The sequence below is a fragment of the Nocardia sp. JCM 34519.1 genome (genome assembly GCF_020361265.1).
Lineage (GTDB): Bacteria > Actinomycetota > Actinomycetes > Mycobacteriales > Mycobacteriaceae > Nocardia > Nocardia arthritidis_A.
Genome location: NZ_JAIRBR010000005.1, coordinates 228458 through 286128, shown reverse-complemented (window position 1 = coordinate 286128; position 57671 = coordinate 228458). Strand labels below are relative to the sequence as shown.

At 67.1% G+C, this 57671-nt stretch carries 51 protein-coding genes and 1 pseudogene (2 of these 52 running past the window's edge); 10 read left to right on the top strand and 42 right to left on the bottom strand.

The genetic code is table 11. From position 1 onward, the window contains the following. From LGY53_RS15930 to LGY53_RS15920, 4 genes are all read right to left on the bottom strand, one after another. Positions 1-462, bottom strand: the 5' portion of a protein-coding gene (locus LGY53_RS15930; protein ID WP_225727449.1) for a DUF3558 domain-containing protein. The gene continues 117 nt to the left of window position 1, outside the view; only the first 462 of its 579 coding nucleotides appear in the window; it begins with the start codon at positions 460-462; the stop codon falls past the left edge of the window. 686 nt (positions 463-1148) lie between these two features. Next, a complete protein-coding gene (locus LGY53_RS43620; protein WP_255663407.1) occupies positions 1149-1277 on the bottom strand; it encodes a hypothetical protein in 129 nt (42 codons plus the stop codon). A 118-nt stretch (positions 1278-1395) separates the two neighbouring features. Continuing rightward, complete coding sequence (locus LGY53_RS15925) at positions 1396-2511, bottom strand: hypothetical protein (protein WP_225727448.1); 1116 nt, start codon at positions 2509-2511, stop codon at positions 1396-1398. Positions 2512-2561: 50 nt separating this feature from the next. Further along, positions 2562-3593: a DMT family transporter gene (locus LGY53_RS15920; RefSeq protein ID WP_225727447.1), complete on the bottom strand. Its 1032-nt coding sequence runs from the start codon at positions 3591-3593 to the stop codon at positions 2562-2564. Between the two features lie 402 nt (positions 3594-3995). On the opposite strand from LGY53_RS15920, the gene LGY53_RS15915 reads away from it, so the two are divergent. Beyond that, positions 3996-4808, top strand: a complete 813-nt coding sequence (locus LGY53_RS15915) for an amidohydrolase family protein (protein WP_225727446.1) — start codon at positions 3996-3998, stop codon at positions 4806-4808. Between the two features lie 5 nt (positions 4809-4813). Here LGY53_RS15915 and LGY53_RS15910 read toward each other — a convergent pair whose 3' ends face one another. Further along, positions 4814-5446, bottom strand: a complete 633-nt coding sequence (locus tag LGY53_RS15910) for a TetR/AcrR family transcriptional regulator (RefSeq protein WP_225727445.1) — start codon at positions 5444-5446, stop codon at positions 4814-4816. Between the two features lie 143 nt (positions 5447-5589). Between LGY53_RS15910 and LGY53_RS15905 the strand changes: the two genes are divergently transcribed. Continuing rightward, positions 5590-7005 (top strand): lipase family protein, encoded by a 1416-nt coding sequence (locus LGY53_RS15905; protein ID WP_225727444.1) that lies wholly within the window; start codon positions 5590-5592, stop codon positions 7003-7005. Between the two features lie 47 nt (positions 7006-7052). Continuing rightward, positions 7053-7838, top strand: a complete 786-nt coding sequence (locus LGY53_RS15900) for an META domain-containing protein (RefSeq protein ID WP_225727443.1) — start codon at positions 7053-7055, stop codon at positions 7836-7838. A 54-nt stretch (positions 7839-7892) separates the two neighbouring features. Here LGY53_RS15900 and tpiA read toward each other — a convergent pair whose 3' ends face one another. The 10 genes from tpiA to LGY53_RS15850 all read right to left on the bottom strand — a co-directional run bounded on the left by tpiA (position 7893) and on the right by LGY53_RS15850 (position 20438). Continuing rightward, positions 7893-8678: a triose-phosphate isomerase gene (tpiA, locus tag LGY53_RS15895; protein WP_225727442.1), complete on the bottom strand. Its 786-nt coding sequence runs from the start codon at positions 8676-8678 to the stop codon at positions 7893-7895. Between the two features lie 3 nt (positions 8679-8681). Beyond that, entirely contained in the window at positions 8682-9893 is a 1212-nt protein-coding gene (gene pgk / locus LGY53_RS15890) for a phosphoglycerate kinase (RefSeq protein ID WP_167475943.1), read from the bottom strand. A gap of 2 nt (positions 9894-9895) precedes the next feature. Beyond that, the gene (gap, locus tag LGY53_RS15885; protein ID WP_167475944.1) at positions 9896-10915 is read right to left on the bottom strand and encodes a type I glyceraldehyde-3-phosphate dehydrogenase; all 1020 of its coding nucleotides are present in this window, start codon (positions 10913-10915) and stop codon (positions 9896-9898) included. A gap of 321 nt (positions 10916-11236) precedes the next feature. After that, on the bottom strand, positions 11237-12868 hold the full coding sequence (locus LGY53_RS15880; protein WP_225727441.1) for a GMC oxidoreductase: 1632 nt from the start codon (positions 12866-12868) through the stop codon (positions 11237-11239). A gap of 572 nt (positions 12869-13440) precedes the next feature. Beyond that, complete coding sequence (gene whiA / locus LGY53_RS15875; RefSeq protein WP_174867631.1) at positions 13441-14418, bottom strand: DNA-binding protein WhiA; 978 nt, start codon at positions 14416-14418, stop codon at positions 13441-13443. Continuing rightward, positions 14415-15461 carry a uridine diphosphate-N-acetylglucosamine-binding protein YvcK gene (gene yvcK / locus LGY53_RS15870; protein ID WP_225727440.1) on the bottom strand — a complete coding sequence of 349 codons (1047 nt, stop codon included), beginning with the start codon at positions 15459-15461 and terminating at the stop codon, positions 14415-14417. Before yvcK ends, whiA begins: the two co-directional genes overlap by 4 nt. Next, positions 15458-16411, bottom strand: a complete 954-nt coding sequence (gene rapZ, locus LGY53_RS15865; protein ID WP_225727439.1) for an RNase adapter RapZ — start codon at positions 16409-16411, stop codon at positions 15458-15460. Before rapZ ends, yvcK begins: the two co-directional genes overlap by 4 nt. A gap of 136 nt (positions 16412-16547) precedes the next feature. Beyond that, positions 16548-18572: an excinuclease ABC subunit UvrC gene (uvrC, locus tag LGY53_RS15860; RefSeq protein WP_225727438.1), complete on the bottom strand. Its 2025-nt coding sequence runs from the start codon at positions 18570-18572 to the stop codon at positions 16548-16550. Between the two features lie 39 nt (positions 18573-18611). Continuing rightward, positions 18612-19310 (bottom strand): HAD family hydrolase, encoded by a 699-nt coding sequence (locus LGY53_RS15855; RefSeq protein ID WP_225727437.1) that lies wholly within the window; start codon positions 19308-19310, stop codon positions 18612-18614. Between the two features lie 27 nt (positions 19311-19337). Then, positions 19338-20438, bottom strand: coding sequence for a hypothetical protein (locus LGY53_RS15850; RefSeq protein WP_225727436.1), 1101 nt, complete (start codon positions 20436-20438; stop codon positions 19338-19340). Positions 20439-20696: 258 nt separating this feature from the next. Here LGY53_RS15850 and ggt point away from each other — a divergent pair, with 258 nt between their 5' ends. After that, entirely contained in the window at positions 20697-22637 is a 1941-nt protein-coding gene (ggt, locus tag LGY53_RS15845; protein WP_225727435.1) for a gamma-glutamyltransferase, read from the top strand. Positions 22638-22656: 19 nt separating this feature from the next. Here ggt and LGY53_RS15840 read toward each other — a convergent pair whose 3' ends face one another. From LGY53_RS15840 to LGY53_RS15825, 4 genes are all read right to left on the bottom strand, one after another. Further along, positions 22657-23163: a PH domain-containing protein gene (locus LGY53_RS15840; RefSeq protein WP_225727434.1), complete on the bottom strand. Its 507-nt coding sequence runs from the start codon at positions 23161-23163 to the stop codon at positions 22657-22659. 15 nt (positions 23164-23178) lie between these two features. Then, the gene (gene ribH, locus LGY53_RS15835) at positions 23179-23658 is read right to left on the bottom strand and encodes a 6,7-dimethyl-8-ribityllumazine synthase (RefSeq protein ID WP_167475954.1); all 480 of its coding nucleotides are present in this window, start codon (positions 23656-23658) and stop codon (positions 23179-23181) included. 25 nt (positions 23659-23683) lie between these two features. After that, complete coding sequence (locus LGY53_RS15830) at positions 23684-24928, bottom strand: bifunctional 3,4-dihydroxy-2-butanone-4-phosphate synthase/GTP cyclohydrolase II (RefSeq protein WP_225727433.1); 1245 nt, start codon at positions 24926-24928, stop codon at positions 23684-23686. Positions 24929-25019: 91 nt separating this feature from the next. After that, on the bottom strand, positions 25020-25643 hold the full coding sequence (locus LGY53_RS15825; protein WP_225727432.1) for a riboflavin synthase: 624 nt from the start codon (positions 25641-25643) through the stop codon (positions 25020-25022). Between the two features lie 556 nt (positions 25644-26199). Between LGY53_RS15825 and LGY53_RS15820 the strand changes: the two genes are divergently transcribed. Next, positions 26200-26670 carry a hypothetical protein gene (locus tag LGY53_RS15820; RefSeq protein ID WP_167475957.1) on the top strand — a complete coding sequence of 157 codons (471 nt, stop codon included), beginning with the start codon at positions 26200-26202 and terminating at the stop codon, positions 26668-26670. Positions 26671-26782: 112 nt separating this feature from the next. Here LGY53_RS15820 and rpe read toward each other — a convergent pair whose 3' ends face one another. Next, complete coding sequence (rpe, locus tag LGY53_RS15815) at positions 26783-27439, bottom strand: ribulose-phosphate 3-epimerase (protein WP_225727631.1); 657 nt, start codon at positions 27437-27439, stop codon at positions 26783-26785. 96 nt (positions 27440-27535) lie between these two features. Between rpe and LGY53_RS15810 the strand changes: the two genes are divergently transcribed. Then, positions 27536-27958 carry an ATP-binding protein gene (locus LGY53_RS15810; RefSeq protein WP_167475958.1) on the top strand — a complete coding sequence of 141 codons (423 nt, stop codon included), beginning with the start codon at positions 27536-27538 and terminating at the stop codon, positions 27956-27958. Further along, positions 27958-28827 (top strand): RNA polymerase sigma factor SigF, encoded by an 870-nt coding sequence (locus LGY53_RS15805; RefSeq protein ID WP_374111187.1) that lies wholly within the window; start codon positions 27958-27960, stop codon positions 28825-28827. The genes LGY53_RS15810 and LGY53_RS15805 overlap by 1 nt, the downstream gene beginning before the upstream one ends. A gap of 6 nt (positions 28828-28833) precedes the next feature. Here the strand turns inward: LGY53_RS15805 and LGY53_RS15800 are convergent, their stop codons facing one another. The 6 genes from LGY53_RS15800 to LGY53_RS15775 form a co-directional block, all read right to left on the bottom strand. After that, positions 28834-30171 carry an RsmB/NOP family class I SAM-dependent RNA methyltransferase gene (locus LGY53_RS15800; RefSeq protein WP_225727431.1) on the bottom strand — a complete coding sequence of 446 codons (1338 nt, stop codon included), beginning with the start codon at positions 30169-30171 and terminating at the stop codon, positions 28834-28836. Positions 30172-31399: 1228 nt separating this feature from the next. After that, positions 31400-32323 (bottom strand): methionyl-tRNA formyltransferase, encoded by a 924-nt coding sequence (gene fmt, locus LGY53_RS15795; protein ID WP_225727430.1) that lies wholly within the window; start codon positions 32321-32323, stop codon positions 31400-31402. After that, positions 32323-32883, bottom strand: a complete 561-nt coding sequence (gene def / locus LGY53_RS15790; protein ID WP_225727429.1) for a peptide deformylase — start codon at positions 32881-32883, stop codon at positions 32323-32325. The genes fmt and def overlap by 1 nt, the downstream gene beginning before the upstream one ends. Positions 32884-33039: 156 nt before the next feature. Beyond that, positions 33040-34056: an alpha/beta fold hydrolase gene (locus LGY53_RS15785; RefSeq protein WP_308102895.1), complete on the bottom strand. Its 1017-nt coding sequence runs from the start codon at positions 34054-34056 to the stop codon at positions 33040-33042. 62 nt (positions 34057-34118) lie between these two features. After that, positions 34119-34769: a PadR family transcriptional regulator gene (locus LGY53_RS15780; protein WP_225727428.1), complete on the bottom strand. Its 651-nt coding sequence runs from the start codon at positions 34767-34769 to the stop codon at positions 34119-34121. Positions 34770-34870: 101 nt separating this feature from the next. Then, a complete protein-coding gene (locus tag LGY53_RS15775) occupies positions 34871-36310 on the bottom strand; it encodes a carotenoid oxygenase family protein (RefSeq protein WP_225727628.1) in 1440 nt (479 codons plus the stop codon). A gap of 64 nt (positions 36311-36374) precedes the next feature. Here LGY53_RS15775 and LGY53_RS15770 point away from each other — a divergent pair, with 64 nt between their 5' ends. Then, positions 36375-37034 (top strand): TetR-like C-terminal domain-containing protein, encoded by a 660-nt coding sequence (locus LGY53_RS15770; RefSeq protein ID WP_225727427.1) that lies wholly within the window; start codon positions 36375-36377, stop codon positions 37032-37034. Between the two features lie 9 nt (positions 37035-37043). Here LGY53_RS15770 and LGY53_RS15765 read toward each other — a convergent pair whose 3' ends face one another. After that, a complete protein-coding gene (locus tag LGY53_RS15765; RefSeq protein ID WP_225727426.1) occupies positions 37044-37619 on the bottom strand; it encodes a TetR/AcrR family transcriptional regulator in 576 nt (191 codons plus the stop codon). A 76-nt stretch (positions 37620-37695) separates the two neighbouring features. On the opposite strand from LGY53_RS15765, the gene LGY53_RS15760 reads away from it, so the two are divergent. Then, positions 37696-38541: an SDR family oxidoreductase gene (locus LGY53_RS15760; RefSeq protein ID WP_255663405.1), complete on the top strand. Its 846-nt coding sequence runs from the start codon at positions 37696-37698 to the stop codon at positions 38539-38541. Between the two features lie 339 nt (positions 38542-38880). Here the strand turns inward: LGY53_RS15760 and LGY53_RS15755 are convergent, their stop codons facing one another. Together LGY53_RS15755 and LGY53_RS15750 are read right to left on the bottom strand one after the other, a co-directional pair. Next, on the bottom strand, positions 38881-39576 hold the full coding sequence (locus LGY53_RS15755; protein ID WP_225727424.1) for a hypothetical protein: 696 nt from the start codon (positions 39574-39576) through the stop codon (positions 38881-38883). Continuing rightward, entirely contained in the window at positions 39573-40151 is a 579-nt protein-coding gene (locus LGY53_RS15750) for a TetR/AcrR family transcriptional regulator (RefSeq protein ID WP_225727423.1), read from the bottom strand. Before LGY53_RS15750 ends, LGY53_RS15755 begins: the two co-directional genes overlap by 4 nt. 377 nt (positions 40152-40528) lie before the next feature. Between LGY53_RS15750 and LGY53_RS15745 the strand changes: the two genes are divergently transcribed. Then, on the top strand, positions 40529-40930 hold the full coding sequence (locus LGY53_RS15745) for an SgcJ/EcaC family oxidoreductase (protein WP_225727422.1): 402 nt from the start codon (positions 40529-40531) through the stop codon (positions 40928-40930). A gap of 491 nt (positions 40931-41421) precedes the next feature. Here LGY53_RS15745 and LGY53_RS15740 read toward each other — a convergent pair whose 3' ends face one another. The 13 genes and pseudogenes from LGY53_RS15740 to LGY53_RS15680 all read right to left on the bottom strand — a co-directional run. Next, complete coding sequence (locus tag LGY53_RS15740) at positions 41422-43062, bottom strand: primosomal protein N' (RefSeq protein WP_374111190.1); 1641 nt, start codon at positions 43060-43062, stop codon at positions 41422-41424. Positions 43063-44583: 1521 nt separating this feature from the next. Next, a pseudogene (locus LGY53_RS15735) lies at positions 44584-44940 on the bottom strand (primosome assembly protein PriA); the annotation flags it as partial. Positions 44941-45132: 192 nt separating this feature from the next. Next, positions 45133-46344, bottom strand: coding sequence for a methionine adenosyltransferase (gene metK / locus LGY53_RS15730; RefSeq protein WP_167475970.1), 1212 nt, complete (start codon positions 46342-46344; stop codon positions 45133-45135). A gap of 290 nt (positions 46345-46634) precedes the next feature. Then, the gene (gene coaBC / locus LGY53_RS15725; protein WP_167475971.1) at positions 46635-47882 is read right to left on the bottom strand and encodes a bifunctional phosphopantothenoylcysteine decarboxylase/phosphopantothenate--cysteine ligase CoaBC; all 1248 of its coding nucleotides are present in this window, start codon (positions 47880-47882) and stop codon (positions 46635-46637) included. A gap of 39 nt (positions 47883-47921) precedes the next feature. After that, positions 47922-48203, bottom strand: coding sequence for a DNA-directed RNA polymerase subunit omega (rpoZ, locus tag LGY53_RS15720; RefSeq protein WP_167475972.1), 282 nt, complete (start codon positions 48201-48203; stop codon positions 47922-47924). A gap of 27 nt (positions 48204-48230) precedes the next feature. Further along, positions 48231-48815: a guanylate kinase gene (gmk, locus tag LGY53_RS15715; RefSeq protein ID WP_225727421.1), complete on the bottom strand. Its 585-nt coding sequence runs from the start codon at positions 48813-48815 to the stop codon at positions 48231-48233. Between the two features lie 5 nt (positions 48816-48820). Next, positions 48821-49144, bottom strand: coding sequence for an integration host factor, actinobacterial type (gene mihF, locus LGY53_RS15710; protein ID WP_120045143.1), 324 nt, complete (start codon positions 49142-49144; stop codon positions 48821-48823). 755 nt (positions 49145-49899) lie between these two features. Then, positions 49900-50724 carry an orotidine-5'-phosphate decarboxylase gene (gene pyrF / locus LGY53_RS15705; protein WP_225727626.1) on the bottom strand — a complete coding sequence of 275 codons (825 nt, stop codon included), beginning with the start codon at positions 50722-50724 and terminating at the stop codon, positions 49900-49902. Positions 50725-50734: 10 nt separating this feature from the next. Further along, complete coding sequence (carB, locus tag LGY53_RS15700; protein ID WP_225727420.1) at positions 50735-54079, bottom strand: carbamoyl-phosphate synthase large subunit; 3345 nt, start codon at positions 54077-54079, stop codon at positions 50735-50737. Then, positions 54079-55191 (bottom strand): glutamine-hydrolyzing carbamoyl-phosphate synthase small subunit, encoded by a 1113-nt coding sequence (gene carA / locus LGY53_RS15695; RefSeq protein WP_225727419.1) that lies wholly within the window; start codon positions 55189-55191, stop codon positions 54079-54081. The genes carB and carA overlap by 1 nt, the downstream gene beginning before the upstream one ends. Continuing rightward, entirely contained in the window at positions 55188-55706 is a 519-nt protein-coding gene (locus tag LGY53_RS15690; RefSeq protein ID WP_225727418.1) for a transporter, read from the bottom strand. The genes carA and LGY53_RS15690 overlap by 4 nt, the downstream gene beginning before the upstream one ends. Then, positions 55707-57023 (bottom strand): dihydroorotase, encoded by a 1317-nt coding sequence (locus tag LGY53_RS15685; protein WP_225727417.1) that lies wholly within the window; start codon positions 57021-57023, stop codon positions 55707-55709. 36 nt (positions 57024-57059) lie between these two features. Then, positions 57060-57671 carry the 3' portion of an aspartate carbamoyltransferase catalytic subunit gene (locus LGY53_RS15680; RefSeq protein ID WP_225727416.1) on the bottom strand. 348 nt of this gene lie beyond the right edge of the window, so only the last 612 of its 960 coding nucleotides appear in the window; its start codon lies beyond the right edge, outside the window; the stop codon is at positions 57060-57062.

Genomic DNA, 57671 nt, shown 5'->3' with positions numbered 1-57671 from the left:
GCTACCGCCCTTCATCTCCACATCCACTGTGCACGAATCTTTGATATTGGGGCCTAGAAACTGACGGGAAGAGATCGCTCGTCGCCCATCGACCGTCAACTCTTTGGTTTCTGGGAACTGTTTAGCCCGCACCATATCCACCGTGAGATTGGTCGTCCTGATATATCCGCCGTAGCCATCATCGGTCCGCAGATACCGACAGCCGCGTAATTTGAGTCCGCCGCCGAGGTCCGACTCATCTGGGCCGCGATTCTCGAGCTTCTCGGAATCCAGGAAACTCTGTGGGAGATTACAACCATCGAAGCCGGTCGGCACGTCCGTAGCAGGACCTGTCGATGAGGGCGTTTTGGTGCTACTCGACGGCTCGGCGGTACCGCCCGTAGACGACCCGCATCCCGCGAGGACGCAGACAACTCCTACGGCGAAGACGGTCAAACACAACGACTTCGGCCTGCTCGTCATCGATTCCCCATAAGCCGGTGCGCACGCTACCCCAGGACCGGACCGGCCTCTCCGCCCCCTGAAGCGTCTGACAGTTCCTGCGACGTTACCGGTGGCTCCATTGGGCTCGCAAGCAGACCTCCACCCCGCCGGACGAGGGCCGATCGGGACCAACGCCACCGTCCACCCTCAGAGGCGTAGCCGACCCAAGGGAGCCGTCCCGCAGCAGCCCGACATATATGTCGTCGTCCAACTCTGAGCGACAAATCCCGAGTGGACCGACATTGTCGCTCAAAGTTAGACGACAACTACCCATCCGGTCAGACCGCCACTACCGCAATCACCGATCCGAGGGACAACGCGAGAGCGATCCACTGTCAGCAGTCAGCCGGAATGGGCTCTGGCGCAGTTTCAGTGACGGATGTGCTGGTCGGACAACAGGACTCGTCGTCCGAGGAGGTCAAATTCGGCACGCCCGTACATGGTTCTCTTGATCATTTTGATGCTTGCCTTCGACAGCGCCGCTGGACCATTCCAGGGTGAGTCCGTTTCGGACGGCGTCGTAGTCGCTGAGCGGCGAAGCTGGCCAGTTGGCTGATGCCGCTGGATTCGGCGGTGGCGATCCAGAAGTCGAGATGCCTGCCGCCACGCTCACGGGCCATTCCGGCAAAGTCGCCGACGAGCCTGTTGACCTCGCGCAACGTATCTCAGCGGCCGAGAATCTCCTGTAGCCGGGCGGTTTCGTCGTTGGCGAGTTCGGCGGCCGGACGCATCACCCACCCCGTAACGTCGCGAGGCGTGGGTGGTTCCACCTTCACGGCGGTGACCGCAGGCACGGCAAGACGCCAGCTCGTTGTCGTAGACGACTCCGCGGCCGTCGGGGAGGTAGCCGCGCCGGACATAGAGACGTTGCGCAGGCCCGTAGTCGGCAGACAAACCGACCCCAAGCCGTCTTCATTTTCCGCGTGAGTCCGTGGCTTGCGCCGATTGTGAAAGTTGACGGGCAAGCAGCCCCAGCAGGATTGCCACAACCACGCATACGACCACGCGATGCACCAGATCGGCGCCGGTTGGCCTGTCGAACAGGAATAGGTAGATGGAACAGGCCGCCAATGCGCCCGCATAGCAGGCCAGGCGATGCCAATCGTCGAATCCGGGTCGGCTCAGCCATACCCGTATCAGCAGCACACTGCCCGTGAGCAGGAGAAGGTACCAGAGCAACACCCCTGCGGTCGGCAGAGCATCGTCGATGGAGTAGCCGGTACCCATCCATGCCGCGGAACCGGCCAGCGCGACCAGGCCCGCAAACGCCGCGCCCGGCGCAGGCGCAGCGACCGATTCGGCGCGCCCGCGCAGCGCTGTCGTGCTCCACCACCCCGCCGCCAGCAGCGCCGCCGCCACAACTGCCACACCGAGAACGGACACGCGCCGGATGTGCCCGTGGGCATAGTAGCGGTGCGACCAGTCGGCCCACGTGAATCCCCACAACGCAACGGAACCCAGTGCCAGAACAGCCCCCCAGGCCACCATTCCGGTACGCCGCAACCACGGTTGGCTGCGTCGATCACGGAACACCAACTCGGTCAACAGAATTGGCAAAGTGATCGCCCACACCGCAGTGAATACGACCTTCCCGGCCGCGGTGGTCCAGAGAACGCCGAGTGCCGCGTAGCGCAGATCGTAGGGATCGAAGAGACCGTGCTGCAGCCAATCCTGCCCCAGCAAGCCGTACTCGAACGCCCCATAACCGGCCCCGAACAACATCAGGGATGGCCAGCCACCGCCGCGGCGGCGCACGACCTCCCGAATCAGCAGCGGGGCGGAACCGCAGAGAATTAATCCCATGAGCACCTCGGGCAGCGCAGTCCACATCTCCGGGGCGGGACCATACAGAATTAATCCCGTGAGCAGGTCGGACAGCGTGATCCACCGCTGCGACCCCAAGGGCATCATCTCCGAAACAACAGTCGAAACCGCCACCAGAACGACCACCGGCCACCCGCTGGCATTGCGCTGGTTTGTCTGCGGTTGGTCACCGGGCGTGGAATGGGTGAACGGTTGGTCTGTCATCACGGCCTAACGTAGGTGCGCACGGGTTTTCGGTCCGCTCGTACGGACCGCTAGGTCTGATCGAGAGCTGTGCGTGGCCCGTTACCTGCTCGCGTAATTTTTCGATCATTTCGTCGCTCACGATCATGAAACGGCCAATCGGCCTGCGTCGCTTGGGGCTCCAACGGCGTTGGGTTCCGGAGTACTTCGATATCGCTGGACGCACGCGCGGCGAGGAGTAGGGCCGCTACCAGCAGGGCCGCGCCGACCAGTGCGAGGGGGCGCAGGCGGTCGCCGAGGATGACGGCGGCGAGGATGGTGCCGGTGAGCGGTTCCAGCAGGGCCATGGCCGCGGTGGTTCCGGGGCCTGCGGCGGGCAGGCCGTGGAAGTACAGCGAGTAGGCGGCGGCGGTCGGGAAGAGGCCGAGTGCCAGTAGCAGGGCGATGCTGGTCGGTGTAACGACGAAAGTGAGGCCGGTGCTCGCGGCCAAGGGGGCGAGGAGCACCGCGCCGCCGGTGAAACCGAGCGCGGTAGTGGTCATCGGTTCGAGACCGTCGATGGGATTCGCGCTGATCAGCGTCATGGTGGCGAAGCCTGCGGCGGCAGCGGCGGCCAGCGCGGCGCCGAGCAGCAGTCCGGCGGCCGAGCCCGTGGCCGGGCCGCCGACCAGCAGCGTCAGACCGGACAGGGCGAGACCGATCGTGACGACACGGCGGCGGTCCAGTGCCCGCCTGCCGGTGAGCTGTTCCAGTACCGCGACGAATACCGGTGACATTCCGATCGTGATCAGGGTCGCCAGGCTCACCGACGATGCGGCCACCGCGCCGAAGTAGCACATCTGGAACCAGCCCGCGAGTGCGGCGATCGCACCGATTCTGCGCCACGCCAACCGATTTCGAGGCATCGGCCGCCTGGTGACGATCAACATCACGATCAGTAGCAGACCTCCGGCACCGAGTCGGCACGCGGCGACCGCGATCGGGGCGAGGCCGGTGGCCCGGCCGAGCAGCGCACCGAGCAAACCGCCGGTGCCCCAGAGGATTCCGGCCGCGACAAGGGATATGAGCCCGGAACGCCGGGCCGTCGACACAACTGTGGACATGAAAAGTTCGCGCTCCTGCGATGGGACCGCGACGCCGGCGCCGGGCCGGATGGCCGCATCGGGCCATCACGAATCACCCGCGGACGTCGCGGATCGGATCAATGATCGAGATCGCGGAAGCGAGGTGCACCGAAAGTACGCGAAACAGGCACGAACGCCAACACACAGCCAGAGCCGAGGCAGGAAGTACGCCTGAAGAGCACGCTCACCAATCGCGGTGGCGCGCTACCCAATACACCTCGCTCAGGAGGCCGGGGGCGGAGTGATCGGAAAGAGTCGATGCACGGACCCGATACTACTGCCCGCCGCCAATCGCCGCACCGCGGGATGGTCACTCCCTTTATGCTCGAATCCGGATCGGCCGGTACGCACCCGCCGCGTCGCTGAAAGGACTTCTGCCCCATGACCATCGACGTCTGGGCCCAACATCCCACCGCCCACTTCCTGGCGCAGGATATGTTCGCGTCGCTGCGGCGCTGGACCGGCGGTGCGATTCCGGAGGGTGAAATCCCCCTGTCGGTCACCATCGCCGCACTCGACGCGGGCGGTGTCGACAAGGCGTTGATCTCGGCATGGCATGGGCCGCAAGGGGTGCTGATCTCCAACGACGAGGTGGCCGCGTGGGTCGCCGAGGCGCCGGATCGGTTGGCCGGGATCGCATCGGTGGACCTGCGCGATCCGATGGCGGGCATCCGGGAACTGCGCCGCCGCGTGCTGGACGACGGTTTCAAGGGGCTGCGGGTGCTGCCCTGGCTGTGGGAGACGCCGCCGACGGACCGGCGTTTCTATCCGCTGTTCGCGGCCTGCGTCGAATTGGGGGTGCCGTTCTGCACCCAGGTCGGGCACACCGGCCCGCTGCGCCCGTCCGAAACCGGAAGGCCCATCCCGTATATCGATCAGATCGCGATCGATTTCCCGGAGCTGACCATCGTCTGCGGACATGTCGGCTACCCGTGGACCGAGGAGATGATCGCGGTGGCGCGCAAACATCCGAACGTCGTCATCGATACCTCCGCCTACACCACGAAACGCCTTCCGCCGGAACTGATCTCGTATCTGAAATCGGGTAGCGGACGGCACAAGGTGCTGTTCGGCACGAACTTTCCGATGATCGTGCCGCAGCACGCGCTGGCGGGCCTGGACGAACTCGGCTTGGACGACGAGGTGCGCGAACTCTACCTGGACGGCAACGCCCGCCGCGTCTTCAAACTCTAGAAACGTTACCGCTCAATGCCTTTGGCGGCGACATAGGTGCCGAGCAGATCCTCGATCAGCTCCAGCACCGAATCGTCCATCGCCGGATCGGGTATCACGCCGCGCACCACCGCCTGCCCCGAGAACAGGTGCAGCACAAGGAAGAACAGCGGCCGCCGCACCCGTTCGGGGAACCGTTCCAGCACGGCGGTCCGCTCCACCTCCGCGACGATCTCGGCATAGTAACTCTCGATGGATGGCGCGATCCTGGCGCGCAATTCGGCATCCGAGCGCGCCGCCAGATAGATCTCGCGCAGCGCGTGCGTGATGTTGTCGGCCTGCGCCGACCGCAGGAACCGCAGCGCGGCATCGATCGAATTCCCTTGGTCGCCAAGCTGTTCCATCACCATCCGGAATCCGGCGGTCTGCCGGGTCAGCACCTCGCCGACGGTGCGCACGATGAGGTCCAGCCTGCTGTCGAACTGGCGGAACATCGCGCCGACGGAAAGTCCGGCGCGCCCGCAGATCTCCTGCACGGTCGCATGCTGATAGCCGACCTCGCCGATGGCCGCGATGGTGGCGTCGACCAGTTTGGCGACGGTCGCGGCCCGGCGTTCCTGCTGGGTGCGGCGCGGGCGATGGGCGGGTTCGGCGGTCATGGCTGACCATCCTGCCGGGTGGCCGGGCAGGCCGATCGAAGTGGTGGACGTGATCGTTGACACATTGCCGCACAACACCTTACAGTCTGCGACGTCAGTTAGGAAATGTTTGCTCTCTTTTTGGCCCGATGAGGAGCTCCACCATGACCGTGCCGCGTCGGCGTAAACGCACCGGAATCGGCTACACCTGCCTGGCTGTCACCGCGGGACTGACCGTCGCGGTCACCCCGGCCGTCGGCACGGTAGCCGCGGCCGATCCGGTCCCCGTGCAACCGCCACTCCCCTTCCCGCAGCCGCCCGCGCCGCCGTATCTGGATCCCGCGTTCTACCAACCGGATCCGGCCCGGGTCGCCGCGGCGCAACCGGGCGAGATCCTGGCGGCCCGCCAGGTGAATCTGGCCAACCTGTGGCTGATTCCGCTGAACGTCCGCGCCTGGCAGCTCTCCTACCGCAGCACCAACACCCGCGGCGAGGCGATACCGGCGGTCGCCACCCTGATCGTGCCGTACCGGCCGGCGCCGACCGATCAGCGCGCACTGGTCTCCTTCCAGATGGCCGAGGATTCGCTCTCGCAGAACTGCGCACCCTCGTACACACTGCAGATGGGTTCGCTGCCGAATCCGCTGAATCCGGTGATGGAGGCGGAGTTCGTCGAGGTGCAGGCCATGCTGCAGCTCGGGCACGCCGTCGTCATCCCCGATCATCAGGGGCCGAATGCCGCGTACGCCGTCGGCCCGCTCGGCGGCCGGATCACCCTGGACGGCATCCGCGCCGCCGAAAACTTCGAGCCCGCAGGGCTTTCCGGCCCCGCGACCCGGGCGGCCATGTGGGGTTACTCCGGCGGCGCCATACCCACGGCGCACGCTGCTGAGCTACAACCCGAGTACGCGCCGGAGCTGAACCTGGTCGGCTCGGCGACCGGCGGACTGCTCGCCGATATCCGCACCGCCATCGACTACAACAACGGCACCTCCACCTTCGGCGGCGCGGTGCTCGGCGGATTGTTCGGCGTCGCAAGGGAATACCCGCAGGTCGACCAGTTCATCCAGCGGTATATGAATCCGCTCGGCAAGGCCGTCCGGGTGGTGCATGAAGGACAGTGCGTCGCACTGCAATTCGCCGGATTCCCATTCGTCAACATCAAGGGACTCTTCGATTATCCCGGCGATCCGATGCAGGCGCCGGAAATGCAGCCGGTGCTCGACGAATTGACCCTCGGCAACCGCGGCACCCCCACCGCCCCGCTCTACATCTACGAGGCCCCGCTCGACGAAGTGATGCCGATCAACGCCGTCGACAAGACCTACGACACCTACTGCAAGGACCCCAACGCCCGGGTCTTCTACACCCGCGACCTGCTGAGCGAACACGGCAGCGCCGCCTTCACCGGCACCGCATCGGCCGCCATCTGGCTCAATGACCGCCTCAACGGCATACCCGCCCCTGCGGGCTGCCACAATCGCGACGTGCCGACCGAACTGCTCGATCCGGGCGCGCTCGCCGCCTTCGCCAACACCATCGGGCAAACCCTCGCCTCGGCATTCGGCCTGCCGGTCTGAGACGTGTCTACCGGGCCGAAACGCGCGAGGTCAGTACCATTCGCGGCATGTCGGCTAACTTTCTGCGGTTCGGCCCGGTCGTCCTGTTGGCGCTATGCGCGCTCACCGCGTGTTCGCGCGGCGGCTCCGGATCGGCGAATCCCGAGCCGACACCAATGGGCCGCACCTTCGTCTCCACCGGCGTCGACGGCACGCCGATACCGGGCGGCGGCCCGCTCACCGTCACCTTCAAGGACGGGCGGATCTCCGCGAGCGCGGGCTGCAACACCCATTCCGGCGCGGTCGCGCTCGACGATCACAAGGTGCACGTCACCGGTTTGGCCAGCACGCTCATGGCCTGCCCCGGCGACCGCGACGGCGCGGACGAATGGTTGAGCGGACTGCTGAATTCGCACCCGTCCTGGCGGCTCGACAATGCGACGCTGGTGCTGAAGACCGACAATCGCACCATCACCCTGCTGGACAAGAAGGTCGCCGCGCCCGATAAACCGTTACAGGGCACCACCTGGATCGTCACCGCGCTGATCACCCCCGACGCGCTCATCCGCTCCCAGGCCATCGACGAGGTGAAGCCGACACTCACCATCGGACAGGACGGCGCGGTCTCCGGCACCGCGGGCTGCAACCGGCTCATCGGACATGCCGATATCTCCGGCTCCGACATCACATTTCAGGTGGGCACCACCAAGATGATGTGTTCCCCGGAGGTGATGGAGGTCGAGCGGGATGTGCTGAAGGCCTTGGATGGCAAGACATCCGCCACCGTCGACGCGGACGAACTCACCCTCCGCAACACCAACGGCAACGGTCTGACCTTGCAGGCCGAACAGTAAAGCCCGGCAGCATCCCGAAAGGTGCTGCCGGGCTTCGCTTTCGGAGCCCGAGGCTCAGAGCATCGGACCACCGGCGGCGATCGCGGAAAGGGTGGCGAATTCGTCGCCCTTGAGCGATGCCCCGCCGACCAGCGCGCCGTCGATATCGGTCTGCGCGACCAGCTCGCCGACGTTCTTCGCGTTCACCGAGCCGCCGTACAGCACCCGGACGTTCGCGGCGACCTCGGCGGAGGCCAGCTGCGCCAGCTCGGCGCGGATCGCACCGCACACCTCCTGCGCGTCGGCGGGCGTGGCGACCTTGCCGGTGCCGATCGCCCAGACCGGCTCGTAGGCGATGACGACCTTCGAAATCTCTTCCGCCGTCAGGCCTTTGAGCGAACCGCGCAGCTGTTCCAGGTTGTATTCGACGTGGGTCCGCGCCTCGCGGACGTTCAGCCCCTCGCCGATGCAGACGATCGGCGTGATGCCGTATTTCAGCGCCTGCTTGGCCTTGGCCAGCACGGTGGCGTCGTCCTCGTTGTGGTACTGCCGCCGCTCCGAGTGGCCGACAACCACATAGCTGCAACCCAGCTTGGCCAGCATCGAGCCGCTGATCTCGCCGGTGTACGCGCCCTCGTCGTGCGTCGAAACATCCTGCGCGCCATAGGTGATGAGCAGTTTGTCGCCCTCGACCAAGGTCTGCACGCTGCGCAGGTCGGTGAACGGCGGGACGACCGTGACGTCGACCCGGTCGAAATACTTCTCCGGCAATGCGAAGGCGATCTTCTGCACCAGGGCCAGCGCCTCGAGGTGGTTCAGATTCATCTTCCAGTTGCCCGCGATGAGCGGTTTACGTGCCACGGATCAGTCCTCCAACACCGCGATGCCCGGCAGTTCCTTACCCTCGAGGTATTCGAGGGAGGCGCCGCCACCGGTGGAGATGTGGGTGAAACCGTCCTCGGGGAGGCCGAGCGCGCGCACGGCCGCGGCCGAATCGCCGCCGCCGACAACGGTGTACGCGCCCTTGCCGGTCGCCGTCACGATCGCCTCGGCGACCCCGCGGGTGCCCGCGGCGAACTTCTCGAACTCGAATACGCCCATCGGGCCGTTCCAGAAGATGGTCTTCGCCTCGGTGAGCAGCGCCGCGAACCGGTCCACCGATTCGGGACCGACGTCGAGGCCGAGCCAGCCGTCCGGAATCTCGTTGGCGGGCACCACCTTCGACTCGGCGTCGGCGGAGAACTTGTCCGCGACAACGATATCCCTCGGCAGGTGGATCACATCGCCGTAGCGCTCCAGCAGATCCTTGCAGGTGTCGATCATCTCCTGCTGCAGCAGCGAGGAGCCGACCGAAAGGCCCTGTGCCGCAAGGAAGGTGAAGCACATGCCGCCGCCGATCACCAGCGTGTCGACCTTCGGCGCCAGCGATTCGATGACCGCGAGCTTGTCCGAAACCTTCGATCCGCCGAGCACCACCGCGTACGGCCGCTCAGGATCGGTCGTCAGCGTGCGCAGCACCTCCACCTCGGCCGCGACCAGATTGCCCGCGTAGTGCGGCAGCAGCTTGGCCACGTCGTACACCGAGGCCTGCTTGCGGTGCACCACGCCGAAGCCGTCGGAGACGAAAGCGCCGTCCTCGCCGACCAATTCGACGAGCGCACGCGCCAGCTTGCCGCGCTCGGCCTCGTCCTTGCTGGTCTCGCGCGGATCGAAGCGAATGTTCTCCAGCAGCAGCACATCGCCGTCGGTGAGGCCCTCGGAGCGGGCCAGCGCGTCCTGGCCGACCACATCACCGGCGAGCTGGACGTTGCGGCCCAGTTCCTCGGCCAGCCGCGCGGCGACCGGCGCCAGCGAGTACTTCGGGTCCGGCGCGCCGTCGGGGCGGCCGAGATGTGCCGTGACGACCACCTTCGCACCGGCCTCGACCAGCGTCTTGATGGTCGGCACCGAGGCGATGATCCGGCCCGGGTCGGTGATCGTGCCGTTATCGAGGGGGACGTTCAGGTCGGAGCGCACGAGTACGCCCCGACCCTCGACACCCTCGGACAGCAGATCCTGAAGTGTCTTGACCGCCATGCTTACAGCGACTTGCCGACGAGGCCGATGAGGTCGGCGAGGCGGTTCGAGTAGCCCCACTCGTTGTCGTACCAGGAGTACACCTTCACCTGGTCGTCGATGACCTTGGTCAGCGGCGCGTCGAAGATCGAGGAGTGCGGATCGGTGACGATATCGCTGGAGACGATCGGATCCACGTTGTACTTCAGGATGCCCTTCAGCGGACCCTCGGCCGCGGCCTTGAACGCGGCGTTGATCTCCTCGACGGTCGCCTTCTTCGCCAGGTCGGCGGTCAGGTCGGTGATCGAGCCGGTGGGGACCGGCACGCGCAGCGAGTAGCCGTCGAGCTTGCCGTTCAGCTCGGGCAGCACCAGGCCGATGGCCTTGGCCGCACCGGTGCTGGTCGGCACGATGTTCAGCGCGGCGGCGCGGGCGCGGCGCAGATCCTTGTGCGGGCCGTCCTGCAGGTTCTGATCCTGGGTGTAGGCGTGGATCGTGGTCATCAGGCCCTTGACGATGCCGAATTCGTCGTTCAGCACCTTGGCCAGCGGGCCGAGGCAGTTGGTGGTGCAGGAGGCGTTGGAGATGATGTTCTGGCTGCCGTCGTACTTGTCGTCGTTGACGCCCATCACGATGGTGATGTCCTCGCCCTTGGCCGGCGCGGAGATGACGACCTTCTTGGCGCCCGCGGCGATGTGCCCCTTGGCCTTGGTGGCGTCGGTGAAGATACCGGTGGATTCGACGACCACGTCGACGCCGAGGTCGCCCCACGGCAGGGCGGCCGGGCCTTCCTTGATGGCCAGCGCCTTGATCCGCTGCTCGCCGACGACGATGGTGTCGTCGCCGTCCAGCGACACGTCCTGCGGCAGGCGGCCGAGGATCGAGTCGTACTTGAGCAGGGTGGCCAGTGTCGCGTTGTCGGTGAGGTCGTTGACCGCGACGATCTCGATATCGGTGGTGCCGAGCGCCTTCTGCGCCTCCACCGCCCGGAAGAAGTTACGTCCGATACGACCGAAGCCGTTGATGCCTACCCGGACAGTCACGTTATCGCTCCTCAGCTTTCCAGCGGATCATTCCGATGCATCACTCACACTAGTGCCCGGGCGCGACCTCTCCGACACGCACCTCGCCTTAGTGAGGCCTCGATGCCTGGTCAGACGCCCAGTGCCGATGCGGGCCCGCGGCGGCCCACCATGGGGTGATTTGTCCGTTTCTGCCGGAAACCTCAGCACGCCAAGGACTTTCGGATCAATCACCGGATGGCTCCGAAATAGCGAGACCGGTCGGATTCACCGCCGTGACGCGGGAAATGCAATGCCGCACATGGCCGCCCGGAATCGGGCAGTACGGACAATCTGTCGCAATCAGCGCAGGTCCGTTGCGACGATGGTGGCCATATTGCGCTCGGCAAGCGCGGTGATGGTGACGAACGGATTCACCCCGACGCTGCCGGGAACGAGCGAACCGTCGACGACGTAGAGGCCCGGATATCCGTTCAGCCGACCGTAGTCGTCGGTGGCCGCGCCGAGCAGGCATCCGCCGAGCGGGTGGTAGCAGAAGTCGTCGCCCCAGATCTTGTACGGCCCGAACAGATCCGTCCGATAGGTGGTCCAGGCCGCGCTGTTGATCTTGTCGAAAACCCGCTTCGCGGCGTCGATCGACGGCTGGGCCTGCGCCGCCGTCCAATCGAGGCCGACCTTGCCGGTACCGGTATCGAAGGTGAACTTCGCCCGGTTCGGATTCTTGGTGATCGCCAGATACAGGCTGATCCACAGTTCGGTGCCCGCCGGAAACGGCGCGATCTCCGCGAAAACCGGACCCGCCGGATCGTCCCAGTTATCGATGCCCATCGCCGGAATGGCCGACTGGTCGGCACCCGTCAACGCCGAATTCGCCCGCGCGACCATCACATTGCCGTTGTTACCCCATCCGGCGCCGACGGCGTCGCTCAGATTCGGCAATTTGCCCGTCGCCTTCATCGCCACCAACAGTTTGCTGGTGCCGACGCTGCCCGCCGCGAAGAACACCCGGTCGGCGGTCACGGATTTCGTCGCCACCGTCGCACCCGAGGTGTCGATCTGCGTCATCGTGACGGTGTAACCACTCCCCTGCGCCGGAACCACGCCGGTGACGGTGTGCAGCGGGGAAATGGTGAGTTTTCCGGTGCGGGCCGCGTCGGCCAGATAAGTCTTGTCCAGGCTCTTCTTGCCGTAGTTGTTGCCGTAGATCACCTCACTGGCCAACGCCGATTTGGTCGCGGTTCCGGCCGCCTCCCGCTTCATATAGTCGAAGTCGTAGACGTTCGGCACGAATGTGGTCGCGAATCCGGCCACCTCGGCGTCGTCGCGGCCGACCCGCGCGAACTGATACCAGTCGGTGCTCTCGAACCACGCGCTGTCCATGGTGTTCACCCCGAGCGCGGCCGTCGCACGCGGAAAATAGGTGCCGTACATTTCGTCGGAATTCACCGAAGGCAGGATCTGCTCGAAGTACGAACGCTTCGGAATCACGGCCATACCGCCATTGACCAGCGAGCCGCCGCCGACACCGCGCCCCTGATATATCCGCATGGCACCGAAATTCTCCGAATCCAGCACTCCCGCATAGGATTCGATGTCTTTGTTGACATCGCCGCCGAGAAACCAGCCGACGGGTTGGTCGGTGCGGGTGCGGAACCAGAACGACCGACGGTCGGGCTGCAACATGCAGCAGAAAATCTTGCCGTCGGAGCCCGGCGTCGTCCAACTCTGCCCCATCTCGACGATATGGGTGTCGATCCCGGCCTGAGTCAGCCGCAATGCCGCGACCGCACCGCCGTACCCGCTGCCGATGATCAGCGCCGGTACGTGCGCCCCCGGCGGGATATCCGCATGCGCTGCCGCCAGCCGACGAGCCGAGAGTGCTAGCGCCGCTAGGGTGACACCTGTTCCTGCTATGAATCGACGGCGATTGAATGCGGTGTATCCGCTTGTCCTGTGGACGTTTTCGTTATTCATTTGAGGTTCCCACTAACTGCTAATGAGAACCTGTTATACAGGCCGGGGTAGGGGTCTAGGGGTGGGCGTCTGGGTAAATGTCTCCCCAGACGCGGCCACATCGCGCCGCCGAACCGGACGGTTGTCAGGGCTGATCGGACTAATCGGTACGCCGAGCAAATGGTCGCGCCGCTACGACGGCTGAATCGCCCGAGGTGGGTGCGCGGTACGTCGGCGAGCGGCGTTCCGGTTCCCCGCCTCGGATGGCGTTGTTCCCGCGTAGGTTTCAGGTTCTCGCGCAAGCAATAGCTTGTGCGGGGAGCCAATTGCTGCGCGCGAACCCGTTACCTACGTGTTCAAAGGTGAATCCGGGCTGATCTCCGCACTGGCGCTGCGGCATCCGGCCTGAGCGGACAAAACCACGCGATTTCCGCCGGATTTCCGCCTATTCGCGCTGATTTTGTCCGCTCAGGCCGAAATCGCCCCGGCCTTGAACGGAACCGGGGCGCGAACCGGACAACGAATTGCCCAGCCGCGCCCCGGCTTTCACGACATCCCGGCCAACCGATCCCGACCGGACCGCTCGCAAACCCCTACGCCTCGTCCAACAACTCCGCGGTCACCGCCGACTCCGTATCCGGAACCCCCAGTTCCTTCGCGCGCCGGTCGGCCATCGACAGCAGTCGCCGAATCCTTCCCGCCACAGCGTCTTTCGTCATCGGCGGGTCGGCGAGTTGGCCGAGTTCCTCCAGTGACGCCTGCCGGTGTTGGACGCGCAACTTGCCCGCGGCGGCCAAATGGTCCGGCACGTCTTCGCCGAGGATTTCCAGCGCGCGCTCCACCCTGGCGGCCGCGGCGACCGCGGCCCGTGCGGAACGGCGCAGGTTCGCGTCGTCGAAGTTGGCGAGCCGGTTGGCCGTCGCCCGCACCTCGCGGCGCATGCGGCGGTCCTCCCAGGTCAAGCGGGTGCCGTGGGCGCCCATCCTGGTGAGCAGGGCGCCGATGGCCTCGCCGTCGCGCACCACGACGCGGTCGGTGCCACGCACCTCACGCGCCTTGGCGGTGATGCCGAGCCGCCGGGCCGCGCCGACGAGCGCGAGCGCCGCCTCCGGGCCGGGGCAACTCACCTCCAGTGCCGACGAACGTCCGGGTTCGGTGAGCGAACCGTGCGCCAAAAACGCACCGCGCCAAGCGGCTTCGGCGTCGGCGATGCTGCCGCCGACCACCTGGGCGGGCAGCCCGCGCACCGGCCGCCCACGCACGTCCAGCAGACCGGTCTGCCGGGCGAGCGCCTCCCCCTCCTTGGATACACGCACCACGTAGCGGGAGGTCTTGCGCAGACCGCCCGCGCCGAGCACGTGTACATCGGAGCCATAGCCGTATAGCTCGAAGATCTCCCGACGCAGCCGCCGTGCGATGGAACCCATGTCCACCTCGGCCTCGACGATCACTCGGCCGCCGACGATGTGCAGGCCGCCCGCGAACCGCAGCAGCGCGGACAGTTCCGCCTTGCGAGAACTCACCTGCGATACGGTGAGCCTGCTCAGCTCGTCTTTCACATCGGCTGTCATCGCCACGAGACGCGCTCCTTTCCACCCAACCCGGAACGCACATCCTGACCCATGTGCCGTCCCTCGACTCGAAGCCCTGCCATGTGTGGCCGAGGTTGCCGGATCAGTTGATCCAGTGCGGCGGCAAGCTTTCCGGGATGATGCCGGGCCGTACCCGCTTCGGCGACATCGGAGAAGGTTACTCGCGCCCGCAACTGTTCGGCAGCCCTGGCCACATGTTCTCTTTCGCGTCCCTCCGGCACCGACCCGGAATCGACCAGTACGTCGTCGACCGCGAATTCCGGTGCGTGCTGGGACAATACATGCAGGTGTCGTTCGGCGGAGAACCCCGCCGTCTCGCCGGGTTCCGCGGCCAGATTCAGCACGAGCACCTTGCGTGCCCTGGTATACACCAGCGCGTCGCGCAGTTCCGGCACCAGGACGTGCGGGATCACGCTGGTGAACCACGAACCTGGGCCGAGCACGACGACATCCGCGTGCTCGATCGCCGAGGTGGCCTCGGGACTGGCCGGCGGATCGGACGGAATCAGCCGCACACGCCGCACCTTGCCCGGCGTCGTCGCCACCGCAACCTGACCGCGAATGCAGCGGCTCACGCGAGGATCGGCCTCCAGCCCGGACACATCCGCCTCTATATCCAGGGCGATGGGCGACATCGGGAGTACGCGTCCGGTGATCCGCAACATCTTGGCGACCTCGTCGAGCGCGGCGACCGGATCGCCGAGCACCTCGGTGAGCCCGGCCAGAATCAGATTGCCGACCGAATGGCCCGCCAGCGCGCCGGTGCCGCCGAAGCGATGCTGCACCGTCGTCGTCCAGACGCCTTCCGAATCCGCGGCGAGCGCGGCCAGCGCCATCCGTAGATCGCCGGGCGGTAGCACGCCGAGTTCGGCGCGCAATCTGCCGGATGAGCCGCCGTCGTCGGCAACCGTAACCACCGCAACGATTTTCCGCGTCAACCGGCGCACCGCGGTGAGCGTGGCGTACAGCCCGTGCCCACCACCGAGTGCGACGATGGCGGGATTCGCTTCCCAGCCGGTCATTCGCGCCCCAGATCCCGGTGGACCACCCGCACCACATCGACGACGCCCTCGCCGATATCCGCGCCGATCAATTCACCGAGCGCCTCGGCGATCGCCACGCTGCGATGTCTGCCTCCGGTGCAGCCGACTGCCACCGTCATGTATCGCTTCCCCTCTTGGCGGTACCCGCTCGTCGTCAGGTCGACCAGGTGATGCGCGGTACGCAGATAGTCGTCCGCGCCGGTGCGGGACAATACGTACTCGCTGACCACCGACTCCTGACCGGTATGTTCCCGAAGTTCCGGAATCCAATGCGGATTCGGTAGAAAACGCACATCCAACACCATGTCGGCGTCCAAGGGAACTCCGTGTTTGAAACCGAATGATTGGATGGTCAGCTGCAGCGCGGCAGGTGCGCCGCCGCCGTACGCCTCCTCCAATTTCCGGTGCAGCTGATGGATGGACAGTTCGGTGGTATCGATGACCAGATCGGCCGCCTTGCGCACGGCGGACAGGCGCACCCGTTCGGCGGCGATGCCGGCGACCAGCGTGCCGTCGGCGCTCTCGCTCTGCAGCGGATGCCTGCGCCGGGCGAAACCGTAGCGTTTCACCAGTACGTCGTCGGACGCCTCCAGGAACAGGACGCGCGTCGAGACGCCCTGTGCGCGCAACTGTTCGGTGACCACCGAGAAATCACCGGTGAAGAAGCGGCTGCGCACATCCATCACCAGCGCGAGCCGCCGGATCGGCGGTTCGGTGGCGGCGCCGAGTTCGATCAGCCTGCCGATCAGCTCCGGTGGCAGATTGTCGGTGACGTACCAGCCGAGATCCTCCAGCACCCTGGCCGCCGTGCCGCGACCCGCACCGGAGAGCCCGGTCACGATCACCACTTCGACCTGCGAGTTCAGTCCACCTCCCGGGGTGGTCGGGCGCGGACTTCCCGCACTTTTGTTCGATTCGACGCGTGTCATGTCCTACCGGATCCGTGTCTGAGGTGCCTCTCGATCATCCCGCACCGGTTCCGGTATCGGGCGCAGACACACAACGTACGCGAAACCGAAACCTCAGGTGCGCCGATAGGCGAAGCCACTGCCGAATTGCTTCGCCTCATTCACCGTGTAGCGCGGCGAGCACGGCCTTCGCCGTTGCCACGCCGATGCCGGGCACCTCGATGATCTGCTCCACCGTCGCCTCCTTCAGCTTCGCGACCGAACCGAAATGCGTGACGAGCGCGGTCCGGCGGGTCGCGCCGAGGCCGGGCACCGAATCCAGTGCGGACGCGGTCATCCGGCGCGATCGTTTGCTGCGGTGGAAGGTGATGGCGAAACGATGCGCCTCGTCGCGCACCCGCTGCAACAGGAAAAGCGCCTCGCTGTTGCGCGGCATGATCACCGGATCGCTTTCGCCCGGCACCCACACCTCTTCGAGTCGCTTCGCCAGGCCGATCACGGCGACATCGGTGATGCCGAGTTCGTCGAGCACCTCCGCGGCGGCGGCGACCTGCGGGGCGCCGCCGTCCACCACATACAGATTCGGCGGGTAGGCGAATTTACGCGGCCGCCCGGTGCGCGGATCGATACCGGGGCGCGAGGTGAGTTCCGCGGTGTCAGCACCGGATTCGATGGTGTCGCCCGCGGATTCGGCGAGTTCGGCGGCCTCCAGCGCGTCGCGGTCGCGGCGCAGCCGCAGGAATCGGCGGCGGGTCACCTCCGCGATGCTCGCGACATCGTCGGAGCGGCCGTCGCCCGCGGCCTCCTTGATGGCGTAGTGCCGGTATTCGGACTTGCGCGGCAACCCGTCCTCGAACACCACCAGCGAGGCGACCACATCGGTGCCCTGCACGTGGCTGATATCGACGCATTCGATGCGCAGCGGCGCGCTGTCCAGCTCCAGCGCGTCCTGAATGTCTTGCAGCGCGGCCGATCTGGAGGTGAGGTCGCCCGCCCGCTTGAGTTTGTGCTGCGCCAGCGCCTCCAGCGCGTTGCGCTGCACGGTTTCGGCGAGCGCCTTCTTGTCCCCGCGCTGCGGCACCCGCAGCTGCACCGCCGAACCGCGCAACGCCGAAAGCCACTGCTGGACCTGTTCGGCGTCGGCGGGCAGCTCCGGCACCAGCACCTCGCGCGGAACGACGGTCGCGGGCTGCTCATCGGCGCTCTGTACGGCCACCGCGACCTGTTCGCCGTAGAACTGGGTGAGGAACTGTTCGACCAGCGCGGGCAGTTCGCCACCCGCCTCCGGATCGTCGACGGCGTCACCGGATTTGTCCACCACCCAGCCGCGCTGCCCGCGCACCCGGCCGTCGCGGACGTGGAAGATCTGCACCGCCACCTCCAATTCGTCGGTGGCGAAGGCGATTACGTCGGCATCGGTGCCGGTGCCGAGCACGACGGCCTGCTTCTCCAGCGCCCGGCGCAGCGCCTGCACATCGTCGCGCAGCCGGGCCGCGGTCTCGAAATCGAGATCGTCGGCGGCTTCGTGCATGCGCCGCTCCAGCTCACGCACCATGCGATCGGTGCGCCCGGCCAGGAAGTCGCAGAAATCCTCGACGATGCGGCGATGCTCCTCGGCGGACACCCGGCCGATGCACGGCGCCGAACACTTATCGATATAGCCGAGCAGGCACGGCCGCCCGATCTGGCTGTGCCGCTTGAAGACTCCGTTGGAACAGGTGCGCGCCGGGAAGACGCGCAGCAGCAGATCGAGGGTTTCCCTGATCGCCCAGGCATGCGCGTACGGGCCGAAGTATCGCACGCCCTTCTTGCGCGCCCCGCGATAGACGAACAGCCGCGGATACTCCTCGTTCAGGGTGACCGCGAGCACCGGATACGACTTGTCGTCGCGATACCGGACGTTGAACCGGGGATCGAACTCCTTGATCCAGTTGTATTCCAGCTGCAGCGCCTCCACCTCGGTGGAGACGACGGTCCATTCGACGCTGGCCGCGGTGGTCACCATCTGCCTGGTGCGCGGATGCAACCCGGCCACATCGGCGAAATACGAGTTCAGCCTGCTGCGCAGGCTCTTCGCCTTACCGACGTAGATGACCTGCCGATGCGCGTCGCGGAACTTGTACACGCCGGGTTCGACCGGAATCGTGCCCGGCTTGGGCCGGTACGTCGCTGGATCTGCCACCCGTCCAGACTAGTGCGGCGGTCCGACAAGCCTTCCGGCTCAGCCGGTTCGGCCGGTGAGTCCGTGCGCGCGCAGCGCCCGCAGCAGGCCGTCGGGTCGCTCAGCGGTCGGCAGCGGGTCGACGAGCGCGAAGGCGCAGCCGAGCGCGGTCGCGCCGCCGTCGGCCTCGGCGCTGTCGCCGACCATGAGGGCGGCCTCCGGATCGACGGCGAGCTTGTCGAGGGCGGCGCGGAAGATGCGCGGATCCGGTTTCACCGCACCGAGTTCGAACGAGAGCGCGAACATCCGCACCAGCGAATCCCAGCCGCGGGCCGCGAAGGCCGGTCGGATGTCGAATGCGATATTGCTCACGATGCCGACCGGAATGTCCTGCGCCGCAAGCAGTTCCAAGGTCTCGCCGAGATCCGGATACGGCTTCCAGGAATTCGGATCGATGGAGCGCCGATAGAGCCGCTCCGCCTGCTCCAGCGAAGGAACACCGGACTTACGCAACACCTGTATATAGGCATGCCGGTGCAGTTCCGGATCGAGATCCCGGTTCTCCCAGGCATATTGGCCGCGCTCGTCGAATTCGACCAGTTGGCCGACCGGCGTGGTCATCCGGCGCATCAGCTCGGCCTTCTCGTGCAGATCGAAGGCGCGGCCGTCGGCCGCCGTCATATCCACGTCCCAGGATTCGTCCTCCTCCAATCGGAATACCGTGCCGGAGAAGTCGAATAGCACCGCCTCGATCGTCACGCGGCCAGCGTACCGAAAGTCATCGTTTCATAGGCTGTTTGCCAGTAGGGCGTACTCTGCGGGCACCTTGGTGCGCACCTCGCCGTCGTCATCGCTGTTGATCAGCACCACATACCGCTTGTAGGCGACGTAGCAGCGCGTCTTCCAATCGTTGGCGTTCGCGCTCAACGTCAGGCACTTCGTGCCGGGCGCGTTCTGCGGAGTCGCGGACGGTTGGTAGTCGGTGAGCTGCGCGGCCAGCCCGGAAACCAGTTGCTGGCCCGCCTGTTCGTCGCGCACCCTGATGATGGTCCCGTTGTCGACGAGGCCGATCGCGTCAACGCCGGTATCGCTCTCCAGTTTGCGGCGGGCCGCCTGATCGGGCGCGACGAAGGTGAGCCAGCTCGGCCCGTATACGGCGAAGCGGGTCAGGTCCGGCTCGCGGTCGCGGCGCTTGTCCACCACCAGCCGCGCGAGCAGATTATCCGGATCCTGCTTCAGCTGTTTGATCTTGTCGATCGGCGTCGGCTGGAATTTGCTCAACGTCGCGGTCTCCGCGTCCAGCGCCTTGCGCACCCAATCGGTGAGGTCGTTCTCCACCGCCGTCGGCCGCGCGATAAAGCCGACCAGCACGAATTGCTTGTAGGCCATGAAGAATCCGACATTCGGCACGCCCGGCCGGTAGTGGATGTAGGCGTCCGGGTATTGGGTGAGGCTGAGCCTGCGGTTCTGGCCGGAGGCGACATCGAAGTCGGCCTCGTTCACCTCGCGGGCGGCCACCTTGGCGACGGATTCGTCCGGGAAGCGCAGCACCCGGATGGTGAGCGCGGTGGCATCCGGGCCCGGCACATCCTTGCCGGGCGGATCGGGTTTGTCCGCACCGCTCACCGCGTAACCGACCACCATGCCGCGATTGCGCAGCACCGGCTCCGCCGAATTCGACAGCGCACCCGTGGCGACCGCGTCCTTCGGGTCGATCAGCACACTGCTGCCGCGGCCGACCACCAGCGACGGATCGATGGCCACCGACGGCGCGACCGCCTCGGACATCCGCATGCCCTCCAGCAGCGCGCTCTTATCGCCACCATCCTGTTTGTAGTGGTAGCGATCGACCGCGAAACTGCCGACATCGAATTTCCGCACATCCACCTCGGCCGCCCTCGGCGTCCCCCTGACGCCTCCGCATCCAGTCAGCAAACCAACCAGTAGCGCGGCAACCAGCGATGCTCGCGAAGCCCGTCGCATCAACCCCCGCCCCTCCTCTCGAGCAGCTACCCTCACGGTACAATCCCCGCGCCGGTCCGTCGAGAAGGACTACGCGCGAGGGTTTTTGACGGTTCGGCCACAGTATGCGGCAACCGGAATAATCGCTCGGAGTGTCGCGGAGCCGGGCTAAAGTCGGCGTCCATGAGAAGGACACGAATACCCTGGATCGGCGCCGCGGCGGTGCTATTGCTCACGGCGGGAACGGTGACCGGCTGTTCATCCGATCAGGCCAAGGCGGATTCCTGCGCCGTGGTGTCCAACGGAACGCCGGTGGCCGCCGCCTCGGCCGGCGCGGGCCCGACGAAGGATTTGAGCACCAACCCGGAGATCGCCACCGGCTACCGCTCCGGCATGACCGCGGTGCGCACCAAGACCTATGCGGTATCCACCGCGAACCCGGTGTCCACCAAGGCCGCCTGCGAGGTGCTGAGCAACGGCGGTACCGCGGCGGACGCGCTGGTCGCCGCGCAGATGGTGCTGGGGTTGGTGGAACCGCAGGCCTCCGGGATCGGCGGCGGTTCGTTCATGCTCTACTACGACGCGAATACCAAGAACATCGACGCGTACGACGGCCGCGAGGTCGCACCGGCCGCCGCCACCGAGAACTATCTGCGTTGGGTCAGCGACGCCGACCAAACCGTGCCGAAGCCGAATGCCCGGGCCAGCGGCCGATCCATCGGCATCCCCGGCGTGCTGCGCATGCTGGAACTCGCACACCGCGATCACGGCAAGACGGCCTGGAAGGATCTGTTCGATCCGGCCATCAAGCTGGCCGACGGCGGATTCCCGATCAGCCCGCGGATGGCGAGCCAAATCGCCGACTCGGCAAAGGATCTCGCGGTCGACGACAATGCCAAGGCCTACTTCCTGAACCCGGACGGCACCGCCAAGAAGGCGGGCACCGTGCTCACCAATCCGGCCATGGCGAAGACGCTCGGCGCCATCGCCACCGACGGCGCCGACGCCTTCTATACCGGGGCGATCGCGAAGGATGTCGTCGCGGCGGCCACCACCGCCTCCGGCGGGCGCACGCCGAGCGTCATGACCACCGACGATCTGGCGAAGTACCAGGCCAAGAAGCGCACCGCGGTGTGCAGCACCTACCGGACGCATCAGATCTGCGGCATGCCCGGTCCGTCCTCCGGCGGCATCACCGTCGCCGCGACACTCGGCATACTGGAGAATTTCGATCTGTCCGCGCTGAAGCCGGACAATATCGACCGCAACGGCGGTAAGCCGAAAGCCGATGCGGTGCACCTGATCTCGGAGGCCGAGCGGCTCGCCTACGCCGACCGGGACAAGTACATCGCCGACCCGGATTTCATCCCGCTACCCGGTGACGTGCAGCAGACCCTGCTCAACAAGGACTATCTGAAGAAGCGCGCCGCGCTGATCGACCGCAACCACAGCATGGGCACCGCCCAGCCCGGCGACTTCGGCCCGGTCCCGCTCGGCACCGGCCCGCAGCCGCCGGAGCACGGCACCAGCCACATCTCGGTCGTCGACAAATACGGCAACGCGGCGAGCATGACCACCACCGTCGAATCGGCCTTCGGGTCCTTCCACATCGTCGACGGCTTCGTGCTCAACAACCAGCTCACCGACTTCAACGCCAGCCCGGTCGCCGCCGACGGCACACCGGTCGCGAACCGCGTGCAGCCCGGTAAACGCCCGCGCAGCTCGATGAGCCCCACACTGGTCTTCGACAGCGCCCCCGACGGCTCCCGCGGCCAACTGGTCGATGTGCTCGGCTCGCCCGGCGGCGCGGTGATCATCCAGTTCGTCGTCAAAACCCTTGTCGGCCTGCTTGATTGGGGCCTGGATCCGCAACAGTCGGTCTCCCAGGTCGCCTTCGGTGCGGCGAACACCCCGGTCACCGGTATCGGCGGTGAGCATCCGGCCATCAACGCCACCGACAAGGGCGATCACGATCCGCTGGTGCTGCGCCTTCGTGAACTGGGGCACCAGGTTTCGGTCGATGAGCAGTCGAGCGGCTTGAGCGCCCTACAACGCGATGGCGACGGCTGGATCGGCGGCGCCGACCCCCGCCGCGAGGGCATCGTCCTCGGCGACGTGCGATAGGTCCGGTTCCGGCCGCCGACTACTCGGCGGCCGGATCCGCTTCCGCAGCAGTATATTTCGCGCCCAACTCGCGCAACCGATCCATCGCCCGCGCCGCATGCTCCTTGTCGTTGGAGCGGATCGCCAACATCGGCACGTAATCGTCGTTCACCAGTTCCAGGCGGGCCCATGATTTGCCGTCCGGGAACGAGACGCCGCGGATATGCTCCCACGCGAATTCGTTGTCGCCGAGCACATTCCGCACCGAGACACCGCGCGCGCCGACCCGTAGGCGCGGCCGGGTCAACATCAGGATCGCCCCGCCGAGCAGCAACCCGATGCCGATGATCGCGATCTGGTCGGCCACCCGGAAATTCACGCCGGTGGACGAGGTGCGCATCCAGATGCCGCCGACGATGAATGCGGCGGCCACCACGACCGCGCACACCCACGCGGTGCGCACGGCGCGGCGCGGCCGCACCTCCAGTTCCCATTCGGTTTGGGGCGCACCGGTTTTCGTTTCGGCCCTCCCGCGAACATCCGGCATGGCGATACGCACCTCTCAGACGGACTGCCGCAGGGCGCGCAGGGTCAGCGCGGCGTCCAAGGCCGCCGCACACGCCTGTTCACCCTTGTCCTCGACGGAATCCGGGAATCCGGCCCGGTCCAGGGCTTCCTGTTCATTGTTCGTGGTGAGCACGCCGTTGGTCACCGGCGTTGCCGCATCGAGCGAAACCCGGGTGAGCCCGGCCGTCACCGCATCGCACACGTACTCGAAATGCGGTGTGCCGCCGCGGATCACCACACCGAGCGCGACGACCGCGTCGTGGCCGCGCGCCAATTCCTGTGCGACGACGGGCAGTTCCATCGCGCCGGCGCAGCGCACCACGGTGATGTTCGCGACGCCCGCGGCCTTGGCCACCCGCTCGGCGTTCGCCACCAGGTTGTCGCAGATCCGGGTGTGCCAGCGCGACGCGACGATGCCGAGCCGCAGATCCTTGGCGTCCGCGAGCGCGAAGGACGGTACGCCCGTACCACTCATCGATGGATTCCTTTCGAGGATGGGTTCACTGCGCCGTCTCGCCGAGGTCGAGTTCGTCGAGCCCGACCAGGTCGTGGCCCATCCGATCCCGCTTGGTGCGCAGGTAACGTAGGTTTTCGGCGTTGGCGCGCAACGGCATCGGCACCCGCTCGGTGATCCGCAGCCCGTACCCGTCCAGCCCGACCCGCTTGGCCGGGTTGTTGGTGAGCAACCGCATCGAGCGAATTCCCAGGTCCACCAGGATCTGCGCGCCGGTGCCGTAGTCGCGGGCGTCGGCGGGCAGGCCGAGTTGCAGGTTCGCGTCGACGGTGTCGTGCCCGTTGTCCTGCAACTGGTAGGCCTGCAACTTGTGCATCAGGCCGATGCCGCGCCCCTCGTGCCCGCGCATGTACAGCACGACACCGCGGCCCTCCTGCGCGACCATCTCGAGCGCGGCATCGAGTTGCGGACCGCAATCGCAGCGCAGCGAACCGAATACGTCACCGGTCAGGCATTCCGAATGCACCCGCACCAGCACGCCCTCACCGTCGCCGAGGTCGCCGCGCACCAGCGCCACATGTTCGACATCGTCGTAGATGCTCTGGTAGCCGACCGCGGTGAATTCGCCGTGCGCAGTTGGGATTCTGGCCTCGGCCACCCGCAGCACCTGCTGCTCGTGCTTGCGCCGCCAGGCGATCATGTCGGCGATGGAGATCAGCGCGAGATCGTGTTCGTCGGCGAAGACCCGCAACTCCTCGGTGCGGGCCATATGGCCCTCGTCCTTCTGGCTGACGATCTCGCAGATCACACCGGCCGGACTCAACCCGGCCATCCTGGCCAGGTCGACGGCGGCCTCGGTGTGGCCGGGGCGGCGCAGCACGCCACCCTCCTTGGCGCGCAACGGAACCACGTGCCCGGGCCGGGTGAAATCGTCGGCCTTCGCATCCGGATCGGCGAGCAGCCGCATGGTGACGGCGCGATCGGCACCCGAGATACCGGTGCTGACGCCCTCGCGCGCGTCGACCGTCACCGTGTAGGCGGTGCCGTGCTTGTCCTGGTTCACCCCGTACATCGGCGGCAGGCCGAGACGGTCGCAGGCATCGCCGGTGAGCGGCACACAGATGTAACCGGAGGTGTAGCGGATCATGAAGGCCACCAGTTCGGGTGTTGCCTTCTCGGCCGCGAAGATGAGGTCACCCTCGTTCTCGCGGTCCTCGTCGTCGACGACGACGACCGCCTTACCGGCGGCGATATCGGCGACTGCGCGCTCGATGGTGTCGAACCTGGTCACGTCTGTTGTGCTCCATCTCGAAAAGGTGCCCCACTTACAGTAGTCGACCCCATCCGGGGCCGACTTCGCGCCGCGTCCCACGAGCGACGGATCAAGCACCACGCTGCTGGAGCCGCTCCACATACTTGGCGATGACGTCCGCCTCGAGATTGACGGTGGTGCCGACGGTGGCGAAGCCGAGGGTGGTGAGCGCGAGGGTGGTCGGGATGAGCGAGACCTCGAACCAGTCGCGCGCACCCGGTTCGGCCGCCTCGCTGACGCCGAGTCCGGAGACGGTGAGCGAGACGCCGTCGACGGTGATCGATCCCTTCTCCACCACATAGCGGGCGATCGAGTCGGGCAGCGAGATGCGCACGACATCCCAGTTCTCCGACGGCTTGCGGGACAGCACGGTGCCGGTGCCGTCGACGTGGCCCTGCACGAGATGACCGCCGAGGCGGCTGTTCAGCGCGGCGGCGCGTTCCAGGTTCACCTTCGCGCCGGTGTCCAGTTTGCCGATGCCGGAGCGGTTCAGCGTTTCGGCCATCACGTCCACGGTGAAGCAATCGCCGTTCACCACCTCGACAACGGTGAGGCAGACGCCGTTGACGGCGATCGAATCACCGTGTCCCGCATCGGAAGTCACCAGCGGACCGCGGATGGTCAATCGAGCGGCATCGACCAACTGTTCGGTGCCGACGATCTCGCCGAGTTCCTCGACGATGCCTGTGAACATGCCATGACTCCCTGTCGCGTATTCGGTACCGGATGCGGAACACGCCGCGCACCGGGCGCTATTCCCACCGGTCGGTGTCCCCCTCAGCGTAACGACGGCGGCGGACGGCGGACGCCGGGTGGTCGGGTGGGCCGAATCGGACCGCCGGGCCGGAAAGTTTGCCCGCCGGCAAACATCCATGACCGTTGCGAGGGGAGTTATGCACGAGCGTGCTGAATTTTCACCGTTTACCAATCGGTGATAGTCGTTCCATTGCGCTTTCGATACCACGGGAATGAATTTCGGCGGCGTTCATCTGCGGCGCGTAGTCTTTGTTCCCGGTGCGTACCCGAAAGAAACACGCTTATACCGTTTGCTTGCGCGACAGCCGGAATGGAAGCAAAATTGTTATGCAGCTGATTCCTGACGTTAAACTTCCCGCCGAGCAGTTCGAAGTGAACGGTTCGACCATGGGGCCGCCGTCCGGCCTGCGTAGTTCGACCAGGAAGTCCACCACTCGAGGAAGTAAGCACAGCACTGTGGGTCAATCAAAGTTCGACACAATTGGGGGTTCGGCGTGACCACACTTCTCGATTCGACGCTCGAAGTTCGCTGCGTGCAGTATCGCCGCGAATTTCATATGCCCGCATCGATCGACCCGACGTCGCGCCGGATTCTCCTCCGGATCGGCACCCATTACGGTGCCATCACGATGCCGGCGGATCTCGGTGAACGCGTCCAACGAAAACTGGAACTGGACGGTATCGCCGGATCCGTTGTGCATCACCCGAGGGCCCGGCGCTGGACCTTCATCACCGGACCGGCCCGGCCGGAAACCCTGACCGCGGCCGTATCCGCAGAATTGTTCCGGCTGTACGCAACCGTCGCCTGCACGGGCAGCCAGGTCGTGCTCCCCTCCCCCGATGACGAGCGCACCGGCTATCGCACCTGGATTCAACCGCCGGAAACCGTGGTCACCCTACCCCCGCTGACCGCGGTGATAGAGGCCACCCGGGCCCTCGGCAGCACCACCGCGCGGGTGTCCTAGCGACCTCCGCCATATACGGCAACCGAAGCGCCGCAACATAATTCGATGCCGACGCGATGAACCGGCGCAAACGCAACGCACCGGCCCTGATCACCTATCGGCGCAAGACGATTCAGTGCACGCGCGCCGCGGCCGCCTGCGCCCGCAGTGCCCGCACCGCCGCACCGGGATCGGCCGCGCTGTACACCGCCGACCCCGCGACGAAGCAGTCCACACCGGCCTCCGCCGCCTGCTCGATGGTGTCGGCGTTGATCCCGCCATCGATCTCCACCAGCAGTCGCAGCTCACCGGCGTCGACCAGCCTGCGCACCGTGCGCGCCTTGTCCAGCACGTGCGGAATGAACGACTGCCCACCGAAACCCGGTTCGACGCTCATCACCAGCAGCGTGTCGAATTCGCGCAGGATCTCCAGATACGGCTCGATCGGCGTATTCGGCTTCACCGACAGTCCCGCCTTCGCACCCGCCGCACGGATATCGCGGGCCACCGCGACCGGATCGTCGGTGGCCTCCGCGTGGAAGGTCACATTGTGCGCGCCCGCCTCGGCATACGGCGGCGCCCAGCGGCCCGGGTCATCGATCATCAGGTGGCAGTCCAGCGGAATGTCCGTGGCCTTCAACAGGCTTTGCACCACCGGGAGTCCGAGCGTCAGGTTCGGGACGAAGTGCGCGTCCATCACGTCGACGTGCAACCACTCGGAGCCGGCGACGGCCGCCGCCTCGTCCGCGAGGCGCGCGAAATCGGCGGAGAGTATGGACGGGGCGATCATCGGCGCGGCCGGGCGCGTGAAACTCGGGTTGGACACAACGCGGCAGTCTATCGGTAGCGTGGGTTGCCGAGGCCGAGAGTGGGTAGCCTGCATAGAGTGATCAACATATCGGCGGAACAGGGGCTTTACAGCACCCCGGTGGAGATCAGGGTCGCAGCGGCGGTACCTCAGCTGCCCATCGTGCGCGGACTTGCCGAAACCCTGGTCTTACTCAGCGATTTCACGCTGGACGAGGTCGCCGACATCAGGCTGGCGGTGGATGAGGTCTGCTCGACGCTCATCGCTGTCGCCCTACCGGGCAGTTTCCTACAGTGCCGGTTCACCATCGGCGAGAAAGAATTGCTGGTGCGGGTGGACGGAGTCGCCGCCACCGAGGGGCTACCCGACGAGCACAGTTTCGGCTGGCATGTGCTGCGCACGCTCACCGATCAGGTGGCGGCGGCACAGGAACCGTTCGACGCCACGGCATCCGGATACCCGACGACCGTTGAATTCCGGCGGGTCCGGGGGAAAGCGTAGTGGCGGACACCCAGCAGAACGACGACAGCGTGTACGACTCCGAACAGGAAGAGGACGGCACCGAGACCGACGAGACCGTCGAGGAGGCCGAAACCCTCGAAGCGGCAAGCGCGGTGCCCGGTTACGACGATGTCGGCGTGCTCTTCGGCCGGATGGCCGCGGCCGAAGACGGCTCGGCCGAGCGGGCCACCATCCGTGACGAACTGATCAGTCGGTGCATACCGCTGGCCGATCACATCGCGCGCAAGTTCAGCGGGCGCGGCGAACCGTTCGACGACCTCACCCAGGTGGCCCGGGTCGGTCTCGTGCACGCGGTGGATCGCTTCGATGTCGAACGCGGCTCGAATTTCCTCTCTTTCGCGGTGCCCACCATCATGGGCGAGGTCCGCAGGTACTTCCGGGACAACACCTGGGCCATGCGGGTCCCGCGCCGGGTGAAGGAAACCCACCTGCGCATCGGCGCCGCCATCGACGCGCTGTCGCAGACCCTCGGCCGCTCGCCGACCGCGAAGGAGATCGCCGCCGAACTCGGTGTCGACCCGGACGAGGTGATGCAGGCGGTGATCGCCGGCAACGCCTACCAGCCGAGTTCGATCGACGCGGCATCGGCGGGCCGCGACACCGAGGCCTCCCTGCTGGACACCCTCGGCGAGGAGGAATCCCAATTCGACCGGGTGGAGGAGTATGTCGCGATCCGTCCGCTGCTGGCCGGACTGCCCGAACGGGAACGCCGCATCCTCACCATGCGCTTCTTCGAATCCATGACGCAGACCCAGATCGCACAGCAGATGGGCATCTCGCAGATGCACGTCTCCCGCATCCTGTCGAAAACCCTTGCACGCCTGCGGGAACAGTCCCGCAGGGAGTGAGGGCCGCTACTGCGGTTTACGCAGCGCCGCCAGGAACATCGCGTCGGTGCCGTGCCGGTGCGGCCACAGCTGCGCGGCCGGTCCGTCGCCGAGATCCGGAACACCGGGCAGATATTCGCGGGTGTCGAGCTGTTCGGCGCCGGTGCGGCGGACCGCATCGGCCACCACCGAAACGGTTTCCGATAGATGCGGCGAACAGGTCGAGTACAGGACGACGCCGCCGGGCCGCAGCAGATCCCATGCGGCGGAAAGCAATTCGCGCTGCAACCGGACCAGCTCGGCGACATCGGCCGGGGTGCGCCGCCAGCGGGCCTCCGGCCTGCGGCGCAGCGCACCCAAACCGGTGCACGGCGCGTCCACCAGGACGCGGTCGTAGCCGGGGGTGAGCCCGCTGTCGCGGCCGTCGGCCACATGCACCGTGACGGGTAGGTCGGCGGCGGCCCGGCGAACCAATTCCGCGCGATGCTCCGCGGGTTCGACCGCGTCGATACGGAATCCGTCGATCGCGGCGAGCGCGCCGAGCAGCGCCGCCTTACCGCCGGGTCCGGCGCACAGATCCAGCCAGCGACCGTTGTCCGGCCCGAGCAGCGGGGCGCGGGTCAGCGCGAGCGCCACCAGCTGGCTGCCCTCGTCCTGTACGGCGGCCATACCCTCGCGGACCGGTTCCAGCTTGCCGGGATCGCCGCCGTCCAGGTACACCGCGTACGGTGACCAGCGGCCCTCCTCGCCGCCGGTCACCAGCGCGAGCTCCTCCGCGGTGATATCGCCCGGCCGGGCCACCAAATGCACTGCCGGGCGAGCATCGTCGGCCGCGAGTACCTCGCGCAGCTCACCGGCCCGCGCGCCGAGCGCGTCCGCGAAGGCCTGTGCGATCCACGCCGGATGCGCGAATTCGAATGCCAGCCGCCCGACCGGATCGCTCGGCGCGAGCTCATCCACCCATTCCTCGACCGATTTCTCCCCCGCCCTCCGCAGCACCGCGTTCACGAAACCCGCCTTGCCCGAACCGAATTCGGTCCGTGCCAGCGCCACCGAGGTATCCACCGCGGCATGCGCGCCGATCCGGGTGCGCAGCAGCTGATACACACCGAGTCGCAGCACATCCAGCAGCGGACCATCGATCTCCGCGACCGGCCGCCCCGCCCCCGCCGCGATCACCGCGTCGAGCAGACCGAGCGACCGGCACGCCCCATACGCCAATTCGGTGGCCAGCGCCGCATCCCGCCCGGCGATCCGCCGCTCCCGAAGCAGCGCGGGCAATACGAGATTCGCGTACGCGTCCCGCTCCCGCACCGCCCGCAACACATCCCGCGCCGCCAGCCGCACCGGATCCCCCGCCTCCACGCGCCTACCGCGCCCCGTCCGGTCCGTGCCATCGCGCCCCGAATTTCCCCGCACCCCACTGTCTTTCGACCGGTCACCACGACCCACGCCCGACGACCGACCATCACCGGAACGACCGGTTCCACCCGCACCACGCCCGAAACCAGCCTGCGGCGCTCCATCTTTCGACCGTCGACCAGCACCCGAATCAGACGAACCGCCAGCACCGGAACGGCCGGTTCCGCCCGCACCACGCGCCGAGCCCGCCCGCGACTCCTTCGCCCAATTACCACCGCTCGAACCAGGCGACCCACCATTGCCGGCGCGGCCGGATCCACGCACCGAATCCGCCCGCGACGCACCATCCTTCGGCGAACTGCCACCGCTCGAACCACGCGACCCGCCATTGCCGGCGGGGCCGGTTCCGCCCGCGCCGCGCACCGACGCACCGCCTTTCGACCGGTTACCGCTGCTCGACCCCGACGACCGGCCGCCGCCGGAACGCTCGGATCCTCGCTCGCCACGCCCTGAATTCACCTGCGCCACCTCATTGTCCGACTCGACATCCTGTCAAGGCCATGACGACAGTTCGCCGCCGGACCTCCACTCACCACGCGCGGAAACCGCCCGCGCCACACAATCACTCGTCCTGGCGACCCGCCGAGTTCGACTCGACCGATCGCCACTCGAACCTCGCACATCGAACCGCTCGCCACAGCTCTGCGCGGAGCCGCCCGCCGCCGTATCGCTCGGCACGACCTCGCACCGAGCGATCCGCACCGGACTCGGTAGCGCGATCCAATCGACTGCCGGAACCCTTGCTCACCGGGCACCACATCCTCGCTGCCAACTCGCATTGGATTTCCCTGCGCCGCACCGGCATTCGATGCGTCGACACGACACGCCCGCGTCGACACGATCGCCGTTCGACCGACCCACGTTCACCGGACGGCGCAGCCGCCCGTTCGACTCATCTACCGGCCGCTGCCGTTTCACCCGTGCAGCCCGATCAGCGAATCTGGCGTCCCGTTTCCGGCCGCACCGGCGGCTTGTCGCCGAGACATGGTGATGCACAACATTTTTCGATGCTCCCGGCCATCACGCGGGCGGGCGGCGCGCCCCGTCGACCGCGCCGCGCCGAATATTGCTGCCCCACGACTCCACGACGGTCCGTCGGACGCCACCCGCGGCGGAACCGGCGTCGTCGGGCGGACCGCGCCGCAGACGGCCGGGGTCCGGCGGCAATGCGTCATTCGACGACCGCGCCCGGCTGGAGACGGGCGCCGCGCGCCCAGTCCAGTGCGGACATCATCCGCTTACCTTGGGGCTGAACTTGATTCAGTCGGACGGCGGTGGTCGCCGTGCCGATGTATACGCCGGATTTGCGCACCTCGATGACGCGATCCGGCAGCGCCTCGGGCACCATTTCGACCGGGCCGAGCTTCAGGCGGGCGCCGTTGATCTCGGTCCATGCGCCGGGCGCGGGGGTGACCGCGCGGATGCGGCGGCAGATGGCGAGAGCGGGTAGATCCCAGCGGATATGGCCATCTTCCGGATTCACCTTGGGCGCGTAGGAAACTCCCTCGGTGGACTGCGGAATCGCTTGCAGCGAACCATCTTCCACACCGTCGAGGGTGGTTTCCAGCAGCCGGGCGCCGGTTTCGGCGAGCCGGTCGAGCAGGGTGCCCGCGGTATCGGTGACCGCGACCTTCTCGGTCACCACGCCGAAGACCGGCCCGGTGTCCAGGCCCGCCTCGATCTGGAAGGTGGACGCGCCGGTGATCTCGTCGCCCGCGTCGATGGCCGCCTGCACCGGCGCCGCGCCGCGCCAGGCGGGCAGCAGCGAGAAGTGCAGGTTGATCCAGCCGTACCGAGGTATGTCGAGCACCCGCTGCGGCAGCAGCGCACCGTATGCCACCACCGGACAGCAGTCGGGCGCCAATTCGGTGAGCTGGGCCACGAATTCGGGTTCGGCCGGTTTCCGGGGTGTCAGCACCGGGACGCCGTATTCGTCGGCGAGGCGGCCGACCGGTGAGCGCATCACCTTGCGCCCGCGCCCGGCCACCGCATCGGGCCTGGTGACCACGGCGATCACCTGGTGACGCTCGGATTCGAGCAGCCTGCGCAGCGACGGCACCGCCGGTTCTGGCGTACCCGCGAAGACGACGCGCATCAGCGGCCCCGTCCGAACGGGCCCTGCGCGGCGCCGATCGCACGCGAACCGCGGACGGTGATACCCGCGCCGAACCAGTCGGATTCGCGGATGGTGCGCATCGCGGCCTTGCGGTCCGCGGGATCGAGCCGATCGATGAACAGCACACCGTCCAGGTGATCGGTTTCGTGCTGTACGCAGCGCGCGAGCAGCCCCTCGGCGTCGAATTCGACCGGCGCACCGTGCATATCGACCCCGGCCACCCGGACCCGTAACGCCCGTCTGGTGTCGTAGCGCACGCCGGGTATCGACAGACAGCCCTCGGGCCCGATCTGCTCCTCGGCGCCCACCACCTCGTAGCGCGGGTTCACCAGATGCCCCTGCGCGTCGCCGGTGTCGTAGACGAAGACGCGCAGGCCGATCCCGATCTGCGGTGCGGCCATCCCGACCCCGCCGTCGTCGTACATCGTGTCGAGTAGGTCCGTGACCAGCTGACGCAGCTCGCGATCGAACTCGGTGACCTCCGCGGCGCGGGCACGCAGAATGGGATCGCCGAACAGGCGTACGGGCTGAATGGTCACGGTTTGCTCCCGGAAGCGGTCGAACACGGTCGTCTCATTCTAGTGAGATGCCCGGTTACCTCGGATCACACCAATCGGCGGGCCGGAAGCTGGTAGAAATCCAATGCGGTCCGGGCGGGGTGCAGAACTTCCCCCGCCCGGCCGTCTGGTTCGCCGTCAGGAGTGTCCGGCGATGATCACCTGCGGGATCCCGGTGCCGAGCGCGACCGGTTTACATACCGGCGCCGACGCGTGCTCCGGGTCGAGCAGCTGCAGCAACAATTGCTGGACAAACGGGTCGTAGACCATGTTGAAGTGCCCGGTCTGATCCTCGGGGCACAGGTCCTGCAGCGCGATATTGCGCGCGCCCGGCCCGCGCAGCGCGATATTGCCGAACGGCTGGATCATCTCGTCGACCTTGCTGCCGACGGTGACGTATCGCACGCCGGGCACGGTGTCGCCGCCGCGGTTCAGCTCGACCATCACCGGCGAGCCCTGCGCCTGCTCCACCGCGGCGGTCGAGGTCAGCTTCTCGAATACCTCGAGCCCGCCGGGGACCGCCTGCACCACCGGCACCAAGTCGTACATCACGCCGCCGTAGGTCGGCGAGGCGAGGCCGATCCACTGATCCACCTTGGGCGCGCCACCCATCTTGTTGATGTACATCCGAGTCACGTTGGCGCCCTGGGAAAATCCGACCATGTCGACCTTTTCCGCATGGGTGGCCGCGAGCACCTGATCCACGAAAGCGCTGAGCTGCTGCGCGCCCAACGACATGTGTTCCGTACCATAGGTTTTCGGATTCCCCTCGGCACCGCCGTAATTGAGGGCGAAAACACAGAAGCCAGCGGCGGTGAGCTGCGGCGCGATACCGGACCAATCGGAGTAGACGGTCGAATCGGTACCGTGCGCGAGCACCACCGGACGGGGGTGCTCGCGGGTCGGCTTGCAGTCGAAATCGTTGGTGCCCGCGGGCACGGCCTGCGGATGCGCCTTGATGTAGACGGCGGCGGCCAGGTGGTCGCCCTGCGGCGGCGCGGCCTCGGTGGGGATCATCGGCGGCCGGTACCCGGCCGGATCCGCACTACCGGTCGCCGCGCCGGAGCCGATGACGGCTCCGGCCAGCGCGCACGCCAACACCGCTCTTCGGAACTGTGAGACGCTCCAATTCCGGGCGCCACCCATTTGTCGCATGTCACCAATGATCTACCGCGGCGGTGCGAAACGCGTACTCGGGTCGGCGTTTTCAAACGCCCTCAATTTTCGGGGGTGTCGTCCTCGGCGAGAATTCGGTAGAGCGAGCGCCGCGCCTCGGTGAGCACCTCGGCCGCCTTCTCCGCCTGCTCGGGGGTGCCCGCCGCCGCGACCTGCGCGACCGCGCCCATCAGCTGGCCGATCAATCCGCGCAGGTCGATGGCCTGCGCGCCGACGTCCTGGGTGACATCGGCCCACGGATCGCCCAATTCTTCCCGGTGCGCCTCGACGTATTCGGTTCCGGCGTCGGTCAATTGGGCGGTCTTGCGACCCGCCACCTTCTCGATGAGCACCAGCCCCTCGTCCTCGAGTTGCGCCAGGGCGGGGTAGATCGATCCGGGGCTCGGCCGCCAGATGTCCTCGCTGCGCTCGCGAATCTGCTGGATGAGCTCGTAGCCGTGCATCGGGCGCTCGGCGAGCAGCAGCAGGACCGCCGCCCGCACGTCGCCGCGCCGGCCCCGCCCGCCGCGACCACGGCCGCGACCGAAGTGCGGACCGAAGCCGGGTCCGAATCCTGGACCGAAGCCCGGACCGAATTCGGGGCCGAAGCCGCGGCGTCCGTGCCGATGCCGGGCGATCCGTTCCCATTCCTCATGTCCCGGGCCACGACGCCGTCCGCGGCGTCCGAAATCCGGGTATTCCTTGTTCTCCATAAAAGCCTCCTTGGGCCCTCGTGTTCGTATCATGCTATCGACGATATATCGACAATAGATCGAACACAAGGGCCTGGCGGAGAATTTCGCTACGGCGCAGGTCAGGAACCCGTCGGCACCCAGTTCCCGTGGAATCCGGCGGGGACGCGGTGCGGCAGATGGATGCTCGCGACCGTCTCCAGCGTCGCGGCATCGAGAATGGCTAGATCGCTGCGATCGGTCGTCGCGTCGTATACGTAGCCCATGAGCACGCCGTCGTCCTCCGCGGCGTCGGGCGCGGAAGGCTGGAAGACGAACTCCCCCAATTGCTTTCCTTCTCCGAACGATTTCACCGCGGTGCCGCCGCGCAGATCGTGCTTGAGCAGTACGGAATCGGGTGCGACCCCCTCGGTCACGCCGATGGAGTACCCGTAGCGGTGTCGCATGCCCACCAGACGCTCATCGATCCGCGGGAATTCCTGCGGCCGATCGTCCAGCCGAGTCTGGCGCACCTTGCCGTCGGCGAGATCGACGATCCAGCGATCCAGTGACGGCGCACCGTCGTTCGGGCCGAGGCGATCCACGTCGAACATCTTCGGATAGCGCACCACGTCCAGTACGACCGTCTCACCGTCGTCGTAGGCGTTCATCGGATGGAAGACGAAACAGGGGTCGACATCGAACCAGCGCACATCGGCATTGCCGCCCGCGCGCGGCATAACACCCACGCGCGCAGGGTATTTCGGGTTCCAGCCGAAGGGCACCCGACGATCGCGCGGAACCGTGACCTCCGCCGACCCGGGTGGATTCGGCAACTTCACCCGCCCGATCAGCGCCGACAGCAGCAACCTGGCCGGTAGGCGAAGGGCGCGTGGCACATTCATCCGTTCGACGATGAGGCCCGTATCGAAGGTGACCGGCAGATCGTAGAAGACGACGTACTTCTCGGTCAGCGAGAAATCGTGCATCATCGGATTACCGGTGACCTCGACGTCGACGGCCCGCCGAGCCCGCCCGTCGGCGCCGATCACCGTGTACTGAACCAGATTCCGGCGCCCGAACGAATAAGAAACCGCATGCAGTTCGCCAGTGCCCGGATCGCGCTTCGGGTGCGCGGTATATCCGCCGGTCAGCGTGCCGTCGAAATCACAGATGCCGAGCGTATTCAGTTCCTCGTCCAGCTCGTAGGGGGCGAATCCCGCCTCGACCAGCGCCAAAGTCTTTCCGGCGTGGCCGATTACGTTGGTGTTCGCACCCACGCCCGAGGTGGTGGTCGGATCGACGACGAAATCCTCGCCCAGCGCCTTCGACGTCACCGGGCCGCGCACGAAGCGATTGCGATACCACTCCGCCTTGCCGTCCCGGATCCGGATGCCGTGGACCATGCCGTCGCCCGCGAACCAGTGGTACAGCGCGGGATCCAGGTCGCCGACGGGATTGGGCCCGTTGCGCAGATAGCGGCCGTCCAGGTAGCCCGGAATCGTTCCGGTGACCTCCAGATCGGTCAACGTGTATTCGTCGCTGATAGGCGCGAACGCGCCCTCCAGATACCGATTGCCCATCACATCCCCAAATTTCATAACGTTGTTATGTCGACTAGGATAACCCTGTTATGAGAGGTCGGCAATGGTGAAACATGCTTCGCGGCAAACGAATACACGGGAACGGCTGCTGGCGGCCGGGCTCCGGCTGCTGGAGGACGCCGGCCCGGAAGCCTTGCAGGCCCGCCGGGTCGCGGCCGAGATCGGCGCGTCGACGATGGCCGTATACACCCACTTCGGCGGGATGACCGGTCTGCTGGAATCGGTTGCCGAGGAAGCGTTCTCGCGCTTCTCGGCGGCTATGGCCGCGGTCCCCCGCAGCGACGATCCGATGGCGGACCTCTTCCGCGTCGGCCGGGCGTATCGCGAATACGCCCTCGCCAACCCGCAGCGCTATCGACTGATGTTCGGACCCGCCGCACCGGGCGCCGTCTATCGCCCCGGCGTCGACCTCACCACGGCACAGACACCGAATCCGTTGCGCGACCCCGCTTTCGGGCAACTCATCGAGCTGATCGAGCGGATGATCGCGGCGGGCCGCATCCGCGCGGATCCGGCGCTCGATGTCGCGGGGCGGCTGTGGAGCCTCACCCACGGCGTCGTCACCTTGGAGATCACCGGGTACTTCGGCACTGGCGGAAACACCTTCGGGCAGATCCTCGGGCCCGCGTTCGCCGACCTGTTCGTCGGCATGGGCGACGAGCGCGCCCGCGTCGAGCGGTCGCTGCGATCCGCATTGGCGTGAGTCCGCGCCTCACGCCGCCAGCGAATCGATCCAACGCTCCAGCCGCGCACCCTCCGTGCGCATCAGCTCCGGATCGCGAAAAGTGTTGGTGAGCAGCGAGATTCCTTGGTAGGCGGCGACAAGTGCGACAGCGAGCTCCCGTGCGTCGGCCCGGCCCATCGCGGCGAACTGCTCCTCGGCCCAATCGACGAGCACCCGCATCACCTCGGCCAGTTCCCGGTCCAGACCGTCGGCGCGCTTATCCAGTTCGGTGGCCAGAGTTCCGGACGGACAACCGAATTCGACGGCCAGCTCCCGCTGCTCCACCCACCCGCGCACCAGCGCCCGCAACCGATCCCGCGGCGTCGCATGCTTTTCCAGCTCCGCGATGATCCCGCGGATGGTGCGCTCGTGTGTGCCGATCGCCGCCTGGACGAGCTGGTCCTTGGTCTTGAAGTAGTAGTAGACGTTGCCGACCGGCACCTCGGCGGCGCGCGCGATATCGGCGATGGTGGTCTTCTCTACACCCTGCCGATGGAACACCTCGGCGGCCGCGGCCGCCAACCGCTCGCGCTTGCCCACCTTCGACGCCGCTGAGTTAGCCATACAACTCACTCTAGACAAGCGCGGTGGCGTTCGGCTACGTTCAGTAAGTCAGCCAACTAACTAAATGGAGTACACAATGATCGTGGTGACCGGAGCAACCGGCAATATCGGCTCGAACCTCGTCCGCATCCTCGCCGGATCCGGCGCGCAGGTGACGGCAATCTCCCGCGGCAGCAAGGATTTCCGGCTGCCGGACGGTGTGCGCCACCACACCGCCGATCTGGCCGAGCCGCAAACCCTTGCCCCCGCCCTGGACGGCGCCGAGGCGCTATTCGTGCTCATCAGCGGCGACCAGCTGATCGATGGCCCAGCGCCGGAGCAGCTGCTCGATCTCGCGCGGGCCGGCGGGGTGCGGCGGGTGGTGTTCGTATCCTCGCTCGGCGTGGTGACCCGGCCGGACGCGGAGGGCTACGCCCGGCTCGCGGCCTTCGAAAAAGCCCTGCGGGCAAGCGATTTCACCTGGACGATCCTGCGGCCGGGCGGTTTCTACACCAATACGTACGCCTGGGCCGAATCGGTGCGCACCGCACGGACCGTTGCCGCGCCCTTCGGCGATATCGGGTTGCCGTCCGTCGATCCCGCCGATATCGCGGCGGTGGCGGCCGTGGCACTGCGTACCGACGACCACGCGGGACGGACATACACCTTGACCGGCCCCGCGGTCGTCACCCCGCGCGAGCAGGCCGTCGATCTCGGTGCGGCACTGGATGATTCGGTGCGCTTCGTCGAGCTCACCCGCGACCAGGCCCGCACGGGCATGCGGCAGTTCATGCCCGCCGCCGTCGTCGAGCACACCCTGTCCATCCTCGGTGAGCCGACGCCGGAAGAACTGGCGGTGAGCGCCGATATCGAGCGAATCCTCGGCCGCCCCGCCACCGGCTACGCGGAGTGGGCGCGCCGGAATCGCGCGGCGTTCGCGTGATGCTCCGGGCCGGATATCGGTGGGATTCGGGCTACCCGGCCCGGTTCGGTCGAAGCCGGTGAGCAAGGTAGACAGTCCGTCGCCGTCGTGGTTGCGGCCGTATATGTCGGCGGAAATCTGTGCGGCGTGGGCGGATTCGGAGATGAGATCGAATAGGCACGTCGGACCGCGCCGTATTCGCCTGAAAATCAACCTGATTCGCAGGCCTGGTCAGCGGGGCAGCATGTGTCGATCACTTCATTGATCGGTGATGGCGGGTAATGCTTGCCGCCGGAGCAGAGGGCCGCGAACCACTACCGGACCGGGGCCTGGATGGGCGCGGCACCGGCTTGGATCCGCTCAGGGCCGGTCGGCGATGAGGCGAATCTGCTGGACGCCCTTGCGGTCCCGGACGTCGACACCGTGCTCGGCGAGCTTCTCGTCGAGCGCCTCCACCTCGAGGGGTTTCTTGTCGGCGATGGCGCGGCGGCGGGCGCGCAGCAGGCAGTGGGCCGCGTCGTCGATCTCGGGCCTGCCGTCCATCCAGCGGGTGAATTCCGTTGCGTACGGGTCGTTCTCACTCACCCACGGATAGCCGTGCAGGCGGAAGGCGGTTTCGACATCGCGGCGGCCGAGGTCGCCTGCGCCGAAGCGGGCCAACCGCATTCGGTTTCGGTCGACCAGCACCAGATCGTCGTCCTCGCGGAATACGGCCGCCACCCGATCGCGCGGGACGAATCGCTCGCGCCCGTTCTGGGACAGCTCGACGTGGACGGGGGAAACCGTCAGCACCAGACTCTCCTCGTGGGCGATGCCCGCCACGACCAACCCGCCGATCAGTCCGACGGCCGCGCCGATCGGCATCAGCCAGACCGGCGGCACGGTGAGCACCAAATGCAGCCAGCCAGGCGCGATTTGGACCGTATCGACCAGCCAGTGCCCGACCGGCGGGAGCACCGCTCCGACGCCGATGCCGAGCACCAGCCCGGCCGATGTGAAAACCCAGGCCCAGACCCTGGGCAGGCGCAGGGTGGTCGGTGCGGTCGATGTCGTCATCGGTCCTCCGTTCCGATCGGACGCAACAGGCGGGATACGGTGGCCCGCACGAGCGGGCGGGGGTCGTGCGGGCGTGCGGGGTCGGCGTTCAGGAAGGCCGCGTCGACCACGGCGAGAATCCAGCGCGCCGTTTCCTCCGGCGGGAATCCGGGATCGAGTTGCCCCTGCTCGCTCCCGCGGCGCAACAGCGCGGTCAGCGCCTCGGCACTGCGCCGGGCGTCCTCCAGGACAACGGCGGTCAGGTCCGGGTCGTGATCCACGCGCCGCAGCAGCTCGACCATCAGTCCGGGCGCGGCCGGGTCGAGCGCCTCCGCGGCGAGTTCCTCGACGAGGTCGAGTATTGCGGCGACACAATCGATTCGGTCGATATGTCGCGAAATCAGTTGCGCATGTTCGGGAATCGACGATTCGAAGATGGCCCGGAACACCGCGGCCTTGTCCTGGAAGTAATAGAACACGCTGCCCGAACTGAGCCCGGCCGCCTTCGCGATCTGCGCGGCCGTGGTCCGGTCATATCCGTGCGTCGCGAACAGATCCGCCGCCGCCCGCACGATCGCCGCGCGTCGCTCTGCCACACGATTGGGGTCAACGCTTCTGGCCACTCACCTACCCTATCATTAACTGATCAACCAGTTAAAGAATTGGTTAGGTTCCGCTGGCGCGCTCCGCACAACCGTGTGCCTGGTAACGGGTTGCGCCGGAGACGATGTCGAGCGGTCCGATGGCATTCGGGTGGAGTGAGTCAGGCGAGTGGTCGCGTTGCCCATCCTGTCGCGGTGACATCAGACATGTGCTCGGCAATGCGGCAGGCACACGGTTCGTCCGCCGAGATCGACGGCGGTGCAGCATATCCGGACATGCGGATCGGTGGAGCCAATGAGATCTCATCGGTGACGACCGGTAACCGTATGGTGAAACGATGACTGCCGATACACAGGGTTTGCAGCCGAAGGTGACCGCCCTCGCCACAGGTGTGGACGTCCCAGCCGCGATCACCGAGGTGTTCAGACATCTCGAAGCAGCGCTCGCGGCGAAGGACGCCACCGCATTCGACAGCGTCTTCACTGAAGACGTGGTCTTCATCAACCCAGCGGGCTCGATCTTCCTGAACCGGGACGAGGTACACACCTACCACCTGACCGCGATGCGGAACAGCCCCGACGTCGAGGCGCACTACAAAATTCTGGCCGTGCGGCTGCTGTCGGGTGGCCACGCGATCGTCAACGTCGAGCAGACGCTGCAAACACCGGACTTCTCGTTAACCAACCGCGGCACATGGGTTTTCACGAAACAAGACGACAGCTGGCGGGTCTGCTCGGTACACAATACAAACGTCGCGGGCAGCGCCCGCTGAGCAGCCGGTGCCGACCTACGGAATCAACTGGCAACACGGTGGTCTCAACGGTGGCAATCAACAGCTAGGGAGAAAGCGATGCGCCGGACGAGTGGTCGCGTCGCTACGACGGCTGAATCGCCTGAGATATGCGTGGGGTGCGCTGGTAGGCGGCGTTCCGGTTTGGCACTCTGATTCTGCCTCACGCGGCGATGGCGTGCCCACGAGGCAGGGGGCGTAGGTTTCGTGGACGGGGCGCGAACGGGTTCCCTAGGCGGACAAGAACAATGACGCCGGGGTTGGTAGTACCCGCATGGGTTTCAGTTTCTCGCGTGTGCAGTAGCTCGTGCGGGCCGCCGATTGCTGTGCGCGAACCGGTTACCTAACGAGTTCAAACGTGAATGAAGGCTGCCGCACCCCGGCTTCGAACCGTGCACACAATATAGGGGTGTTAGGTGCGCACCCGGGTGCGACTTAGCACTAGGCATGATGGGCTGCGGCGATGCTGCGGGTCAGCCGATGTCAATCGGGTCGATCTGGACTCGGAGGGGGGCGTCGGAGCGGTGGGTGCTGCGGATCGCGAGGGCGGTGCTGAGGGCGCGGGCCAGGGCGGAGCCTGCGGAGCGGTCGACGCGCAGGATGGTGCGTTCCACCTCGGGCGGGGAGTCGCCGCTGCTGAAGGGCTTGCGGGCGCCGGGGGGCAGCGGGACCGGGCCGAGTACCGCGACCGAACCGGGAAGGTTTGCGGCGGTGAGTAATTCGGCGATGGCATCGGCGGAGCCGTCGATCGCGGCCATCCGGACGGCGGGCGGGAAACCGACCTCGGCGCGGGCGGCGAGCTCGGCCGCGGCATGTCCGACGGGATCCCAGCGGACCAGTGCCTGCACCGTCGGGATCGCCGGATCCGCCATGACGATCACCTGACCGTGCGCGCGGACCAGCGCGGCGGCGCACAGCCAACGGCGCAGCGCGTCCTCGGCGGCGCGCAGGTCGGCGCGGCCGAGCAGCGCCCAACCATCGAGCAGCAGCGCGACACCGTAACCGCCGGGAACCACCGGTTCCGCGCCGACGGTCGCGACGACCACCTGCGGCCCCGGCTCCACCGAATCGAGCACCGCACCGCCACCGGATCCGCGGATCGGCACACCGGGAAAGGCGCGGCCGAGTTCCTCCGCGGTGCGGACCGCACCGATCACCACGGCACGCAATACGCGGGAGCCGCAGGACGTGCAGCGGAAGGCGCTCTCGGTGATACCGCACCACCGGCAGCTAGGGCTGTGTGCGATCTCATTGCGCCCCTTGGTGTTTCCCTCCGGCAGCGCCAGCGGTCCGTTGCAGTGGCGGCAGCGTGCCGGTGTCCGGCATTTCGCGCACGCCAGCGCCGGGATGTAGCCGCGCCGCGGCACCTGCACCAATACCGGCGCGCCCTCCTTCAAGGCGGCCCGTGCCGCCGCGAACGCCGCACCGGGTATCCGGATCGCCCGCGCGATCGGGTCGCGCTCCAGCGCCGCATCGGTGTCGCCGGGCGCGCTGATCCGCGGCATGGCTTTGCGCAATACCGCACGATCGGCCAAAAGATCGTGCGCCCAACCGGATTCGACCACCGCCTGGACTTCCGCGGTCCGCGCGAAACCGGCCGCGACGAACGCGGCGCCGGTCTCGTGCGCGCGCAGCATGGCGACCTCCCGCGCATGCGGATAGGGCGCCCTCGGCTCCGCGAAGGTGTCGTCGCCGTCATCCCAGATCGCGATCAACCCGAGATCCCGCGCCGGCGCGAATACGGCGCTGCGGGTGCCGACCACCACCCGGGCCGTCCCGCGCAATACCGCGAGCCACCGCCGGTACCGGGCGGCCGGCCCCAACCCCGCCGCCAGCCCGACCGCCGAATCCCCCACCAGCCGAACACATTCCGCCAACACCCGATCCAAATCCCGCTGATCGGGCACCATCAGGATCGCACTGCGCCCCCGCGCCACAACCACGGCCGCCAACTCCGCCAACCGCCGCGCCCAATCCTCCCCCGGCAACGCCTGCCACGCCGCCCGCGGCCCCCGCCCCGCCCACAACGCCCCCACAAACCCCTCCCCATGCACATACCGCCCCCACCCCGCCACATCAACCGGCACCCCACCCGCTCCCCCCTCGGATTCCACCCCATCAGACGAAACAGCCTCCACCACACCCGAACTCAGATCGGCCCGCAACGGCCGCCCCACCTGACGACCTCCCCCAGCCGAAACCTGTTCCCCCACACCAATGCCCGGACCATCCCCGTGCCGCCCGGCACCGCCATCCAATGCCCCGGTCTCGGATTGCACTGGTTCAGGACAAACAGCCTCCGCCGCACCTGAACTCAGCGGCTCGGCCCGCAACGGCCGGCCCACCTCACCACGAGCGCTCTGTACCGAAACCGGTTGCTCCCCACCAGCTCCCGAATCATCCAGCCCAGCATCATCATCCGTTGCCCGGCCCCTCGACTGCGCCGCATCAGGTGAAACAGTCTGCGTCTCCACTTGATTCAGCCGTTCAGCCCCGACCGGCTGACTTGATTCGGCGCGATCGCATCCCATCGCAACCGACTCGCCCGCAGCCGCTCCTGGTGTATACCCGTGCCGCCCGACACCGCCGACCGACGCCCCAACCTCGGGTTGCGCCGCATCAGGAGAAGCAAGCCGCGCCGAACCTCGGTCCCGCCGCTCGAATCGCGCTGGCCCATTTGCTGCGCCGCGCTCATTCTGTGCCGAGGCCGGTTCTCCCCCAGCAGTTGCCGAATCCGCACTGTGCCGCCCCGCATCAGACGATGCATCCCCGGCGTCACCCGGTACCGGCACTTCAGGTTGCGCCGCAGCAGACGAAATAGGGTGCGTCACATCATGAGCCAGCGACTCGGCCGACAACGGACGACCCACCTCGTCACCATCGCCGCGCGCCGGAACCTGCCCGCTCGCGGTGGCTCCCGAATCGTCCCCGCAACGCCGAATGCTGATCGATGCTCCGGCTTCGGATTGCGCTGCAACAGGCTGTGTCGGCTCTTGACCCAGTCGGGCGACTCGCGCTTGCCCGCCTACTGGGTCCCGGTCATTCTGCGTCGAGACCGGTTCTCCCCCAGCAGTTGCCGGGATGGCCTGGGGCAGCCGCGCATCGCCGCCTGGCTCCGGAGTGTCGGATTCCCTTATCTGGGGCGGAACGAGCTGGGCCGCAAGCGGATGCGATCCGGACCGGGTTGGTCTGGTCGCATCGTCGAGTTCGCCTTGTAGCAGAGGCGGATCGGAGGGTCGTGCTACCTCGTCGTTGGTGTTGGATCCGGATGGGAGCGCGGAAGGGTCGCCCGCAGGTCCCTGCGGACTCATCTCGGGGGGGGCTTGCGGTACCGCCGCATGCGGAACAGGATCGGGTGAATGACTGGAGACACGTTGCGCCGCAACCGGATCCGTGTGTGTCGATACCTGATCCGGATTCGCCGCTGCAGGCGTCACGGACGGGCTACGAGCACTTCGGGGGACCGGCAGTGCGCTCGTCGTTGCCGAAGAATGGCGTGAACTGTCGGAATCCCGTTGCGCCGCGGACGCGACCTCGTCGGACGCGGCAGCGGACGGATCGCGCTCGAAATCCTGCGACGCATTCGATGAATCATCCGAATCACCCTGCGGGCCAGCGGATTTCCTCGAACCACCGGATTCGGTGCGGGCGTGGCGGGGTGGGATGGCGAGGCGGAGGACGTCGGCTCGGGTCCCCGCGTAGCGGGCGGCGACCGCTACGACCAGCTTCATGATTTCTGGGGTGAGCACGCGCTCGGGTGAGACGACGCGCTCCAATTTGACGAGTTTGCCGGTGTGATCGCTGCGGGTTCGGCGCTCGAGCAGGTAGCCGTCGACGAGGCGGCCCGCGAAACGGATACGGACCCGGACACCGGGTTTGGCGATCTCGTCGAGTTCGGGCGGCACCAGATAGTCGAAGTCGCGATCCAGGTGCGCGGGCGACAGCAGCGGGAGCACCCGTGCGATGGGGTGTCCCGCTGCTGTTGTCGGTATTGCGTTGTCCCCCAGGGAGATAACCTCCCCGGGAGGAGCGGCCTGACCTGCCGCCGGTCGGCTCATGCGAACCTTAACGGCCGCAGGCGCACGGCATCAGCCGCGACCACGTCACAGCCCGATGGCCGCGCACGGCTTGTCGGCACGCATCAGATGCAGCCTCCCACGGCAGATCGACACATCCACCCGTCCTCACAGCCCGATGGCCGCGCGCAGTTTGTCGGCACGGTCGGTGTGTTCCCACGGCAGATCGACATCGGTGCGGCCGAAGTGGCCGTACGCCGCGGTCGGCGCGTAGATCGGACGCAGCAGGTCCAGGTCGCGGATGATCGCGCCGGGCCGCAGGTCGAACACCTCGGTGATGGCGGCCGAGATCTTGGCCGGATCCACCTTCTCGGTGCCGAAGGTCTCGACGAACAGGCCGACCGGCGCGGCCTTGCCGATCGCGTAGGCCACCTGAACCTCGACGCGCTCGGCCAATCCGGCCGCGACGACGTTCTTGGCGACCCAGCGCATGGCGTACGCGGCCGAGCGGTCCACCTTCGACGGGTCCTTGCCGGAGAAGGCGCCACCGCCGTGCCGCGCCATACCGCCGTAGGTGTCGACGATGATCTTGCGACCGGTCAGGCCCGCGTCACCCATCGGGCCGCCGAGCACGAACTTGCCGGTCGGGTTGACCAGCAGGCGGATGTTGGAGGTGTCCAAACTCGGCACGTCCAGGTCGGCCAGCACCGCGTCGACGACCTTTTCCCGGATATCCGGGGTGAGCAGGTTGTCCAGGTCGATATCGGCGGCGTGCTGGGTGGAGACGACGACGGTGTCGAGCCGGACCGGCTTGTCGCCGTCGTATTCGATGGTGACCTGGGTTTTGCCGTCCGGGCGCAGGTACGGCAGCACGCCGGATTTGCGCACCTCGGTGAGCCGCCGCGACAGCCGGTGCGCCAGCGCGATCGGCAGCGGCATCAGCTCGGGGGTGTCGGAGTTGGCGTAGCCGAACATCAGGCCCTGGTCGCCCGCGCCCTGCTTCTCGACCTCATCGTCCGAGCCGCCGACCCGCGCCTCGTGCGAAACGTCGACACCCTGCGCGATATCCGGCGACTGCGCGCCGATCGCGATGTTCACGCCGCACGAATTGCCGTCGAAACCCTTTGCGGAGGAGTCGTATCCGATCTCGAGGACCTTCTCGCGAACGATCTTCGGGATATCGGCGTACGCCGAGGTGGTCACCTCACCGGCCACGTGCACCTGGCCGGTGGTGACCAGCGTCTCCACCGCGACCCGGCTGTGCGGATCCGCCGCGAGCAGCGCGTCGAGGATGGAATCGCTGATGGCGTCACAGATTTTGTCCGGATGACCTTCGGTCACGGACTCACTGGTGAATAGGCGGCTGCCAGACGTGCGCACAGTATTTCCCTCTCCCTCAACGGGTTGCTCGTACCGAGCTGCGACAGTAATGCGACGCATTCACCGCGCAACCCTTCGAATCAGACTATTCCAAACCACCGACGACATAGGTGGTCGTAAGGCCGCCGTCTCAGACTATTCGGGCAATGCGGTGTGACGGGCGATGGGACCCCAAGCGGACCCCGGCACACCCCGGCGACCAGGTATAAGTATCACGGATACCACCGATCGGCGATCACCGCCACCGGACATTCCGGATAATGCCGAGAAGGCGCGAACCGCAACATATTTCAGCTCAGTAGCGGTCCGAGCGCGTCGAGAACGCGACTCGCCAGCAATGCCTTCGACCCGTGATCGAGCGCCTGTTCGGTGCCGTCGGCCCCGAGTAGCCAGCCGTCGTTGTTGTCGACCTCGAATGCCTTGCCCTCGCCGACCGCGTTGACCACCAATAGGTCGCAGCCCTTCCTGGCCAGTTTCGCGCGCGCGTGGGTGAGCACGTCGCCGTGCTCGTCCCCGGTTTCGGCGGCGAAGCCGACGATGGCGGTGCCCGTCAGGTGACCATCGCGTCTGGCCTGGACCAAGCCGGCCAGGATGTCGGTGGTTTTGGTGAGCGGAATGGTGTCCGGTTCGCCCGCGCCCTTCTTGATCTTGGCGGCGGCCACGTTGGTGGGCCGGAAATCGGCCACCGCGGCCGCCATGATCACCGCGTCCGCGCCGACCGCGTGCTTGTCCACCGCCGTCTTGAGCTGTTCGGCGGTGGTGATGTGCACCAGGTCGACCGCGGCGGGAGCCGCCATCTCGATCGTGTTGCCCGCGATGAGCGTGACGTGGGCGCCGCGCTGCGCGGCGACCCTGGCCAGTGCGTAGCCCTGTTTGCCGGAGCTTCGGTTACCGAGGAAACGCACCGGATCCAGCGGCTCCCTGGTGCCGCCCGCGGTGATGACGATCCGGCGGCCCTCCAGGTCGCGCGGGATCGCGTCGGCGCGTTCGAGCAGCAGCGTGGCCAGCCCGAAGATCTCCTCGGGTTCCGGCAGCCGGCCCGGACCGGTATCGGTGCCGGTGAGCCGACCGGACGCCGGTTCCATGACGATGGCGCCGTGCGCGCGCAGCGTCGCCACATTGGCGCGCGTCGCCGGATGCTCCCACATCTCGGTGTGCATGGCGGGCGCGAACAGCACCGGACATCGCGCGGTGAGCAGCGTCGCCGTCAACAGGTCGTCGGCGCGACCGCTCGCGGCGCGAGCCATCAGGTCGGCGGTGGCCGGAGCGATGACCACCAGGTCCGCCTCCTGGCCCAGCCGCACGTGCGGCACCTCGGGCACATCCGCGAAAACCTCGGTGTGCACCGGATTTCCGGACAGCGCCTCGAAGGTCGCCTTACCGACGAACTGCAGCGCCGACTCGGTGGGAATCACCCGGACCGAATGCCCGGTCTCGGTGAACCGGCGGACGATGGAACATGCCTTGTACGCGGCAATGCCCCCGCTGACGCCGACCACGATCCTTGTTGCCGCGCCTGCGGCGCCACTGGTTGTCACTACGCCTCCGGGCTAGATGGGGTTCACCGGGATCCCGGATTACTCGCCTTCGGAGTGCTCGAGCAGGTCGGCGTGGATCTCGCGCATCGCCACCGACAGCGGCTTCTCCTGCAAACCCGGCTCGACCAGCGGGCCGACGTACTCGAGGATGCCGTCGCCGAGCTGGTTGTAGTAGTCGTTGATCTGGCGGGCCCGCTTGGCGGCGTAAATGACCAGGGCGTACTTGGACGAGGTGCGCTCCAGCAGCTCGTCGATCGGCGGGTTGGTGAGGCCGACCGGAGTGTCGTATGCGGGCGCGGTCTTGATGTCCGTACTGCTCACTAGGGGGGCTCCTGCGGGATTAGGGGGTCACGAACTCGAATTTGTGCTAACGAACAACGATACCAACTGCTTACAGGCGCTGGTCACCTCGTCGTTCACGATGACGATGTCGAACTCGTCACATGCGGCCAATTCGGTTCTCGCGGTCTCCAGCCGCCGCTCGATCACCTCGGGCGATTCGGTGCCGCGGGCGGTGAGCCGGGCGACCAGTTCGTCCCAGCTCGGTGGAGCCAGGAATACCAGCAGCGCCTCGGGGATGGCTTCGCGGATCGATCGGGCGCCGTTCAGGTCCACCTCGATCAATACCGGTTTGCCCTTCGCCAGGGCCTCCCGCACCGGACGTGCGGGGGTTCCGGAGCGTTGCAGTCCGCCGTGGATATCCGCCCACTCGAGCAGTTCACCCGCCTCGATCATGGCGTCAAACTTGTCTCGGGGGACGAAGTGGTAATCAACCCCGTCGACCTCCCCGGGCCTTGGGGCCCGGGTCGTTGCCGACACGCTGAAAACCAGGTGGGGCAGGCGTTCCCGCACGCACCGGACGACCGTCGATTTCCCGACGGCCGAGGGGCCGACCAGCACTACCAGCCGACCCTTCCGCGTGTGTTCGACCACTCCGGTTAGGAGGCGTCGAAGTCGAAGCGCTTGAGCAGCGCCTTGCGCTGCCGATCGCCGAGACCCCGCAGCCGCCGGGTGGGAGCGATCTCCAGCTCCGTCATGATTTCCGCCGCCTTGACCTTGCCAACCTTCGGCAGGGCCTCGAGCAGCGCCGACACCTTCATCTTGCCGAGGATTTCGTCGGTCTCGGCGTCGGTGAGGACCTGCTTCAGGTTGGTGCCGCCACGCTTCAAGCGCTCCTTGAGCTCCGCCCGAGCGCGGCGAGCGGCAGCCGCCTTCTCCAAAGCAGCGGCGCGCTGCTCGTCAGTCAGCTGGGGAAGGGCCACGGTTCCTCCGTCTCATCGTTCATTGCATCAACTCCTGCCGGTAACCCGGCAGTCTCAGCGACCGTACCCACGACGTCCGCCGATTGCGAACCCACCCCCCAGGTCAGCGCATGATTCCGCATGGCGTACCGGCGTGGTGGGCCGGATCCGCGCACGGACCCGATCGCTGCGGCGATAGTACCGCCGAAATCGCGAAATGCCGCCTCAGCAGGGATTTTTCAGTCACCTGGACAGTTAGCGGGAGGGTTGCCAGACGACCGGGCGCGCCCGCAGCAACCCATGGCGAATCCGGCATGGAAGTTTCTCGGGATTTCCCGCGTGTCGTACGCCTCATGCGCGTGTCGTGGGCCACATTCGGCCGCCGGGCAGGTCCGCGATGGGGCGCACGGAGTGATTCGACACGGTTCGGCGATTCGATACCCGCGGTTTGCCAATTCGACACCGATCGGTCCGATTCGACGCGCCACCTGGTCGTCCCCAAGGCCGAGAATCGGCGCGTCATCCACCGAACTCGACAACCTCGACGTCAGCCGAGCGCACGATCCGGCCCGGAAATCGGCGACGACGAATGCCCCGGGATCGCCGCGCTGCGCCGACGCGGGCCACGGATCCGCGCCCGAACACGTGTGCGGCCGGAAATCGGCGCAGCAGGGCGCACAGCGGCCTTACACGGGCCTTCGCACACGCGTTCAGCGATGCCCGCCGAACCAGAACGGGCCCGCGCGGTGTGCGCGGGCCCGTTCTACGGTCGACGATCAGCTCTGCAGGAACGCGAACTGGTCGCGCAGCTCGTCGAGCTTCGCGCGCAATGCCGGAACCGACGGTCCGGCGGCGAGCACCTCACGCGAGACGTTCGGCACGGCCGCAGACAGCATCGACTCGGGCAGCAGCCTGCGGATGGTCTCCGGGCCGCCGCCCTGTGCCCCGACGCCCGGCATGAGGATCGGGCCGTTGAGCGCCGACAGGTCGGGGGCATCGGTCAGCGTCGCGCCGACGACGACGCCCACCGAGCCGAACTCCTGGCCCGCGTTGTGCGCCGCTGCGGCGTCGACCATCGTCTGCGCGATGGTGTGTCCATCCACGGCCAGCCCCCGCTGCACCTGTGCCCCTTCGGGATTCGAGGTGGCGGCGAGCACGAACAGTCCGCGCCCGTTGGCATCCGCCAGATCGAGTGCCGGTGCGAGGGAACCGAACCCGAGATACGGCGACACCGTCAATGCGTCGGAGCCGAGCGGTCCGTCACCGAGCCAGGCGCGCGCGTACGCGTCCATGGTGGAGCCGATATCGCCGCGTTTGGCATCGGCCAGCACCAGGGTGCCCGAGCCGCGCAACACCTCGATCGTGCGCTCCAGCACCGCGATACCGCCGGAACCGTACGTCTCGAAAAAGGCCACCTGCGGTTTGATCAGCGCCACCCGCCCGTCGAAGGCCTCGACGCAGATCTCCGCGAACGCCTCCAGACCGTCGACGTCCTCGGTGAGATCCCAGGCGCGCAGCAGACCGGGATGCGGGTCGATGCCGACGCACAGCGGGCCGAAATGCCGCATGGCACCGCGCAATCGGCCGCCGAACGTGTGCACCGCCACCCCGTCAGCCACGCAGCACCGAATGCAGTTCCTGCAGCGAGCGCACCCCGATGCCGCCGTTGATGGTCGCCTCGATGCCCTGCACCGCGGCGGCCGCGCCCTGCACCGTCGTGATGCACGGGATGTTGGTGGCGACAGCGGCGGTGCGAATCTCGTAACCGTCGACGCGCGGGCCCGAGTTGCCGTATGGGGTGTTGAAGACCATATCGATCTCGCCGTCGCGGATCTGCTCGACGATGGTCGGCTCGTCGGCCGGACCGTCCTCGGAGTGCTTGCGCACCCGCTCGCACGGAATTCCGTTGCGGCGCAGCATTTCCGCGGTGCCCTCGGTGGCCAGGATGCGGAACCCGAGGTCGTGCAGCCGCTTCACCGGGAACACCATGGCCCGCTTGTCCCGGTTCGCGATCGAGACGAAGACGGTGCCCTCGGTGGGCAGCGATCCGTAGGCGGCGGACTGGCTCTTGGCGAAGGCGGTGCCGAAATCGGCGTCGATGCCCATGACCTCACCGGTGGACTTCATCTCCGGGGAGAGCAGCGAATCCACCCCGGTGCCGTCCGCGCGGCGGAACCGGTGGAAGGGCAGCACGGCCTCCTTCACCGCGACCGGTGCGTCGAGCGCGACGTGCCCGCCGTCGCCCTCACCCGGCAGCATGCCCTCCTTGCGGAGTTCGGCGATGGTGGCGCCCAGCATGATCCGGGCCGCGGCCTTGGCCAGCGGCACCGCGGTGGCCTTGGACACGAACGGAACCGTCCGGCTGGCACGCGGATTCGCCTCCAGCACGTAGAGGATGTCGTCCTTGAGCGCGTACTGCACGTTCAGCAGACCCTTGACGCCGATGCCCTTGGCCAGTGCGACGGTCGAGCGCCGGACGGCCTCGATATCGCTGCGGCCCAACGTGATCGGCGGCAGCGCGCAGGCGGAGTCGCCGGAGTGGATACCGGCCTCCTCGATGTGTTCCATCACACCGCCGAGGTAGACCTCGACGCCGTCGCACAACGCGTCGACATCGATTTCGATGGCGTCCTCCAGGAACCGGTCCACCAGCACCGGATGTTCCGGGCTCAGCTCGGTGGCGCGAGAGATGTAGCCCTCCAAGGACTTTTCGTCGTAGACGATCTCCATGCCGCGGCCGCCGAGCACGTAGGACGGGCGCACCAGCACCGGGTAACCGATATTCCCGGCGATCTTCCTGGCCTGCTCGAAAGTGGTCGCGGTGCCGTATTTCGGCGCGGGCAGCCCGGCCGCGACCAGCACGTCACCGAATTCGCCGCGGTCCTCGGCCAGGTCGATGGCGGCGGCGCTGGTGCCGACCACCGGGACGCCGGCATCGGTGAGCCGCTGCGCGAGCCCGAGCGGGGTCTGGCCGCCGAGCTGCACGATAACGCCCGCGACGGTGCCGGATTCGCATTCCGCGTGGTAGACCTCGAGCACATCCTCGAAGGTGAGCGGCTCGAAGTAGAGGCGGTCGGCGGTGTCGTAGTCGGTGGAGACGGTCTCCGGATTGCAGTTGACCATCACCGTCTCGTATCCGGCGCGCGAAAGCGTCTGCGCCGCATGGACACACGAGTAGTCGAACTCGATGCCCTGGCCGATCCGGTTGGGCCCCGAGCCCAGGATGATGACCTTGGCTCGCTCCTTCTGTTCCGCCACTTCGGATTCCGCGGCGGGGTCGAGTTCGTAGGCCGAGTAGTGGTACGGGGTCTTGGCCTCGAATTCGGCGGCGCAGGTGTCGACGGTCTTGAAGACCGGCCGCACACCGAGCCGGTGCCGCAGCGCCCGCACCCCGCTCTCGCCGGCGAGTTCCGGTCGCAGCGCGGCGATCTGACGGTCGGACAGGCCGTGATGCTTGGCGCGACGCAACAGCGGCTCGTCCAGCACCGGCGCGTCGATCACCTCCCGGCGCAGCTCGACCAGACCGGCGATCTCGGCGACGAACCACGGGTCGATACCCGAGGCGGCCGCGACGTCGGGAATGCTCGCGCCGTAGCGCAGCGCCCGCTCGACCTGATAGATACGCCCCTCGGTCGGCACCCGCAGATCCGCCAGAATCGCCTCGACGGCGGCCGAAACCGACTGCGGGTCATCGGGATTCGACGGCGCCCAGGCGCCGTCGGACAGCGTCCAGAAGCTCGCTGCCTTGGTCTCCAGCGAGCGCAGCACCTTGCCGAGCGCCTCGGCGAAGTTGCGGCCCAGCGACATCGCCTCGCCGACCGACTTCATCGTGGTGGTCAGGGTCGCGTCGGCGCCCGGGAATTTCTCGAACGCGAACCGCGGCGCCTTCACCACCACGTAGTCCAGCGTCGGCTCGAAACAGGCCGGGGTTTCCTTGGTGATATCGTTGACGATCTCGTCCAGCGTGTAGCCGATGGCCAGCTTCGCCGCGATCTTGGCGATCGGGAAACCCGTTGCCTTGGAGGCCAATGCGGACGAACGCGAGACACGCGGGTTCATCTCGATGACGATCAGGCGGCCGTCCGCGGGATTCACCGCGAACTGAATGTTGCAGCCACCGGTGTCGACGCCGACCTCGCGCAGGATGGCGATGCCGAGATCACGCAGCCGCTGGTATTCCCGGTCGGTGAGGGTCATGGCGGGGGCGACGGTGACCGAATCACCGGTGTGCACGCCCATCGGGTCGACGTTCTCGATCGAGCAGACCACCACGACGTTGTCGCGGCCGTCGCGCATCAGCTCGAGCTCGTATTCCTTCCAGCCCAGGATCGATTCCTCGATCAGGACGTTCGCCGTGGGCGACGCGGCGAGGCCGCCGCCCGCGATGCGGTCGAGGTCGTCGTGGTCGTATGCCATGCCGGAACCGAGGCCGCCCATGGTGAACGACGGGCGCACCACCACCGGGAAACCCAGTTCGGCGACCGTCTCGCGCACCTCGTCCATGGTGAAACACACACGGCTGCGGGCGCTTTCGCCGCCCACCTTGGCAACGATGTCCTTGAACTTCTGCCGGTCCTCACCGCGCTGGATGGCCTCGAAGTCGGCGCCGATCAGCTCGACGTTGTACTTCTCCAGCACGCCGCGCTCGTGCAGCGCGACCGCGGTGTTCAGCGCGGTCTGCCCGCCGAGGGTGGCGAGAATAGCGTCGGGACGCTCCTTTTCGATGACCTTCTCGACGAATTCCGGCGTAATCGGTTCCACGTAGGTGGAATCCGCGAACTCCGGGTCGGTCATGATCGTCGCCGGATTCGAATTCACCAGGGAGACACGGAGTCCCTCGGCGCGCAGCACACGGCACGCCTGGGTGCCGGAGTAGTCGAACTCGCAGGCCTGTCCGATGACGATCGGGCCCGAGCCGATGACGAGGATGTGCTTCAGGTCTTCGCGGCGTGGCATCAGGCTCCCTCCATGAGACCGGCGAAGCGGTCGAAAAGATATGCGGCGTCATGTGGTCCGGCGGCGGCCTCCGGGTGGTACTGCACCGAGAAGGCGCGCCCGTCGACCAGGCGCACGCCCTCGACGGTGCCGTCGTTGGCACACACGTGGCTCACCTCGGCCTTGCCGAACGGGGTGTCGAACCGCTCCCCCATCTCGCCCTGCAGCGCGAACCCGTGGTTCTGCGCGGTGATCGAGATGCGGCCGGTCTCGTGTTCGACCACCGGGATATTGATGCCGCGGTGGCCGAACTTCATCTTGTAGGTCTCGCGGCCGAGGGCGCGGCCGAGGATCTGATTGCCGAAGCAGATGCCGAACAGCGGTAGGCCCTTTTCCAGTACGCCCTTGGTGAGCGCGACCGCGCCGTCCTGGGTGGCCGGGTCGCCGGGACCGTTGGAGAGGAAGACGCCGTCCGGCTTCAACTCCATGATCTGGTCCAGCGTGGTGTTCGAGGGCACCACGTGCACCCGCATGCCGCGCTCGGCGAACATGCGCGGGGTGTTGGTCTTGATGCCGAGGTCCACCGCGACGACGGTGAACCGGCGCTCGCCCTTCGGGTCGATGGTGTAGAGCGCGTTGGTGCTGACCTCCTCGGCCAGATCGGCGCCGAGCATCGACGGCTGACCGTTGACGCGGGCCAGCAACTCATCGGCATCGGCCAGCGCGGCGCCGGAGAAGATGCCCGCCTTCATCGAACCGCGGGTGTGCAGGTGCCGGACCAGCGCGCGGGTGTCGATGCCCGCGATCCCGACGACGTGCTGACGCTCCAGCTCGTCCTGCAGCGTGCCGGTGGCGCGCCAGTTCGACGCGCGCCGCGCGGGATCGCGCACCGCGTAACCCGCGACCCAGATCCGCTGCGACTCGTCGTCCTCGTCGTTCCAGCCGGTGTTGCCGATCTGCGGGGCCGCGGCCACCACGATCTGGCGGTGGTAGCTGGGATCGGTCAGCGTTTCCTGATATCCGGTCATCGCGGTGCAGAACACCGCCTCACCGAGTGTCTCGCCGACGGCGCCGAAGGCCGTGCCGCGGAACACCCGGCCGTCCTCCAGCACCAAGGCGGCTTCCTGTGTCATTCGTCGTCTCCCGTCGTCGTGCTGGCCGGACCCGTCGAGTGGTCCGCGACCCAGGCCGGATACACCGTTTTGTCGTCGCCCCGGAAACCGGTATCGATCTCGGTTCCGGTCGGCAGTTTCCAGCGAATTACCAGCACACCATTTTCCGTCATCACTTTGCCCGCGTGTCCGCGTTCGGTGCGCACGGCCGTGATGGATTCCTGGGGAATCCAGATCACCGTCGCCCCGTCGCGTTCGAGCAGAATTCCCCGTTCGAACCGCGTGAGTTCCGCTGTGGCCCGGAAGCCCAGATCACCGACGGCGATCCGGTCCTGCCAGCTCGGCGCGATGGTGCTGCCGAGGTAGAGGCCGGTGGTCGGCTCCAGCAGTTGCGCGCCCAGATCGCCTGGCACCGTTGGCAATTCACCGATGCGATCGAGCTGTCGCCGCGCCCGGTTGCGCCACCCCAGGTACATCAGGAGCAGGCACAGCGCGAACAGCAGCAGCAGGCCGAGCACCCACAGCGTTCTTTCCACTTACGGACCTCCTGCGTCCCATCTGCGATCCCCGACCGCCTTGCCCTCGCGGGCGGTCACCCGGCCACGCAGCAACGTCGCTGTCACCCGTGCCGGGAAGGTCATCGCCTCGAACGGCGTGTTGTTCGCGATGCTGGCCAGCTCGTTCCCCCGGACGGTCCAGGTGGCCTCCGGGTCGACCAGTGTCAGGTTGGCCGGTTCGCCCACCGCGATCGGGCGGCCGTGCTCGTCGAGGCCGACGATCTCGGCCGGGCGCTCGCTCATCACCCTGGCCACCCCGCGCCAGTCCAGCAGGCCGGGCTGGACCATGGTCTGCACGATGATCGACAGCGCGGTCTCCAGCCCGAGCATGCCGGGGCGGGCCGCGGCGAATTCGCAGCACTTGTCCTGCTCCGCATGCGGAGCGTGATCCGTTGCGACACAGTCGATCACGCCGTCGGCCAGGGCCTGGCGCAGCGCGGCGGCATCGGTGGCCTCGCGCAGCGGCGGATTCACCTTGTTCACCGCGTCGTAGGTCTCCAGGCGCGAATCGTCCAGCAGCAGATGGTGCGGGGTGACCTCGGCGGTAATCGAAATACCTTGCGCCTTGGCCCATTTCACCAGCTCGACGGTGCCCTCGGTGGAGGCGTGGCAGATGTGCACCCGCGCACCCGCGTCCCGCGCCAGCAGCGCGTCGCGGGCGACGATCGACTCCTCGGCGGCCCGCGGCCAACCCGCCAACCCGAGGCGGGCGGCATTCGGCCCCTCGTGCGCGACGGCGCCGACGGTCAGTCGCGGCTCCTCGGCATGCTGGGCGATCAGCACGCCGAGCGAATTCGCGTATTCGAGCGCGCGGCGCATGATCAGCGGGTCGTAGACGCAGTGGCCGTCGTCGGAGAACATCCGCACCCGGCCGATACCCGCGGCCATCGTGCCCATTTCGGCGAGTTGCTCACCGGCGAGGCCGACGGTGACCGCACCGACCGGGAACACGTCGACCAGGCCCACCTCCTGTCCGCGCCGCCAGACATGATCGGTGACCACCACCGAATCGGCGACCGGATTGGTGTTCGCCATCGCGAAAACCGCCGTGTAGCCACCCAATGCCGCTGCGGCGGAACCGGTTTCGATGGTCTCGGTATCCTCGCGGCCGGGTTCACGCAGATGCGTGTGCAGGTCGACGAATCCGGGGAGCAGGATCTGCCCGGCGGCCTCGATGACCTCCGCGTCCTCGGACGCCTCGACCGCGCCGATCGCCGCGATCACACCGTCCCGGATCAGTACGTCGACCGGCTCCTCACCATACGGGCGGGCGCCCTTGATCAGCACTTCACCCATGCCGCACCACCTTTCCGGTCGAATACCTCATGTAGTTCATGCGATCGCCTCCTGCGTCCCGACCAGCAGCCGGAACAGCACCGCCATCCGCATATGCACGCCGTTCGTAACCTGTTGCAGGATGGCCGCTTTCGAGGAATCGGCGACCGCGTGCGCGATCTCCATACCGCGCAGCATCGGACCTGGATGCAGCACCACCGCGTGCTCGTCGAGCAGCGCGAGCCTGCGCTCGGACAGTCCGTAGTTGACCGAATACTCACGGGCCGAAGGGAAGAACCCGCCGTTCATCCGCTCCGCCTGCACCCGCAGCATCAGAACCGCGTCGGCGCCGGGCAATTCGGCGTCGAGCGCATGCGAGACGCGGGCGGGCCATGCGTCGACGCCGACCGGCAGCAGCGTGCGCGGGGCGACCAGAACCACTTCCGCGCCAAGCGTATTCAGCAGGAAGACATTCGACCGGGCCACCCGGCTGTGCAGGATGTCGCCGACGATCACCACCCGCTTACCCGCGATATCGCCGAGCCGCTGCCGCAGCGTCAACGCGTCGAGCAGCGCCTGCGTCGGATGCTCGTGCGTACCGTCGCCGGCGTTGATGATCGCGGGACCCGTTGCGCGGCCGGAAGATACCGCCCAGGCATCCATCCAGCG

Bases quoted from the DNA above. Each gene is read 5' to 3' on its own strand.
- LGY53_RS15765 (WP_225727426.1), bottom strand. From the start codon at position 37,619: ATGGCTAACTCAGCGGCGTCGAAGGTGGGCAAGCGCGAGCGGTTGGCG.
- LGY53_RS15825 (WP_225727432.1), bottom strand. From the start codon at position 25,643: ATGTTCACAGGCATCGTCGAGGAACTCGGCGAGATCGTCGGCACCGAA.
- LGY53_RS15780 (WP_225727428.1), bottom strand. From the start codon at position 34,769: ATGGAGAACAAGGAATACCCGGATTTCGGACGCCGCGGACGGCGTCGT.
- LGY53_RS15755 (WP_225727424.1), bottom strand. From the start codon at position 39,576: ATGACGACATCGACCGCACCGACCACCCTGCGCCTGCCCAGGGTCTGG.
- LGY53_RS15920 (WP_225727447.1), bottom strand. From the start codon at position 3,593: ATGTCCACAGTTGTGTCGACGGCCCGGCGTTCCGGGCTCATATCCCTT.
- ggt (WP_225727435.1), top strand. From the start codon at position 20,697: ATGAGAAGGACACGAATACCCTGGATCGGCGCCGCGGCGGTGCTATTG.
- LGY53_RS15760 (WP_255663405.1), top strand. From the start codon at position 37,696: ATGATCGTGGTGACCGGAGCAACCGGCAATATCGGCTCGAACCTCGTC.
- LGY53_RS15900 (WP_225727443.1), top strand. From the start codon at position 7,053: ATGTCGGCTAACTTTCTGCGGTTCGGCCCGGTCGTCCTGTTGGCGCTA.
- LGY53_RS15785 (WP_308102895.1), bottom strand. From the start codon at position 34,056: ATGCGACAAATGGGTGGCGCCCGGAATTGGAGCGTCTCACAGTTCCGA.
- LGY53_RS15905 (WP_225727444.1), top strand. From the start codon at position 5,590: ATGACCGTGCCGCGTCGGCGTAAACGCACCGGAATCGGCTACACCTGC.
- rapZ (WP_225727439.1), bottom strand. From the start codon at position 16,411: ATGACACGCGTCGAATCGAACAAAAGTGCGGGAAGTCCGCGCCCGACC.
- carA (WP_225727419.1), bottom strand. From the start codon at position 55,191: ATGACACAGGAAGCCGCCTTGGTGCTGGAGGACGGCCGGGTGTTCCGC.
- whiA (WP_174867631.1), bottom strand. From the start codon at position 14,418: ATGACAGCCGATGTGAAAGACGAGCTGAGCAGGCTCACCGTATCGCAG.
- LGY53_RS15925 (WP_225727448.1), bottom strand. From the start codon at position 2,511: ATGACAGACCAACCGTTCACCCATTCCACGCCCGGTGACCAACCGCAG.
- LGY53_RS15840 (WP_225727434.1), bottom strand. From the start codon at position 23,163: ATGCCGGATGTTCGCGGGAGGGCCGAAACGAAAACCGGTGCGCCCCAA.
- rpe (WP_225727631.1), bottom strand. From the start codon at position 27,439: ATGATCGCCCCGTCCATACTCTCCGCCGATTTCGCGCGCCTCGCGGAC.
- LGY53_RS15775 (WP_225727628.1), bottom strand. From the start codon at position 36,310: ATGGGCAATCGGTATCTGGAGGGCGCGTTCGCGCCTATCAGCGACGAA.
- LGY53_RS15910 (WP_225727445.1), bottom strand. From the start codon at position 5,446: ATGACCGCCGAACCCGCCCATCGCCCGCGCCGCACCCAGCAGGAACGC.
- pgk (WP_167475943.1), bottom strand. From the start codon at position 9,893: ATGGCGGTCAAGACACTTCAGGATCTGCTGTCCGAGGGTGTCGAGGGT.
- fmt (WP_225727430.1), bottom strand. From the start codon at position 32,323: ATGCGCGTCGTCTTCGCGGGTACGCCAGAACCGGCGGTGCCGTCGCTG.
- LGY53_RS15770 (WP_225727427.1), top strand. From the start codon at position 36,375: ATGGTGAAACATGCTTCGCGGCAAACGAATACACGGGAACGGCTGCTG.
- yvcK (WP_225727440.1), bottom strand. From the start codon at position 15,461: ATGACCGGCTGGGAAGCGAATCCCGCCATCGTCGCACTCGGTGGTGGG.
- ribH (WP_167475954.1), bottom strand. From the start codon at position 23,658: ATGAGTGGTACGGGCGTACCGTCCTTCGCGCTCGCGGACGCCAAGGAT.
- carB (WP_225727420.1), bottom strand. From the start codon at position 54,079: ATGCCACGCCGCGAAGACCTGAAGCACATCCTCGTCATCGGCTCGGGC.
- LGY53_RS15685 (WP_225727417.1), bottom strand. From the start codon at position 57,023: ATGGGTGAAGTGCTGATCAAGGGCGCCCGCCCGTATGGTGAGGAGCCG.
- LGY53_RS15880 (WP_225727441.1), bottom strand. From the start codon at position 12,868: ATGAATAACGAAAACGTCCACAGGACAAGCGGATACACCGCATTCAAT.
- LGY53_RS15915 (WP_225727446.1), top strand. From the start codon at position 3,996: ATGACCATCGACGTCTGGGCCCAACATCCCACCGCCCACTTCCTGGCG.